Source organism: Micromonospora sp. NPDC023956, assembly GCF_040639195.1.
GTDB lineage: Bacteria > Actinomycetota > Actinomycetes > Mycobacteriales > Micromonosporaceae > Micromonospora.
On record NZ_JBEZZN010000004.1, the window covers coordinates 1 to 57671 of the forward strand.

48 protein-coding genes and 2 tRNA genes (1 of these 50 running past the window's edge) are annotated in these 57671 nt (G+C 71.4%); 33 read left to right on the plus strand and 17 right to left on the minus strand.

Annotated elements, in window-relative coordinates:
* Positions 1 to 379: 379 nt before the first annotated feature.
* On the plus strand, positions 380 to 1390 hold the full coding sequence (locus AB0F58_RS09650) for a sugar phosphate isomerase/epimerase family protein (protein WP_357140490.1): 1011 nt from the start codon (positions 380 to 382) through the stop codon (positions 1388 to 1390).
* Between the two features lie 82 nt (positions 1391 to 1472).
* Here AB0F58_RS09650 and AB0F58_RS09655 read toward each other — a convergent pair whose 3' ends face one another.
* Complete coding sequence (locus tag AB0F58_RS09655; RefSeq protein WP_357140494.1) at positions 1473 to 1898, minus strand: hypothetical protein; 426 nt, start codon at positions 1896 to 1898, stop codon at positions 1473 to 1475.
* A 265-nt stretch (positions 1899 to 2163) separates the two neighbouring features.
* On the opposite strand from AB0F58_RS09655, the gene AB0F58_RS09660 reads away from it, so the two are divergent.
* The 4 genes from AB0F58_RS09660 to AB0F58_RS09675 all read left to right on the plus strand — a co-directional run bounded on the left by AB0F58_RS09660 (position 2164) and on the right by AB0F58_RS09675 (position 4790).
* Positions 2164 to 2236, plus strand: a tRNA-Asn gene (locus AB0F58_RS09660).
* A 90-nt stretch (positions 2237 to 2326) separates the two neighbouring features.
* Entirely contained in the window at positions 2327 to 3235 is a 909-nt protein-coding gene (locus AB0F58_RS09665; protein ID WP_357140497.1) for an FAD-dependent oxidoreductase, read from the plus strand.
* Between the two features lie 279 nt (positions 3236 to 3514).
* Positions 3515 to 3591, plus strand: a tRNA-Ile gene (locus AB0F58_RS09670).
* Between the two features lie 629 nt (positions 3592 to 4220).
* A complete protein-coding gene (locus tag AB0F58_RS09675; protein ID WP_357140500.1) occupies positions 4221 to 4790 on the plus strand; it encodes a sce7726 family protein in 570 nt (189 codons plus the stop codon).
* Here the strand turns inward: AB0F58_RS09675 and AB0F58_RS09680 are convergent.
* A complete protein-coding gene (locus tag AB0F58_RS09680) occupies positions 4756 to 5787 on the minus strand; it encodes a beta family protein (RefSeq protein WP_357140504.1) in 1032 nt (343 codons plus the stop codon). The two genes, AB0F58_RS09675 and AB0F58_RS09680, sit on opposite strands and share 35 nt — an antisense overlap.
* A 180-nt stretch (positions 5788 to 5967) precedes the next feature.
* Between AB0F58_RS09680 and AB0F58_RS09685 the strand changes: the two genes are divergently transcribed.
* The 3 genes from AB0F58_RS09685 (at position 5968) to AB0F58_RS09695 (ending at position 8187) form a co-directional block, all read left to right on the plus strand.
* Positions 5968 to 6858, plus strand: a complete 891-nt coding sequence (locus tag AB0F58_RS09685; RefSeq protein ID WP_357140507.1) for a hypothetical protein — start codon at positions 5968 to 5970, stop codon at positions 6856 to 6858.
* Positions 6859 to 7580: 722 nt separating this feature from the next.
* Entirely contained in the window at positions 7581 to 7874 is a 294-nt protein-coding gene (locus AB0F58_RS09690) for a DUF4190 domain-containing protein (protein ID WP_357140510.1), read from the plus strand.
* Between the two features lie 181 nt (positions 7875 to 8055).
* Positions 8056 to 8187, plus strand: coding sequence for a hypothetical protein (locus AB0F58_RS09695; RefSeq protein ID WP_357140513.1), 132 nt, complete (start codon positions 8056 to 8058; stop codon positions 8185 to 8187).
* Positions 8188 to 8335: 148 nt separating this feature from the next.
* Here the strand turns inward: AB0F58_RS09695 and AB0F58_RS09700 are convergent, their stop codons facing one another.
* Positions 8336 to 9757 (minus strand): glycosyl hydrolase, encoded by a 1422-nt coding sequence (locus AB0F58_RS09700; RefSeq protein ID WP_357140516.1) that lies wholly within the window; start codon positions 9755 to 9757, stop codon positions 8336 to 8338.
* Between the two features lie 383 nt (positions 9758 to 10140).
* Between AB0F58_RS09700 and AB0F58_RS09705 the strand changes: the two genes are divergently transcribed.
* The 5 genes from AB0F58_RS09705 (at position 10141) to AB0F58_RS09725 (ending at position 14964) form a co-directional block, all read left to right on the plus strand.
* Positions 10141 to 11190 (plus strand): membrane dipeptidase, encoded by a 1050-nt coding sequence (locus tag AB0F58_RS09705; RefSeq protein ID WP_357140519.1) that lies wholly within the window; start codon positions 10141 to 10143, stop codon positions 11188 to 11190.
* Positions 11191 to 11229: 39 nt separating this feature from the next.
* A complete protein-coding gene (locus tag AB0F58_RS09710; protein ID WP_357140522.1) occupies positions 11230 to 12840 on the plus strand; it encodes an ABC transporter substrate-binding protein in 1611 nt (536 codons plus the stop codon).
* Positions 12841 to 12908: 68 nt separating this feature from the next.
* The gene (locus AB0F58_RS09715) at positions 12909 to 13781 is read left to right on the plus strand and encodes a tetratricopeptide repeat protein (RefSeq protein ID WP_357140524.1); all 873 of its coding nucleotides are present in this window, start codon (positions 12909 to 12911) and stop codon (positions 13779 to 13781) included.
* Between the two features lie 5 nt (positions 13782 to 13786).
* Entirely contained in the window at positions 13787 to 13987 is a 201-nt protein-coding gene (locus AB0F58_RS09720) for a tautomerase family protein (RefSeq protein ID WP_357140527.1), read from the plus strand.
* A complete protein-coding gene (locus tag AB0F58_RS09725) occupies positions 13984 to 14964 on the plus strand; it encodes a D-2-hydroxyacid dehydrogenase (protein ID WP_357140530.1) in 981 nt (326 codons plus the stop codon). Before AB0F58_RS09720 ends, AB0F58_RS09725 begins: the two co-directional genes overlap by 4 nt.
* 211 nt (positions 14965 to 15175) lie before the next feature.
* Here the strand turns inward: AB0F58_RS09725 and AB0F58_RS09730 are convergent, their stop codons facing one another.
* The 4 genes from AB0F58_RS09730 to AB0F58_RS09745 form a co-directional block, all read right to left on the minus strand.
* A complete protein-coding gene (locus tag AB0F58_RS09730; protein WP_357141791.1) occupies positions 15176 to 17308 on the minus strand; it encodes a thiamine pyrophosphate-dependent enzyme in 2133 nt (710 codons plus the stop codon).
* Between the two features lie 78 nt (positions 17309 to 17386).
* Positions 17387 to 18289, minus strand: coding sequence for an ABC transporter permease (locus tag AB0F58_RS09735; protein WP_357140533.1), 903 nt, complete (start codon positions 18287 to 18289; stop codon positions 17387 to 17389).
* Positions 18279 to 19226: a nickel ABC transporter permease gene (nikB, locus tag AB0F58_RS09740; RefSeq protein ID WP_357140536.1), complete on the minus strand. Its 948-nt coding sequence runs from the start codon at positions 19224 to 19226 to the stop codon at positions 18279 to 18281. Before nikB ends, AB0F58_RS09735 begins: the two co-directional genes overlap by 11 nt.
* Positions 19227 to 19246: 20 nt before the next feature.
* Entirely contained in the window at positions 19247 to 19777 is a 531-nt protein-coding gene (locus tag AB0F58_RS09745; RefSeq protein WP_357140538.1) for an Lrp/AsnC family transcriptional regulator, read from the minus strand.
* A gap of 122 nt (positions 19778 to 19899) precedes the next feature.
* Between AB0F58_RS09745 and AB0F58_RS09750 the strand changes: the two genes are divergently transcribed.
* The 5 genes from AB0F58_RS09750 to AB0F58_RS09770 are packed head-to-tail and all read left to right on the plus strand — an operon-like array spanning position 19900 to position 25571.
* Positions 19900 to 20943, plus strand: coding sequence for an ABC transporter ATP-binding protein (locus AB0F58_RS09750; protein ID WP_357140541.1), 1044 nt, complete (start codon positions 19900 to 19902; stop codon positions 20941 to 20943).
* The gene (locus tag AB0F58_RS09755; RefSeq protein WP_357140544.1) at positions 20943 to 21986 is read left to right on the plus strand and encodes an oligopeptide/dipeptide ABC transporter ATP-binding protein; all 1044 of its coding nucleotides are present in this window, start codon (positions 20943 to 20945) and stop codon (positions 21984 to 21986) included. The genes AB0F58_RS09750 and AB0F58_RS09755 overlap by 1 nt, the downstream gene beginning before the upstream one ends.
* Positions 21983 to 23431 carry an aldehyde dehydrogenase family protein gene (locus tag AB0F58_RS09760; RefSeq protein ID WP_357140547.1) on the plus strand — a complete coding sequence of 483 codons (1449 nt, stop codon included), beginning with the start codon at positions 21983 to 21985 and terminating at the stop codon, positions 23429 to 23431. Before AB0F58_RS09755 ends, AB0F58_RS09760 begins: the two co-directional genes overlap by 4 nt.
* Before the next feature lie 8 nt (positions 23432 to 23439).
* Complete coding sequence (locus AB0F58_RS09765; protein WP_357140550.1) at positions 23440 to 24396, plus strand: NAD(P)-dependent oxidoreductase; 957 nt, start codon at positions 23440 to 23442, stop codon at positions 24394 to 24396.
* The gene (locus AB0F58_RS09770; RefSeq protein ID WP_357140552.1) at positions 24393 to 25571 is read left to right on the plus strand and encodes an acyl-CoA dehydrogenase family protein; all 1179 of its coding nucleotides are present in this window, start codon (positions 24393 to 24395) and stop codon (positions 25569 to 25571) included. The genes AB0F58_RS09765 and AB0F58_RS09770 overlap by 4 nt, the downstream gene beginning before the upstream one ends.
* 91 nt (positions 25572 to 25662) lie before the next feature.
* Here the strand turns inward: AB0F58_RS09770 and AB0F58_RS09775 are convergent, their stop codons facing one another.
* Complete coding sequence (locus AB0F58_RS09775; RefSeq protein WP_357140554.1) at positions 25663 to 27123, minus strand: multicopper oxidase domain-containing protein; 1461 nt, start codon at positions 27121 to 27123, stop codon at positions 25663 to 25665.
* Between the two features lie 353 nt (positions 27124 to 27476).
* Between AB0F58_RS09775 and AB0F58_RS09780 the strand changes: the two genes are divergently transcribed.
* Entirely contained in the window at positions 27477 to 28133 is a 657-nt protein-coding gene (locus AB0F58_RS09780; RefSeq protein ID WP_357140557.1) for a hypothetical protein, read from the plus strand.
* 90 nt (positions 28134 to 28223) lie between these two features.
* Positions 28224 to 28955 carry a hypothetical protein gene (locus tag AB0F58_RS09785; protein ID WP_357140561.1) on the plus strand — a complete coding sequence of 244 codons (732 nt, stop codon included), beginning with the start codon at positions 28224 to 28226 and terminating at the stop codon, positions 28953 to 28955.
* A 406-nt stretch (positions 28956 to 29361) separates the two neighbouring features.
* Here the strand turns inward: AB0F58_RS09785 and AB0F58_RS09790 are convergent, their stop codons facing one another.
* The 5 genes from AB0F58_RS09790 to AB0F58_RS09810 form a co-directional block, all read right to left on the minus strand.
* Positions 29362 to 31374, minus strand: a complete 2013-nt coding sequence (locus AB0F58_RS09790; RefSeq protein ID WP_357140564.1) for a hypothetical protein — start codon at positions 31372 to 31374, stop codon at positions 29362 to 29364.
* Positions 31371 to 32522: a 5'-methylthioadenosine/S-adenosylhomocysteine nucleosidase gene (locus AB0F58_RS09795; protein ID WP_357140566.1), complete on the minus strand. Its 1152-nt coding sequence runs from the start codon at positions 32520 to 32522 to the stop codon at positions 31371 to 31373. Before AB0F58_RS09795 ends, AB0F58_RS09790 begins: the two co-directional genes overlap by 4 nt.
* 363 nt (positions 32523 to 32885) lie before the next feature.
* A complete protein-coding gene (locus AB0F58_RS09800; RefSeq protein ID WP_357140568.1) occupies positions 32886 to 35048 on the minus strand; it encodes a TPM domain-containing protein in 2163 nt (720 codons plus the stop codon).
* Between the two features lie 167 nt (positions 35049 to 35215).
* Positions 35216 to 35857 (minus strand): response regulator transcription factor, encoded by a 642-nt coding sequence (locus AB0F58_RS09805; RefSeq protein WP_357140569.1) that lies wholly within the window; start codon positions 35855 to 35857, stop codon positions 35216 to 35218.
* Positions 35854 to 37080 (minus strand): histidine kinase, encoded by a 1227-nt coding sequence (locus tag AB0F58_RS09810; RefSeq protein WP_357140571.1) that lies wholly within the window; start codon positions 37078 to 37080, stop codon positions 35854 to 35856. The genes AB0F58_RS09805 and AB0F58_RS09810 overlap by 4 nt, the downstream gene beginning before the upstream one ends.
* A 148-nt stretch (positions 37081 to 37228) precedes the next feature.
* Here AB0F58_RS09810 and AB0F58_RS09815 point away from each other — a divergent pair, with 148 nt between their 5' ends.
* Together AB0F58_RS09815 and AB0F58_RS09820 are read left to right on the plus strand one after the other, a co-directional pair.
* On the plus strand, positions 37229 to 37978 hold the full coding sequence (locus AB0F58_RS09815) for an ABC transporter ATP-binding protein (RefSeq protein WP_357140574.1): 750 nt from the start codon (positions 37229 to 37231) through the stop codon (positions 37976 to 37978).
* Complete coding sequence (locus tag AB0F58_RS09820) at positions 37975 to 40521, plus strand: ABC transporter permease (protein WP_357140576.1); 2547 nt, start codon at positions 37975 to 37977, stop codon at positions 40519 to 40521. Before AB0F58_RS09815 ends, AB0F58_RS09820 begins: the two co-directional genes overlap by 4 nt.
* Positions 40522 to 40624: 103 nt before the next feature.
* Here AB0F58_RS09820 and AB0F58_RS09825 read toward each other — a convergent pair whose 3' ends face one another.
* A complete protein-coding gene (locus AB0F58_RS09825) occupies positions 40625 to 42835 on the minus strand; it encodes an MMPL family transporter (protein ID WP_357140579.1) in 2211 nt (736 codons plus the stop codon).
* A 417-nt stretch (positions 42836 to 43252) separates the two neighbouring features.
* Between AB0F58_RS09825 and AB0F58_RS09830 the strand changes: the two genes are divergently transcribed.
* From AB0F58_RS09830 to AB0F58_RS09880, 11 genes are all read left to right on the plus strand, one after another.
* Positions 43253 to 43534, plus strand: coding sequence for a phosphopantetheine-binding protein (locus AB0F58_RS09830; RefSeq protein WP_357140583.1), 282 nt, complete (start codon positions 43253 to 43255; stop codon positions 43532 to 43534).
* Complete coding sequence (locus tag AB0F58_RS09835; protein WP_357140586.1) at positions 43531 to 44703, plus strand: acyl-CoA dehydrogenase family protein; 1173 nt, start codon at positions 43531 to 43533, stop codon at positions 44701 to 44703. The genes AB0F58_RS09830 and AB0F58_RS09835 overlap by 4 nt, the downstream gene beginning before the upstream one ends.
* 5 nt (positions 44704 to 44708) lie before the next feature.
* Positions 44709 to 45407: a hypothetical protein gene (locus AB0F58_RS09840; RefSeq protein WP_357140590.1), complete on the plus strand. Its 699-nt coding sequence runs from the start codon at positions 44709 to 44711 to the stop codon at positions 45405 to 45407.
* Complete coding sequence (ubiG, locus tag AB0F58_RS09845; RefSeq protein ID WP_357140592.1) at positions 45407 to 46198, plus strand: bifunctional 2-polyprenyl-6-hydroxyphenol methylase/3-demethylubiquinol 3-O-methyltransferase UbiG; 792 nt, start codon at positions 45407 to 45409, stop codon at positions 46196 to 46198. The genes AB0F58_RS09840 and ubiG overlap by 1 nt, the downstream gene beginning before the upstream one ends.
* A 3-nt stretch (positions 46199 to 46201) precedes the next feature.
* A complete protein-coding gene (locus AB0F58_RS09850; protein WP_357140594.1) occupies positions 46202 to 46678 on the plus strand; it encodes a hypothetical protein in 477 nt (158 codons plus the stop codon).
* A complete protein-coding gene (locus AB0F58_RS09855; RefSeq protein WP_357140597.1) occupies positions 46675 to 47751 on the plus strand; it encodes a type III polyketide synthase in 1077 nt (358 codons plus the stop codon). The genes AB0F58_RS09850 and AB0F58_RS09855 overlap by 4 nt, the downstream gene beginning before the upstream one ends.
* Before the next feature lie 62 nt (positions 47752 to 47813).
* A complete protein-coding gene (locus tag AB0F58_RS09860; protein ID WP_357140600.1) occupies positions 47814 to 49283 on the plus strand; it encodes an aminotransferase class III-fold pyridoxal phosphate-dependent enzyme in 1470 nt (489 codons plus the stop codon).
* Positions 49284 to 49320: 37 nt separating this feature from the next.
* Entirely contained in the window at positions 49321 to 50799 is a 1479-nt protein-coding gene (locus AB0F58_RS09865; RefSeq protein WP_357140603.1) for an aminotransferase class III-fold pyridoxal phosphate-dependent enzyme, read from the plus strand.
* 27 nt (positions 50800 to 50826) lie between these two features.
* On the plus strand, positions 50827 to 52584 hold the full coding sequence (locus tag AB0F58_RS09870; RefSeq protein WP_357140606.1) for an AMP-binding protein: 1758 nt from the start codon (positions 50827 to 50829) through the stop codon (positions 52582 to 52584).
* Between the two features lie 5 nt (positions 52585 to 52589).
* A complete protein-coding gene (locus AB0F58_RS09875) occupies positions 52590 to 53174 on the plus strand; it encodes an NAD(P)H-dependent oxidoreductase (protein WP_357140609.1) in 585 nt (194 codons plus the stop codon).
* 31 nt (positions 53175 to 53205) lie between these two features.
* A complete protein-coding gene (locus tag AB0F58_RS09880; protein WP_357140612.1) occupies positions 53206 to 54099 on the plus strand; it encodes a methyltransferase domain-containing protein in 894 nt (297 codons plus the stop codon).
* A 73-nt stretch (positions 54100 to 54172) separates the two neighbouring features.
* Here the strand turns inward: AB0F58_RS09880 and AB0F58_RS09885 are convergent, their stop codons facing one another.
* From AB0F58_RS09885 to AB0F58_RS09895, 3 genes are all read right to left on the minus strand, one after another.
* A complete protein-coding gene (locus AB0F58_RS09885) occupies positions 54173 to 56185 on the minus strand; it encodes a cytochrome c oxidase assembly protein (protein WP_357140615.1) in 2013 nt (670 codons plus the stop codon).
* Positions 56182 to 56751 (minus strand): copper resistance CopC family protein, encoded by a 570-nt coding sequence (locus AB0F58_RS09890; protein WP_357140618.1) that lies wholly within the window; start codon positions 56749 to 56751, stop codon positions 56182 to 56184. The genes AB0F58_RS09885 and AB0F58_RS09890 overlap by 4 nt, the downstream gene beginning before the upstream one ends.
* A 74-nt stretch (positions 56752 to 56825) precedes the next feature.
* A protein-coding gene (locus tag AB0F58_RS09895) for an HAD-IIA family hydrolase (RefSeq protein ID WP_357140621.1) crosses the window boundary here: on the minus strand, positions 56826 to 57671 show its 3' portion. It continues 204 nt past the right edge of the window; only the last 846 of its 1050 coding nucleotides appear in the window; the start codon falls outside the window, past its right edge; its stop codon occupies positions 56826 to 56828.

Genomic DNA, 57671 nt, shown 5'->3' on the forward strand with positions numbered 1-57671 from the left:
GTGCGAACCAGAAGTGGACGCTGCCGTAGGTCGGGCGCGCTCCGCTGACGTGTGAGCCGGGGTCCCCGGTCACCACCCGGTGACCGGGGACCCCGGCGCCCGACGTGCCCGCCGCGCCCACCCCCGCTTCGGGCGCGTTGCCGCCCGCCGGCCCTTCCGGACCGGACACGGCGGTCCTAGAGTGGGTGACGGCAGCCGTGACAGGCGGCCGGTGGCCCGGCGGGAGGCGCAACCCGCTGGGTGCCAGGTGCGATCCGTCGGCGATCCGGCGGGCGGCACCCACCGGCCCCTCCCTCCGGCGCGGCCCCTCGTTCCGGGCCGGTCACCCTCGCCCCGGTCCCGCCCACGGAATCCCTGACCACCACAGGGGAGAAGGACAATGGCGCGACCGATCACACTCTTCACCGGCCAGTGGGCCGATCTTCCGTTCGACGAGGTCTGCCGGCTCGCCTCCGAGTGGGGCTACGACGGACTGGAGATCGCCTGCTGGGGTGACCACTTCGAGGTCGACCGGGCACTGGCCGACGACTCGTACGTCGACCGCAAGCGCGAGACGCTGGCCAAGCACAACCTCCAGGTCTTCGCCATCTCCAACCACCTGGTCGGCCAGGCGGTCTGCGACCACCCGATCGACGAACGGCACCAGGACATCCTGCCCGCGCGGATCTGGGGGGACGGCGAGCCCGAGGGGGTGCGCCAGCGGGCCGCCGAGGAGATCAAGGACACCGCCCGCGCGGCGGCGAGACTCGGCGTACGGACCGTGGTCGGCTTCACCGGCTCGTCGATCTGGCACACCCTGGCGATGTTCCCGCCGGTGCCGCCGGCCATGATCGAGCGCGGTTACCAGGACTTCGCCGACCGGTGGAACCCGATCCTCGACGTCTTCGACGAGGTGGGCGTGCGGTTCGCCCACGAGGTCCACCCCAGCGAGATCGCCTACGACTACTGGACCACCAGGCGGACCCTGGAGGCGATCGGCAACCGTCCCGCCTTCGGGCTGAACTGGGACCCGTCCCACTTCGTCTGGCAGGACCTGGACCCGGTCAACTTCATCCTCGAGTTCGCCGACCGGATCTACCACGTCGACTGCAAGGACGCGAAGGTGCGTACCGGCGACGGCCGGCGGGGGCGGCTCTCCTCCCACCTGCCCTGGGCCGACCTGCGCCGGGGCTGGGACTTCGTCTCCACCGGGCACGGTGACGTGCCCTGGGAGGACTGCTTCCGGGCCTTGAACGCGATCGGCTACGACGGCCCGATCTCGATCGAGTGGGAGGACGCCGGGATGGACCGGCTCCTCGGTGCCCCCGAGGCGCTCCGGTTCGTCCGCCGGCTCGCCTTCGACGCCCCCGCGGCGGCCTTCGACGCCGCCTTCAGCACCAACCGCGACTGACGGAACCGGGCGGTTCCGGGGGTTGTACGACGCCCGACGGGCCGGCCGCGCGAGGCGGCCGGCCCGTCGAAGGCAACGCTGATCAGAACGTGCTGCCGTTGGTTCCGCTGCCGGAGGACTTGCTCCGGTTGGTGCTGCTGGTCGCGCTGGTGCCGGTGCCGGTCGAGCTGCCGCCCGCCGAACCGGTGCCGGTGGTGCCGCTGGTCTTCGCCCCGACCGTGGCCGGCGTGCCGGCGAAGGCGTCGTCGGCGGCGGTCAGCTCGTGCTTGCCGTCCCCACTGCCAGTGCCGAGCTTCTCGCCCAGCTTGGAGTGGCTGAGCTTGTCCTTGCCCTCGCTGTAGAGCCGGTTCGCCTGAGCCTGTGCGACCCCGGCCGCCTCCTGCACGGTCGGGTGGTCCAGCACCTTCCGGCCCCGGACGACCAGCTCCTCGTACTTCTCCCGGCCGGCACGGGCGCCCAGGACGAATCCCGCAGCCAGCCCGCCAAGGAACATGATCTTTCCGCGCATGGCGGCTCCTTTCGTACCTGACGCGCTACCGTCCCGTGCCGGGCAAGGCCCGGTCGGGAACGATCGTGTCGCGCCTGCGTCCTCTGTCCGCAGCTAACTACCCATCCTGCTCGCTGCTCATACCTCCCTGGGGCTGGATGGCAATTTGTCCCACCTTCTTGCGGTTCGAAGTTCGGTGGTAACCCACTGGACCAACACCCGGGGGAGTCCTGTACTCTTGTCCCCGTCGCACGGTGCCGGAGAGATCCGGTCCCGGGAAACGCGATCCCCCGTAGCTCAATTGGCAGAGCAGCCGGCTGTTAACCGGCAGGTTTTTGGTTCGAGTCCAAACGGGGGAGCTTTTCCACCAACGCCCGCCGGCATCGCCAGGCGGGCGTCGTCGTCTCCCCGACCGTCGCGCACCGCCGACACCGAGGGGAGGATGGCCGATGTCGGCCGAACCGGACGTCGTCATCGTCGGCGGGGGCCTGGCCGGGCTCGCCGCCACCCGTCGCCTGCACCGCGCCGGAGTGCCCTGGCGACTGCTCGAAGCCGGCGACCGGCTCGGCGGCCGGGTCGCCACCGACCGGGTCGACGGTTACCTGCTCGACCGGGGCTTGCAGGTGCTGAACACCGCGTACCCCCGGCTCGGCACCCTCCTCGACCTGGCCACCCTGAAGCTCGGTTACTTCACCTCCGGTGTCCTGGTGCGCCGGGGCGACGACCTGGTCCGGCTGGTCCACCCGCTGCGCGAACCGGCCGGTGCCCCCGGCACCGCCCTGGCCGGCGTCGGCTCCCTCACCGACCGGCTCCGCCTCGCCCTGCTCGCCGCCGGCTGCGCCACCCTGCCGCCGCGCCGGCTGCTCGACGCCACCGAGACGACCAGCGAGACCGCACTGCGCCAGGCCGGCCTCTCCGACGCGATCATCGAGGAACTGGTGCGACCGTTCCTCTCCGGTGTCCTCGTCGACCGGGAGTTGACGACCAGCAGCCGGATACTGGCCATGGTGTCGCGGTCCTTCGCCCGGGGTCGGATCGGGCTGCCCGCCGAGGGGATGGGCGCGCTGCCCCGGGCCGTCGCCGCGCCGCTGCCGAGCGCCCCGCCCGAGCCCGTCGTGCGCCGGGAGTTGGCCCGCCTCTACGGTCACCCGACCGACGACTGGGAGCACCTGACCACGGTCGCGGTCCCGCACGCCCTGCCGGCCGCTTCTCCGCCGCAGGGGCGGCTGCGCAAGCCGGTCACCCTCGGCGACGGCCTCTACGTCGCCGGGGACCACCGGGACAGCCCCTCCATCCAGGGCGCCCTGGCCAGCGGCTGGCGCGCTGCCGGTGCCCTGCTCCGGGCACTGCGCCCCTGACCCGCCCGGCCCCTCGTCGTCTTCCCCGCGCCCCTGCCTCCCGCCTTCCGCGTCGACCGGTCCCTGGCGTGTCGTACCCGCCGGATTCGCGGCGGAGCGACCCACGGTGGGCGAGCCGGGAGGGCCGGAAGCGCGCGGGGAGTGGGGGTGGAGGGGTCAGCCCTGGTCGATGCAGGCTGTTATCCTCGCGTTGCCCATCGTGCCGGAAGATCGGTGCCGTCGCCCTGCATGGTGGTGGCCGGTTTCCGGGCGGCCGGGTTAGTATCCCGGCGCCGGCAGGGGGCGGTAGCTCAGCGGGTTAGAGCAGGGGACTCATAATCCCTCGGTCGCGGGTTCGAGCCCCGCCCGCCCCACCAGGTAAAACACTAGATCTACGATTTCCCTGGCGTTAATCGTGGTGCGAGCGAGCTACGGCCTGTACCCAGGGGACAGCGAACGGGCGCGGGAAGCGCCAGCGCGGCGAGATCGAGGAGCTACCTAGCGGGTCGCTCAGGGTGAAGGTCTACGCGGGCATCGACCCCTTCATTATAAGGAGCGGCACTACCTCAGCGAGACCATCCCGCCTTTGTGGAGGCCCGCGGAAGGCTATCGAGCACCGGAGGCAGGGCCGCACGACTACACCGACAAGGGCCCGGCCGCACGAGTGCAAGCCGCTCGCCCCGGCATCGATCCGGGCCTGTCCCCCCTACCGGCACCGCCGCGCTGCTCCCAGCCTGCGCGCTATCGCGTAGCGCCTGGCGGTGGGCTCGGCGCGAACCTTGCGCCATCCTCGAAGCCGGGGAACCGGCCATGTCGGTAGAGGACCGAGCCGCCGACACGTGGGGATCAAACGATAGGCGCGGCCAGTGGCTCTCGGTGACGGCGCAGCCCGTCTGCCTTCAGGCGCCGTCGGAGGAACACCGGAGACGTTGCGCTAGAAGCGGAGAACCGCGTATGGAAGTATTGGCGGGCGGTTGGGGCAGCGGATGATCCGAGTGGGGGCACGATGCGCGATAGCGATATCCGTCAGGCGCTAACGGCTCGTCTCGCCACAAAGTACGATTCGCAGCCTGACACTCAGATCCGGCACGAATTGGGTCTCTGTGCTGGTCGTACCCGAGTAGATGTGGCGGTTATTAATGGGCGGATCTCGGGTTTCGAGATTAAGAGCGACCAGGATAAGCTAACCCGGCTAGAGGTTCAGGCCGAGTTGTATAGCCGGGTGTTAGATCGAGCCTCGTTAGTGACTACGGAGCGGTACTTGGACCGAGCTTCCGAGATGATCCCCTCTTGGTGGGGGGTGTGGCTCGCTCTTCCTGGTAAGCGCGCGGTCCGGCTCCGGAGTGTCCGCCGCGGTAGCCGAAATCCAAGTCCGAACCCTTTCTCGGTGGCCCAGTTGCTCTGGCGGGACGAAGCGATGGCGCTCCTACGTGAGCGAGGCAATCACCGCGGCTTGTCTAGGGCGCCGAGATGGTTCGTCTGGGAACGCCTCGCCGAAACCCTAGAGTTGGGGGAATTGCAGGCGGAGGTGCGGCGTGTGCTTAGGACGCGGGACAACTGGCCAGCTCACCCATGACATGCGCGAAATGATGGGATGTTCCCCAAGCTCGCCACTGTGTAGCGCCTCCAGGCCCAGGCTGACGTCTGGCGCAGCGGGCGAGCTCACTGTCGCCCCAAGAGAAATTTGATCCCTCGGCCGGCCAATGGTCGGATGAGGTCAGGGCTTGACACAAATCGTAAAAGCTGTCATTACCGCCGGTCTCGTAGCGAGCCCAACGATAGATCCACCAGTTGTCGCTGGCGGCGTATCTGAGACTGGGCAGGGGGCCACGGACCCCGCTGGGTGGCATGGCTGGATGTGCGATGGCGTAGTCACCAAAATCTGGGCCGCGGTCGGCTAAGCGTCTCCAGAGCTTCCAATCCCACCTCGTTAGAGGTGTCGCTTCGTTGCGCGGGAGGCTCGTAATGGTGGGCGGCATGGCGCCTGATGCGACCACGATGGATGCCCACCCTTGGTTGTCTAGCGAGTCAAGCACGTTCCGAATGACCTGCTCTGCTCGACTGACGTCTCTGTCGGATGAAACTTCGCCCATGTCCACCACCAGGTGGCACCGATCAGGGCTCATCTTGGTGATAGACATAGCTCTGGATATCCGAGGGGCATCGGCGACAGGGTCGGGGTCTGCGGTCGGGCTGCCGAGACGGATGATGGCTGTGCCGTTGTGGAGACGTGCCGCCTCACCGCACGCGGACAGCTGTTCGTCAGGGTCGTGTAGACGGATGACTGGCGCGATAGGGATTCCCCACTGTGCCAGGTCGTCGGCGATCTCCCTGATCAACGGTCGACCGTCATTGTTGACTCTGACGTGCGTGGTGTCCACTCCCAGGGTGAGGCCGGCTGGTGCGGCCTCTCGAACCTTACGAACGAACTTGAGGCCGGATTTGGTTGGACCGTCATCCGAGGGGCAGACCTCAAACAGGGGGTGTATGCGGCTGACCTCGTGGTCTCGTAGTCGCCCTAGCGCTTTGAACTCGCCTTCACGCGCCTTGAGCACGGGCCAGTATCTAGCCATAGCCGCCCCCTGAAGATCGCCGGTTGCGCCGCTAGCTACCCAGGGTAGCTGAGCAAACCCTCAATGTAACGAGTTGACATTGGCGGATGGGCATGGTTAAGGGTTATACGGGAGGGGTGATTGAGCTTATTGCGGTAATTGCGGCTTCTATCCTCGCTGGCTTGCTCTATCGTTCTAGCGGTGGCGTGGGACATTCAGATAGGCGACGTGGTCATTCGGCGGCAGCTGCATCAGCGTGTGGGCGGATCCTGGCAGGGCGGCATAACGCGGCCAGCCAAGAGCGCAGACGTACTTCTCTTCTCATCCCCGGCTGGTGCTCGTTTCGGGTACGACTTTGATGGGTGGCGGCCTGACGGGGCGTTCCACTACACGGGTGAGGGCCAGGTCGGCGATCAGACCTTCGTGCGTGGCAACGCAGCAGTGAGGGACCACCTTGACCGTGGCCTTCGGCTTCGATTCTTCGACCAGGTCAAGCGTTCGGTCGTGCGCTATCTCGGTGAGTTCCGGGTGGACCCGGAGCACCCCTGGTACGCGGAAGAGGCGAGGGACCGGCTGGGGGACCTACGGAAGGTCATCGTGTTCCGGCTCCTACCGGTCAATGCCGAGGCGCCCGAGTTCGGTGCGACGAGCGCGGGCAAGCCGGCAGTGCGGGATGTTCCGATGGAGGCTCACCTTGCCGAGACTTTCCAGGTAGAGCCCAAGCGTGAACCGACGACCGCTGAGCGGCGTGAGGCTGACCTCGTGGAGCGATACGTGGGCGCCGTAACTGCGGAAGGCGGCACCGCGACGCGCAAAGAGATAAGACTGCCCGACCTCGGCAGGGCTCTCTACATAGATCTCTTCGACGGAGGTCGGGCTGAGCTGGTCGAGGCAAAGAGCTCCGCGGCTCGTCACCATGTACGCCTGGCTCTCGGCCAGTTGCTGGACTACGGGCGTTACTTCGAGCACAAGTCTAGGGCTGTCCTGCTTCCGTCCCACCCGGGCTCCGATCTGGTTGACCTGTTACACAGCGTGAACGTCGCCTGCATCTACGAACAGGAGGGTGGCGGCTTCGTGCGCCTGGACCCGTAGGTCATCCCTGGTGCGGGATATGGTGCGAAGCCGTGAATGACTGAGTGAGTGGAGTGACCTGTAGTGGATCACGCTGACAGCCAGGGACCTCGTGAGGTCTTGGTGATCGCGCTGAAAGCCATTCAAGACCCCTCGGCCGCGGGCTCAAGCCCTACCCGCCACAACCCAAACGGATAGGGTATAAGATCCGCTAAGTTGCAGGTCACGGCCGCTTCAGCCGACATGAGGCGACCTCTCGGTTAGCTAACAAATACGCCCGCCTGGCGCGATGTCGTCACGGTGCGGCCGGTGAGTAGTCGGCGGAGGGCCCATTGCATTAGCCGGCGCGACACTCCGGGACGTTCCCACCTCGACGAGAGTGGATGCGGCCAGCGGTGTGTCAGCGTGGGTGTTGAGCCAGAAGACGAGGTCGCCATCGTGTCGGGTAGGCCTTCGGTGGTAGATCCTCCGAGGCCGCGATTCGTGCCCGTCAGCGCTAAACGGTCCATTGTCGACATACGACCGGACAGACCCGCAGTCGTCAAACCGACAGCTCGGTACACCCGCACCACCCGAACGGCCACCATCAGCGGACACCAACCCCCAACCAGAGAGACATCACCTTGTCCTACCCTGCCCCGCACCAGGACCCCTACCAGCAGCAGCCGTATCAGCAGCCCATCTCGGCCGCCCCGGTCAGCCCCTACCAGCCCGCTGGGTACGGGCCGCCGCACCCGCCCGTCATGTACGGGCCGCAGGTCATCGTCGCCACCCAGGCGCCCGCCTCCGGTTGGGCCACCGCCTCACTCGTTCTCGGAATCCTCGGTGTGCTCGGTGGCTGGTGCCTGTTCGGTATCCCGTGCATCCTCGCCGTCATCTTCGGGCATCTCGGGATGGCGAGCACCAACAACGGCACGAAATCCGGCAGGGGCATGGCCGTCGCGGGGTTGGTTCTGGGGTACGTGTTCGTGCTGCCGATGATCGCGCTGACGGTGCTGACGTTCGCTGGTGGTCTCGCGGGGGCGACCGCGCCGTGAGCTGACATCCGGCACTGGGAGCCGCCCACCCGACCAGGGCGGGCGGCTTCTCCGTGTCGGGACAGTCCCGCATGCCCCACCGCCTCGACAATCGCGCACCGGATCTTCCGAACGACCTGCTACGAAGCCGTCCAGCCGGGCCGGGCTCGGGCGGCTTCCGCACGTCGGGAGGAGATCCACCATGCCGAGGAAGACCACCATCCGCCGGAAACCATCCCCGCCGCCCTCCTGGGTGCCCTGGCTGCTCGCGGCTCTCGGGCTCGTCGCCGAGATGGTCAGGCTCACCAGCGAGGCGCTGGCGGCGTTCGGGTAGCCGGACGGGGCGTCTCCCGTGGTCCCCATTGCCGCCGACGCGCGGCCTGCGCTCCGACACAGGTTCGCGAGGCGTCGCCCGGCACGCGCCGACGTCCACCCGGCCCGCACCGCGCCGCCGGGTGGGCGTCGACCGCTCACGGGCACGACTACCCGGGCACGCTCCACCGCTGGTTGCCCTGGCCGTTGCAGGTCCAGATCTGGAGGCGGGTGCCGTCGGCGGTGCCCTGACCGGTGGCGTCGAGGCACCTGCCGGTGGCGGGATTGGTCAGCGTCTGCGCGTCCGCGTCGTAGCGCCACTGCTGGTGGGGGTTGCCGGTGATGCAGTCCCAGAGCTGGACCCTCGTACCGTCGGCGTTGCCGCCGCCGTCGACGTCGAGGCACTTGCCGAGGGCACGGACGGTGCCGTCGCCGGCCCGGGTCCAGGCCTGCGCGGTGCCGTCGGGATCGCAGGTCCAGAGCTGGACGGCGGTGCCGTTGGCGCTGTTGGCGGCGGCCACGTCGACGCACCTGCCGCTGGCGATGCCGCGGATCTTGCCGGTGGGCGGGGGAGTGCTGCCGCCGCCGAGGTTGACCTCGCCCTGGTTGAGCACGCGCGGGTGGTAGTACGCGTTGCGGATCTCGGTGTCGGTGTTGTTGCCCCGCAGGTGCTCGGACCAGATCATGAAGTAGGCCCAGCGGGGCTGGCTGTCCAACAGGGAACCGGTGGGCATCTTGCCCAGCTCGGCGAGTGCGATGGGCTTTCCGCCCGCGATCGACTGGATCTGCTGGTAGTCGCCGACCGAGGGGTGGCTCTTGTACCAGACGTCCAGCGACACCACGTCGACGTAGCTGTCGCCGGGGTGGTAGCCGGCCCAGCCGCCGGCCGGGTTGTCCTGCACGTTCCACACCCACACCAGGTTGTCGAGTCCCTGGCTGTCGAAGTAGTCGCGCATCTGCTGGTAGAGCTTGGCTCCTCCGTTGGCGCCGGGGCGCGCTCCCCACCAGTTCCAGCTCTCGTTCATCTCGTGGAAGGGCCGCCACAGCACCGGCACGCCCGCGTCCCTGAGCTGTCGCAGGTACGGCACGACCTCGGCCATCCGGTTGCGCCAGGTCTGGTTGAGCGCGGTGCCACCGGTGACGATCTGCTGGAACTGCGCGTCGGTGACGCGCGTCTTGACGCCGCCCTCGAACTCGCAGGTCCGGCCGACGGTGGGCGAGCAGGCGTGCCAGGTGAGGGTGACCAGGGAACCGTTGGCCCACTCGGTCTTCGCCTGGTCGATGACGCGCTGGCGGTTGCCGACGTCGTCGGCACGGAACATCATGTCGCCGCCCCACAGGCCCGGGTACTGCCCGGTCACGTCGTGGACCTGCCGGGTGTACTGGCCGGGCTGGCTGGCGGGTTCCTTGTTGTGCTGGCCCGAGACGACGTTCGAGCCGGTGACGGACCGCAGGTAGGCGAGGACGGTCGCCCTGGTCGTCGGCGCGAACGCCGCAGCGGTGTCCGGGGTCGGGGCGACCACGACCGGTAGCAGTCCGGCCGCCACGGCGACGGCGACCGCCGCTACGGCCCGCAGGGATCGCGTTGTCATGAATCTTCTCCTCGGTCGGGGAAGGGGACGGGGGTGGGGCGGCCGGCGGCCCCGCGCCCGGCGCGGCAACGTGAGGTCGAGCCGCTGCTCACGCCTGCTGAAGCGGTTCAGTAAACCCACCTTACCGTCAATGATCGGTGGACGTCTATGTCCAGGCGTCGGCCGCCGGCCTGCGTCCCTTCTGGGGCTTCGGTGGGTTTCGTCCGGCTTCCTGGTCGTTGCCGCATTCGTGCCTGGGTGCCGGACGACAGCGGATATGACTACGCCATATTGACGAAATTCGTCGCTGAGGAGTGTCTAGGCGACGAGTTTCCGAGGATCTATGGACAGTAAGTGGCAGTTCTCGTAGAGTCCCAGCATCTTCCGATGATCCTGGAGATGACGTGAACACTGCCGCCCCGGAACGTCCCGTCCACTCGCCGACCGAGCTGCACGCCGCTGCCACCGTGGTGGACGGAAGCACGGTCATCGAGCTCAGCGACGCCCACCTCGACCGGATCCGGCGTGGGGGTGTCACCGCTGTCAACCACACCGTCACCAGGCCGTACGCGGACACGGTCACCGCCCTGCGGGAGGTGAACAAGTGCCGTCGGTGGATCGACGCGCACTCCGACCAGGTGCTGCTGGCACTGACGGTCGCCGACATCGAGCGGGCCAAGGCCGAGGGCAAGGAAGCCGTCATCCTCGGCCCGCAGGACACCGAGATGATCGGTGTCGACCTCGACCTGCTGGGCACCTTCTACGACCTCGGTGTCCGCATCCTTCAGCTGACCTACCAGCGGCAGAACCTGCTCGGTGCCGGCTGCGGCGAGGAGACCGACTCCGGTCTGACCCATCGGGGGCGCCGCTTCGTCCAGGCGATGGACGAGTTGGGCATCCTGGTCGACGTCTCGCACTGTGGCGAGCGCACCGGCCTGGACGCCATGGAGACGTCCGCCAAGCCGGTCGTCGTCACCCATTCCTTCTGCGACGCGATGTCGCCGCACATCCGGGCCAAGTCCGACGGATACCTGCGCACCCTCGCGGAGCAGGGCGGCGTCATGGGTATCACCACCTTGTCCGGGTTCCTCTACTACCCGGAGGACCCGTCCCGGCGTCCGGATCTGGCCCGCTTCGTCGAGCACGTCAGCCGCGTGGTGGAGGTGGCGGGTATCGACCACGTCGCGATCGCCACCGACTACGACGAGACGTGGACCGAGCCGATGCGGATCGCCCAGTTGAAGGCCATCGCCCGGTCGAACTCCAAGGAGCAGCAGAACCTCCTCGGTGACTTCGGCTGGAACGAGCGTCGGGCGATCGGCATGGACGACGCCGCCGACTTCCCCAACTTCACCGAGGCGCTTCTCACCGGCGGCTTCTCGCCGGAGGACGTGACCAAGATCCTCGGCGGCAACTGGCTCCGGGTCTACGGGGAGACGTGGAAGCCGGCCTGACCCGTAAGCGCTGATTCGTGACACCAGCCAAGGAGACCCATGCGAACCCGATTTTTGACCAGAGCGCTGGCGGTGGGCGTCGTCGCGGCGCTCGCGGCCGGTTGCTCCGGAGGTGGTGAGCCTCCGTCCACCGACGGTGACAGCTCCAACGACGGCCTGACCAGCAACGTTCGCCTGGAGGACGAGACGCAGGCGGGCACCCCGAAGCCCGGGGGACGGCTCCGGATCATGATCCGGCTGGACGCCAACGAGCTCGACCCGCACCGGATGTCGGAGACCTCGGCCTTCGTCATCAACGAGCAGATCTACGAGTCGCTGGTGCAGTCGTACCGGGGCGAGATCAAGCCGGCGATCGCCGAGTCGTGGGAGCAGAGCGCGGACGGGACGGGCCTGACCTTCAAGCTCCGCGACAACGCCTACTTCCACAGCGGGCGGAAGATCACCGCAGCGGACGTGAAGTACTCGATCGAACGGATCAAGGACCCGGCGACCCGGGCGCCCCGGGCCCGCAGCTACGAGGGCATCACCTCGGTCGAGGCGCCTGACGAGCGGACCGTCGAGATGAAGCTGGCCAAGCCGAACGCGGCCATCCTGACCCTGCTCTCCACCGCCGCCTCGTCGGTCGTGGACAGGACGGTGGCCGAGGCGGCCGGTGGGCTCAACGGCAGCGTCGACGGCGGTAGCGGCCCGTTCAAGATCGCTTCCCGGGTCACCGGTCAGGCGATCAAGCTCGACAAGCACGACAAGTACTGGGAGCAGGGCGTTCCCTACCTCGACGGGATGGACTTCACCTTCAACCCGGACGACAACGCCCGCGCCGCGGCGATCCGCAGCGGCACGGTCGACTTCCTCTGGCGTCCGGCGCCCGAGTTCATCGACGCGCTCAAGCGCGACGAGAAACTCAAGTGGTACGGCGGCTCGGGCTCGCTCTCCCTGCACGTGCGACTCAACACCTCGAAGGCGCCGTACGACAACGTGAAGGTCCGGCAGGCCATCTACCTGGCGCTCGACCGCCAGGAGATCCTCAACGTGGCCAACTCCGGGTTCGGCACCCCGCTCAACGCCGGTTACCTGCCGCCCGACCGGTACGGCGCGGTGACCGAGCCGATCTACGCCAAGGCCGACGTCGAGAAGGCCAAGGCGCTGCTGGCCGAGGCGGGCTACCCGAACGGCTTCGAGGCCAAGCTCATGGTGATCGCCACGTCGGCGTTCCAGGTGCGCTCGGCCGAGGTGGAGCAGCAGCAACTGGCCAAGATCGGCATCAAGGTGACCATCGAGTCCGTCGAGTCCACCATCGCCGACTCGAAGACGAAGTCCGCCGACTTCGACATGTACCAGTCCGGCTTCGGCCTGACCTACGACCCGGACGAGCGGTTCTCGGCCAGCTTCCTCAAGGGCGGCGGGCTGAACTACGGCAACTGGACCGACCCGGAGTACGAGAACCTGATCGTGCAGGCCCGCTCGGAGCTGGACAAGGAGAAGCGCGCCGGGCTCTACCAGCAGGCCGAGAAGATCCTCGCCGAGCGTGGTCCGGTGGCCATGACCTTCCTCAACGCGGACTTCGACGTCGTGCAGAAGGACGTCATGGGCTACCGGGGCGACGCGACCCCGACGTACCGCTTCTACCGGAACATCTGGCTCGACCGATGAGGAGCCGTGGCGGGGGCGCCAATCCCGCGGGCGCCCCCGCCACCACCCCCGGCACGAAAGGCAACCCCATGACGTCCGTACCGCTGACCCACCGCTACGTCATCGCCGCCCGGCTCAAGGGCTACCTGAACAAGCACGACGAGTCGGTGGCCCTGCTCACCGAGGCGCTCGAACTGGAACCGGGCAGCCCCCGGCTGCTGCGGTTCCGGGGCCACCGCCGGATCTCGACCGGCGACTACACCGGCGCGATCGAGGACCTGCGCACCGCGGCCGACGGGCTGGCCGGGGTCGAGGACGAGTACGAGATGTACCAGCCCGAGGTGGAGAAGGACGTCGTCAGCCTGATCCTCGGCCGGCCCGAGCAGGTACGACCGCAGCACCTCAGCGAGACCGAGGCCGCCGCGGACCCGCAGGCGCTGGAGCGGTACAACACCACGCTGCACTGCTCCGTCTGGTACCACCTCGGCGTCGCCCAGTACCTCGCCGGCGACCTGGAGGGCTGCCTGCCCAGCTTCCGGGAGGCCGAGCGGTCGGCCCGGCACCAGGAGGGCCTGGTGGCGTCGCAGGACTGGCAGTACATGGCGCTGCGCCGTCTCGACCGGCCGGCCGAGGCCGAGCAGGTGCTCGACCGGTTCCGCGAGATCGCCCTCGTCGAGGACGACCACCTGGTGGGATACGAGGGCCGGATGCGCCTCTACACCGGTGACATCACCCCGGAGCAGCTCTGGGCGATGTGCGACGGCAACAGCCTGAAGACCGTCACCCAGGGCTACGGCCTGGGCAACTGGCACTACTACAACGGCGACGTCGACTCCGCCCGCGAGGTCTTCGACGGGGTGCTGCGCACCGGTGTCTCGCACGCCTTCGCCTACCTGGCCGTCAAGGCCGAGTACTCCCGCAACCCCGACTTCGCCGGGGCCACCGCACCGAAGGGGAACTGAGGACCATGGCAATCATCCGTGCCGAGATCGGCAAGCGTGACCAGGAAACCAAGGAAGCGATCATCGCCGAGCTGACCGACGTACTGGTCAAGTACGGCTCGCCGCGCGAGAACACCCACGTCCTGCTCTACGAGGTGTCGTACGACAACTGGGCCAAGGGCGGGGTGACGTACAACAACCGGAAGCGTGCGCAGGAGACATCATGACCTCCGACGGCCGGGGGCCGCACGTCCTGCTCACCCCGAACCTGGCCGACCTGCTGCCCCAGCTGCGCGAGCGCTACCCGCACTGCCGGTTCACCCCGGTCCCGGACGACGAACCGGTCCGCCAGGAGTGGCTGGACGCCGAGGTGATCCTGCGCAGCGCGATGAACGAGGACACCTTCGACGAGCTGCTGGCCAAGTGCGACGGGCTGCGCTGGGTCCAGATCACCGCCGCCGGCTTCGACTGGGTGACCGGCGAGACCATGCAGCGGCGTCTCGCCGAGGGGCTGGTCTACACCCGCTCGCCCAACTCCTACAACGTGCCGATCGCCGAGTACGTCGTCGGGGCGGTGCTGCTGCACTTCCGGGCGTTCCCCGCGCACCATGCGGCGCAGGAGCGCCGGGAGTGGGTCCGGATCGTCGCCCGGGACGTCATCGGCAGCACCATGGTGGTCTTCGGCACCGGTGGCATCGGCCGTGAGGTGGCCTGGCGGGCCCGGGCCCTGGGGGCCACCGTGATCGGGGTCAACCGCACCGGCGCCCCCGCCGAGGGGTTCGACCGGGTGGTGGCGTACGCCGACCATCTCGCGGTGCTCCCCGAGGCCGACTCGGTGGTGCTGGCCATGCCGCTGACCACGGAGAACCGGTACTTCTTCGACGCCGAGCGGTTCGCGGCCATGAAGGAGACGGCGGTCCTGGTCAACGTCGGTCGGGGCGCGCTGGTCGTCGAGGACGCGCTGGTCGACGCGATGCGTCAGGGCCGGATCGCCGGTGCCGTGCTCGACGTGTTCGAGGAGGAGCCGCTACCGGCGGACCACCGGCTGTGGAGCCTGCCGAACACGACGGTCACCCCGCACACGTCGTTCCGGGGCTCCGGCAACCTGCAACGGCTCTACGCCGACTTCTGCGCCAACCTCGACCGCTACCTGGCCGGCGCGGAACTGGCCGGCACGAAGCGACAGCCGGACCTGGGGTACTGACTCCCGGTCCCGGCCGGCGGCGGCCCACCCGATCACCGGGTGGGCCGCCGCCGTCGTGCCGTCCCGACCCGTTCCGCGAAGCCGGTGCCGCCGCCGATGCCAGCGCCGGTGGAGATGCCAGCGCCGGTGGGGATGCCGACGAACCAGGGGACCCTTCCCACCCGAGAAGCGGTGGGAAGGGTCCCCTGCGGCCGTCCGGCGGGGTGTTGGTTCAGTCGAGCAGGGCGCGGGCCGCCGCCCGCACGTCGTCCTCACGCAGCAGGACCTGGTCGGCGGCGGGACCGAGCGGCACGTAGCTGTCGACGCTGTTCACCCGGGCGATCCGGCCGGTGAAGCCGGCGTCGACCAGGGCGGCCACCACCGCCTCGGAGACGCCGCCGCTGGTGCGGGTCTCGTCGACGACGAGGACCCGCGAGACGCCGTCGAGCGCGGCACGCATGCTCACCGTCGGCAGCGGCGCGAGCCACTGGAGGTCGACGACCCGGGCGCCGACCCCGTCCCGGGCCAGCTCGCCGGCCACCCGCAGGCTCATCGGGACGCCGTTGCCGAAGGTGACCATCGCCAGGTCGGTGCCCTCGCGGACCGTCCGGACCTCGCCCAGCGGGTTCTCGGTCGCGGCCCACCGCGCCGGCTCGGGGTAGCGGGCCAGCCAGCCGCCGTCGCCGTCGGTGTGCAGGTCCCGCCGGTGGTAGAGGGCGATCGGTTCGAGGAAGACGCACACCCGACCCTCCTGCTCGGCCAGGGCGAGACACTGGCGGAGCAGGGCCGGCGCGGTGGCCGGGTGCGAGGCGACCGCCAGGGCCAGGCCGGGGATGTCGCGGAGCACCGCCACCGAGTTGTCGTTGTGGAAGTGCCCGCCGAACCCCTTCTGGTAGGCCAGGCCGGCGATCCGGACCACCATGCCGTTGGCGTACTGCCCGTTGGAGAAGAAGCGCAGCGACGCGGCCTCGCCGCGCAGCTGGTCCTCGGCGTTGTGCAGGTAGGCGAGGTACTGGATCTCCGGGATCGGCAGGGTGCCGGCCAGGGCGCCGCCGAGCGCCACCCCGAGGATGGTCTGCTCGTCGAGGAGCGTGTCGAAGACCCGGCTGGCGCCGAACGCCTTCCGCAGTCCCCGGGTGGCGCCGTAGACGCCGCCCTTGCGGGCCACGTCCTCACCGAAGACCTGCGCCTGCGGCCAGGTGAGCAGCGCGTCGTGCAGCGCGGCGTTGACCGCCTGGGCCAGGGTGAGCGGGCCGCGGGCTTCGGGGAGCCGTCCGCCGAACACCCGCTCCCGACCGGTGCCGACCCGCTGTGCGGCCCGGCTGACCTGCTGCACCCGGCGGGTGGTCAGCGGGGCGGTCACCGCCGCCGGGTCGGCCAGCCGGTCGACCCGGCCCAGCATCGACTCGGCCTGGTCCATCACCAGCTTGCGGGCGTGCTCGTAGCGGGCGAGGCTCTCGGCGGGGCTCAGGATCCCGCGTCGGGCGAGCAGCGCCGCCGTGGCCAGGATCGGGTCGCGGGCGTAGTCGGCGACGATCTCCGCCTGGGTACGGTAGGCCAGTTCCGCGTCCGAGCCGGCGTGCCCCATGAACCGCACGGTGCCCAGGTGCAGTACGGCGGGTCGTCGTCCGGTCCGCACCTGGTGCGCCACCTCGGCCGCGACGGTCAGCAGGCGGGCGGGATCGGTGCCGTCGGCGTGCACGTAGTCGATGCCGGGCAGGGCCGACAGCATCCGCCGGACCCAGCCGTGCGGGGAGCGGGTGCTGATCCCGATGCCGTTGTCCTCGCAGACGAAGAGCAGCGGCATCGGGATGCCCTGGTGGGCGCTGTACCCGACGGCGTTGAGCGCACCGGCCGCCGTGGAGTGGTTGGCCGACGCGTCCCCGAAGCTGCACACCACCACGGCGTCGGCCGGGTAGCCGGTGTCGGTGGTGCCCCGGTCGAGCGCGAACGCCATGCCCATCGCCCGGGGCAGGTGCGAGGCGATCGTCGAGGTCTGCGGGATGATGTTCAGGCCCCGGTGGCCGAAGACCTTGTGCCGTCCGCCGGAGATCGGGTCGTGCCGGGACGCGGCCGCCGAGTGCAGCACGTCCGTGATCGGGGTGGATCCGGGCACCTGACCGGCCCGCGCGGCGTAGAAGCCACCGGACCGGTAGTGCAGCAGCGCCGGATCGGTCGGACGGAGCGCCAACGCGACCGCGGCGTTGCTCTCGTGGCCGCTGGAGCCGATCGTGTAGAAGCCCTCCTGCCGGGACTGCAACCACCGCAGCGCGAGGTCGAGGTGCCGGCTCTGGATCTGGGCGTCGAGGTGGTCCAGCAGCAGTCCGGGGTCGACGTCGACGTCCGGGGAGGTTTCCTCGGGCAGGGGTCGGCCCGCCGACCAGCCGGTGAGGTGGCGAACCAGGTGGTCGTCGATGGATTCCACGCGCGTGCTCCTTGCGGGTCAGCGACTCGACCGGCCGCGCAGTCGCGGGTCCAGGACGTCGCGGAGGGTGTCGCCCAGCAGGTTGAAACCGAGGACGGCGATCATGATGCAGACGCCGGGCACGACCGACGGCCAGAGCGACATCTCCATGAAGGACTTGCCGCTGGAGAGCATCGATCCCCAGGACGGCTGGGGTGGCTGCACCCCGAGACCGAGGTAGCCCAGGGACGCCTCGATCAGGATGGCGTAGGCCAGGCTCGTGGTGAACTGCACCGCGATCGGGGCGATGGAGTTGGGCAGGATGTACTTCAGGATGAGCCGGGTGTTGCTCAACCCGACCGCCTGGCCGGACTCCACGTACGGCTCCCGGCGGACCGACATGGCGGTGCCGCGCACGATCCGGGCGAAGCTGGGGATGAAGACGATGACCAGGGCCAGGATGAGGTTCTCCGTGCCGGGCCCGCGGGCGGCCACCACCGCGAGGGCCAGCAGCAGGGTGGGGAAGGAGAACATGATGTCGGTCGCCGGGGTGATGATCGCGTCGAGTACGCCCCGGTAGAAGCCGGCGAGCAGCCCCAGCAGGACGCCGATCGCCCCGGCGCAGGTGACCACGATCAGGCTCACCGTCAGCGAGGTGCGTGCCCCGTAGAGGGCCCGGCTGAGCAGGTCGCGCCCGGCCTCGTCGGCGCCGAGCAGGAAGTCGCCGCCGGGCGGCGCGAGCCGCTGGTTGGACATGGCGGTCGGGTCGTAGGGCGCGATCAGCGGGGCGAGCGCCGCGGCGGCGGTCATCAGCACCACGATGACCAGCCCGACCAGGCCGACCTTGTCCCGCATGATGAGCCGCAGCAGCTGGCCGCCGCGGCGTCCGGTCTTGATGGGGGGTGCCTGCGGCCGGGGGCCGGGGACGACTTCAGTGACCACTGCGCAACCTCGGATCCAGGTAGGTGTAGATGAGGTCCACGAGGAGATTGACCACGACGTAGAAGAAGGCCAGGAAGAGCAGGGTGCCCTGGACGACCGGGTAGTCGCGCTGACTGATGCCCCGGATGACCATCGTGCCCAGTCCCGGCCACGCGAAGACCTGCTCCACGATGACGGTGCCACCGAGCAGGGCCCCCGCCTGGATGCCGAGCACGGTCACCACCGGGATCAGCGAGTTGCGCAGCGCGTGCCGGACCATCACCGCACGCTCGCCGAGCCCCTTGGCCCGGGCGGTGCGGACGTAGTCCTGGTTGAGCACCTCCAGCATGCTGGACCGGGTCATCCGCATGCTGATCGCCGCCAGGCTGGCGCCGAGGGTCACCGAGGGGAGGATGAGGTACTTCAGGCTGCCCCAGAAGCCCTCACCCTCGCCCGCGCCCTGCGACGGCAGCCAGCCCAGCGAAACCGAGAAGACGTAGACCAGCAGGATGCCCAGCCAGAAGTTGGGCAGCGACAACCCGATCAGCGAGGCGACCCGGGTGCTCGCGTCGAGCAGGCCGTTGCGCTTGGTGGCGCTGAGCACGCCGAGCGGGATGGAGATCAGGATCGAGACCAGCAGCGCCGACACCGCCAGCAGCAGCGTGGACGGGAAGCGCTGCATGATCTCTTCCAGCACCGGCTGACCGGTGCGCATCGAGGTGCCGAGGTCACCCTGGAGCAGGGCACCCAACCACCTCAGGAACTGCTCGTACACGGGCATGTCGAGCCCGAAGTAGCGGCGCATCTCCGCCTCGATCGCGGGGTCGCCGAAGTCCTGGCCCATGATCGAGCTGATCACGTCGCCGGGGATCATGCGGATCACCAGGAACGAGATCACCGAGATCCCGAGTAGGACCGGAATAACCGATAACAGGCGGATCAGCGTGATGCGCAGCATGGCTTGTTTCTCCGGTCTGGTCAGGTTTCCGAACCGGGCACGCCAGGATCCGAGTCCACATCCCAGGCGGACTCCTCGTCACCGGTGACGGCGATGTCGCGCGCCCACTCGTGGGCGCGTTTGGCGACCCGCAGCACCATCACCGAGCGGCTCTCCATCACCCCGTCGAGGTGGCCCAGTCGCTCGGTCCAGAACCGGCGCATGGCGTTGCTGGAGGCGAAGTAGCCGACCGCGATGATGTCGAACTGGCCGGTCACGTGGTAGACGTACGCGATCTCCGGCATGCCCGCGAGCTTGTCGATGAGCCGCTCGGTGGCCCCGGGAGCGCTCTGGATCTCGAAGAGTGTGTGCACCGGCCGGCCCATGAAGGCGGCGCTGGGGATCGCGGCGAACTGCAACTGCCCCTCGGTGACGAGGCGTTCCACCCGTCGTCGCACCGACCCTTCGGAGAGGCCGACCTTCGCCGCCAACGCGACGTTTGTCTGCCTCGGGTCCTGGACGAGTTCCCGGATGATGCTGCGATCCTTTTCGATCGAGCTCTTCGATGCCATCTCGCTCCAACTCATAGTGACGTAATTCGTCGCTGCCGGGAGCCTAGACGACGAACATCGTCTGTGCAACACTCCCGGTTGACGAATGGCGGCGTTCAGGAGTCTAAACACCAGGGGGTTCGATGGCCTTGTTGGAGGTGCGAGACCTGCGTACCGAATTCCGCGCGGCGCGGGGGTCGGTGACGGCGGTCGACGGTGTTTCCTTCACTGTGGACGCCGGCGAGATGGTGGCGTTGGTGGGCGAGTCCGGCTGCGGCAAGTCGGCCACCGCGCAGTCCATCATGGGCCTGATCGTGCCGCCGGCCGGACAGGTGACCGGCGGGCAGGTGATCTTCGAGGGACAGGACCTGCTGCGCCTGCGCCCCCGCGAGCTGCGGGCCGTGCGGGGCAAGGGGATCTCGATGATCTTCCAGGATCCGATGACCTCGCTGAACCCGGTGCTGACCGTGGGACGGCAGCTCACCGAGTCCCTGCGGCTGCACCTGGGACTGAACCGCCGGGGCGCGCGGGCGCGGGCGATCGAGCTGCTGGAGATGGTGCGCATCCCGGCCGCGGAGACCCGGCTCGGGGCCTACCCGCACCAGCTCTCCGGCGGCATGCGGCAACGCGTGATGATCGCGATGGCGCTCTCCTGCAACCCCCGGCTGATCCTCGCCGACGAGATCACCACCGCGCTCGACGTCACCATCCAGGCCCAGATCCTGGAGCTGCTGCGGGACCTGGCGCTCCAGACCCGGACCGCGGTCCTGTTCATCACCCACGACCTCGGCGTGGTCGCCGGCATGGCGGAACGGGTCAACGTGATGTACGCGGGCCAGATCGTCGAGCGTGCCGAGACGGTCGACCTGTTCCACCGTCCGCAGATGCCCTACACCTGGGGCCTGCTGGGGTCGGTGCCCCGGCTGGACCTGGTGCGCGGGGGCAAGCTGCGCCCGATCGCCGGCCGACCGCCGGAGCTGTCGGAGATGCCGTCCGGCTGCCGGTTCGCCCCGCGCTGCGTGCACGCCCGCGAAACCTGCCAGGACGACGCACCCCAGCTCACCCTGACCTGGGAGAGCCCGGACCGGGGCCAGCTGACCCGCTGCTGGGGCATGCGACCGGCGACCGACGGTGGCTGGCTGTCCACCCGCGACCGGTTCGCGAACCAATCGACGGAGGAGAGCTGATGTCCGAAGCCCCCGCGACCGGAGCGGACCAGCCACTGGTGCGCGTACGCGACCTGGCGGTCGACTTCAAGGTGCCGAAGCGCGGCTCGCTGTTCCCGGCCCGGCTGCGCGCCGTGTCCGGCGTGGACCTGGACATCCGACGCGGCGAGATCATCGGCGTGGTGGGGGAGTCCGGCTGCGGCAAGTCCACCACCGGCCGGGCCCTCCTCCAGCTGCTCAAGCCCAGCAGCGGCACGGTGACCTTCGACGGCACCGAGTTGACCACCCTGGGTCGGGGCCGGATGCGGGCGATGCGCCGACGGATGCAGATGATCTTCCAGGACCCGTACGCCTCGCTGAACCCGCGCATGACCATCGGCGAACTCATCGAGGAGCCGCTGCTGGTGCACTCGGACCTCTCCGCCGCCGGTCGCCGGGCCAAGGCGCTGGACACCATGCAGCTGGTCGGGCTCAGCGACCAGTGGCACGACCGCTACCCGCACGAGTTCTCCGGCGGGCAGCGCCAGCGGGTCGGTATCGCCCGCGCGCTGGTCAGCAACCCGGAGTTCGTCGTCGCCGACGAGCCGGTGTCCGCCCTGGACGTCTCCGTCCAGGCGCAGATCGTCAACCTGCTCGAACAGCTCCAGGAGGAGCTGGGGCTGACCATGATGTTCATCGCGCACGACCTGGCCGTGGTACGGCACCTCTGTGACCGTATCGCCGTGATGTACCTCGGCACCGTCGTCGAGGTGGGCGAGTGCGAGGACATGTACCGCCGGCCGCAGCACCCGTACACCCGGGCCCTGCTCTCGGCGGTGCCGATCCCCGACCCGCTGGTGGAGACCGAGCGGAAACGCCTCATCCTCACCGGGGACGTGCCGAGCCCGCTGAACCCGCCCAGCGGGTGCCGCTTCCGTACCCGGTGCTGGAAGGCGCAGGACCTCTGCGCGACGCAGACCCCGGGGCTGACCACCACCGGCACCGGTCACCAGGTGGCCTGCCACTTCCCGGAGAACGTCGATCCGCAGGACCAGCCGGTCGCCTCCGCCGTCGGTGGTCGATGACCATGACGACGACCGTGCCGTACCACCGCAACCTCGTCGGCGGCGAGTGGGTCGACGGTGAACGCCGGCCCAACCACAACCCCGCCCGCCCCGGCGAGGTCGTCAGCGAGTACGCCCGCGCCGACCGGGACACCGCCCGGACGGCCGTCGCCGCCGCCCGCGCCGCCCAGCCCGGCTGGGCCCGCCGGCCCGTCGCGGAACGGATGGCGGTCCTCGACCGGATCGGGACCACCATCCTGAACCGGGTGGAGGACCTCGCCGTCCTGCTCGCCCGGGAGGAGGGCAAGCTGCTCGCCGAGGCGCGCGGTGAGGTCACCCGGGCCGGGCAGACCTTCCGCTACTACGCCCACCAGCTGCTCCAACCCCAGGGTGAGGTGTACGCGTCCACCCGGGAGAACGTGCACGCCGAGGTCCGGCGTCGGCCGCTCGGCGTGGTCGGGGTCATCACGCCGTGGAACTACCCGCTCGCGATCCCGGCGTGGAAGGTCGCGCCCGCGCTCGCGTACGGCAACACGGTCGTGCTCAAGCCCGCCGAGCTGGTCACCGCCTCGGCCGGGGAACTCGCCCGGATCATCGCCGGCTCCGGTGCGCCGCCCGGCGTCTTCAACCTCGTCATGGGATCGGGCCGCGAGGTCGGCGAGGAGCTGCTCACCTCGTCCGGGGTCGACGGCATCTCCTTCACCGGCGGCACCGGCACCGGCACCCACGTCGCCCGGCAGTGCATCGCCCACGGCAACAAGCGGTTCCAGCTGGAGATGGGGGGCAAGAACCCGCTCGTCGTGCTCGACGACGCCGATCTGGAGGTCGCGGTGCGCTGCGCCCTGGACGGCAGCTTCTTCAGCAGCGGCCAGCGGTGCACGGCGTCGAGCCGGCTGATCGTGCAGGCGGGCGTCCACGACCGGTTCGTCGAGGCGCTGGCCGTGGCGGCCGACGCGCTGCGGGTCGGCGACCCGCTCGACCCGCACAGCGACCTCGGCCCGGTGGTCAGCCCCGACCAGCTGGCCCAGAACCTCGACTACGTCCGGATCGGCCGCGACGAGGGCGCGACCGTGGTGGCCGGCGGGACGCACCGTACCGACGAGGGGCAGTTCATGCGGCCCACCCTCTTCGCCGACGCCCGCAACGACATGCGACTCGCCCGGGAGGAGATCTTCGGCCCGGTGTCCTGCGTGATCCGGGTCGACGACCTCGACGAGGCGATCGACGTGGCCGCCGACACCCCGTACGGGCTCTCCGCCGGGATCGTGACCACGTCCCTGTCGGCGGCGGAACGGTTCAAGCGGGACGCCCGGGCCGGGATCGTGACGGTCAACCTGCCCACCGCCGGCACCGAGCTGCACCTCCCCTTCGGTGGCACCGGCGCCTCCAACCACGGTCCCCGGGAGCAGGGCGGCTACGCGCGGGACTTCTACTCCGTACCGGTGACCTGCTACACCGGCTGGTGAGGACGACCATGACCCCCAGGATCCTGCTCACCGAGCCGATCGCACCGGCCGGCCTGGAGCTGCTGCACGCCGTGGGTGACGTGCACGTCGCCCACGTCACCGACCCGGTGGCGCTGGCCGCCGGTCCGCTCGCCACCGCCGACGCCCTCGTGGTGCGCTCGTCCCCGGTCACCGCCGGCATGCTCGAATCCGCCCGGCGGCTGCGGGTCGTCGGCCGGCACGGCGCCGGGCTGGACGGCATCGACCTGGCCGCCGCCGCCCGGCTGGGCATCCCGGTGGTCGGTACCCCGGGCGCCAACGCCGAATCCGTGGCCGAGTTCGTCATCCTGGCCGCCCTCACCCTCGCCCGGCAGGTGCCGCAGGCGGTGGCGTCGTTGGCGGGCGGCGCGTTCCCGGCCGGCCGCTCGCTGCCGTCCGCGGTCGTCGCCGCCGGGCTGACCGGGACCATGCTGGCCAACCGCACCCTCGGACTGGTGGGACTCGGCGCGATCGGCCGGGCCGTCGCGGCCCGCGCGCGCGGACTCGGCATGACCGTGCTCGGGTACGACGTCGCGGTGGCCGCGCCACCGGAGGGCGTCCGCCTCGTCGGGCTGGACGAGCTGCTGCGCGAGGCCGACGTGGTCAGCCTGCACGTGCCGCAGACCGCGCAGACGACCGGACTCCTCGGTGCCGCCGCGCTCGCCCGGATGCGGCCGGGAGCCCTCCTGGTGAACACGGCACGGGCCGGGGTCGTGGACCGCGCGGCGGTGCTCGCCGCGCTCGACGCCGGGCAGCTGCGGGGCTACGCGGTCGACGTCTTCGCCCCGGAGCCACCGGAGCCCGACGATCCGCTGCTGCACCATCCACGGGTCCTCGCCACGCCGCACATGGCGGCGATGACCCACGACGCGTTGGACGCGATGGCCGTCGCCGTGGCGCGCGGCGTGATCGCCCACCTGCAAGCCCCGGAAGGAACCGCACCGTGACCCTGCCTGTCCCCGCGTCCGCGCCCGAGTACTTCGGCATCGACGCGCTCGTCGACGACGACACCCGGGAACTCCAGGCCGCCGTGCGCGGCTTCGTCGACCGGCGGATCCGCCCGCACATCGCCGCCTGGTACGAGGAGGGTCACCTGCCGGTTCGCGACCTGGCCCGCGAACTCGGGCAGCTCGGTGTGCTCGGCATGCACCTCGAGGGCTACGGCTGTGCCGGCACCTCCGCCGTCGCGTACGGGCTGGCCTGCTTCGAGCTGGAGGCGGGCGACTCGGGACTGCGGTCCCTGGTGTCGGTGCAGGGATCGCTGGCCATGTACGCGATCTGGCGGTTCGGCTCCGAGGAGCAGAAGCAGCGGTGGCTGCCCCGGATGGCGGCCGGCGAGGCGATCGGCTGCTTCGGCCTGACCGAGCCGGACTTCGGCTCCGACCCGGCCGGCATGCGGACCCGGGCCCGCCGCGACGGCGGCGACTGGGTGCTCGACGGCACCAAGATGTGGATCACCAACGGGTCGATCGCGGACGTCGCGGTGGTCTGGGCCCGTACCGACGAGGGGATCCGGGGCTTCCTCGTCCCCGCCGGGACCCCCGGCTTCACCGCCCCGGAGATCACCCGCAAGCTCTCCCTGCGCGCCTCGGTGACCTCGGAACTCGTCCTCGACGGCGTCCGGTTGCCCGCCGACGCGATGCTGCCGGAGGCCGCCGGCCTCTCCGGGCCGCTCTCCTGCCTCAACGAGGCCCGCTTCGGCATCGTCTTCGGGGCGCTCGGGGCGGCCCACGACTGCCTCCGGACGACGATCGACTACGCCCGCACCCGGCAGATCTTCGACCGGCCGCTCGCCGCGTACCAGGCGACCCAGCTCAAGCTCGCCGACATGGGCCTGGAACTGGGCAAGGGGTTGCTGCTGGCGCTGCACATCGGGTCGCTGAAGGACGCCGGCGCGCTCGACCACCGGCAGATCAGCCTCGGCAAGCTGAACAGCGTGCGGGAGGCGATCGCCATCGCCCGCGAGTGCCGGGCCGTCCTCGGCGCGGCCGGGATCACGCTCGACTACCCGGTCATGCGGCACGCGGCGAACCTGGAATCGGTGCTCACCTACGAGGGCACCTCCGAGGTGCACCAGCTCGTCATCGGCCAGGTGCTGACCGGTCACTCCGCCTTCCGCTGAGCCCGCCGGACGCGGGGACGGGCCCACCGGTGGGAGCCGGTGGGCCCGCCCCGGAACCCGGGGGAGTGGGGCCGTCGGTGCCGGGCCCGGGTCAGACGATCCGGAGCTGGGCCATCATGCCCATCGCGCTGTGGTCGACCATGTGGCAGTGGTACGGGTACACGCCGCGCCAGGTGTCGAAGGTCGCCTGGAGGCGGACGGGCTGACCGGGCCAGACGACCACGGTGTCCTTCAGGCCGGACTCGGTGGGGTCGGCCGGCCCGTCGCCCCGGCCGAGCACCCGGAACTGCACCAGGTGCATGTGGAAGTTGTGCGGCATGAAGACGTTGCCGTTCGTCACCGTCCACTCCTCGGTGCTGCCCCAGGCGACGGTGGTGTCGATCCGGGCCGGGTCGAAGACCTTACCGTCGATGTACGCCCGGTGTCCGGTGCCCGGCTCGTCCATCCGCAGCTCGATGGTGCGCCGCACGGTCGGCGTCGGCAACGGCGGCAGGGTACGCAGCTTCTGCGGCACCGAGCTGCGGTCCCGCCCCCGCGCCGGTACGACGTCGAAGCGCATCACCGAGCCGACCTGCTCGAACGGACCCGGCCCCATCAGGTTGTGCAGCACCACCGAGGTGCCCGGTTGGTAGCGGGAGAAGTCGACCACCACCTCCAGCCGTTCGCCCGGCGAGAGCAGCACGTACGGCGCGTTGACCGGCGCCTCCAGCAGGCCGCCGTCGGAACCGATCACCGTGATCTCGCTGGCGTCGGCGAGCTGGAGCAGGAAGAACCGCAGGTTGCTGGAGTTGACCAGGCGGAAGCGGTAGCGGCGGGCCTGCACCTGGAAGCGCGGCCAGGGCCGGCCGTTGACCAGGATGGTGGTCCGGTTGTCCGCGTCGTCCATGGTCCAGACCAGTTGGGCGTCGGCGTCCAGGTGCGCGTCGCGCAACACCAGCGGGACGTCGAACTGGCCCTGGGGCAGCGGCAGTGCCGCCTCGGTGCGGTCGGTGAGCAGGTAGAGGCTGGACAGGCCCCGGTAGAGGTGCTCGGCCTCCATGTGGTGAGTGTGGTCGTGCATCCACAGGGTCGCGTGCGGCTGCCGGTTGGGGTACGTGTAGATCCGCTCCCCGCCGGGCGGGATCGTGGCGGTGCCGGAGCCGTCGTCACCGGGCGCGGTGGCGCCGCCGTGCAGGTGCACCGCCGTCGGCATGCCCAGCCGGTTGCGCTGCCGTACCACCACCCGCCGGCCCGAGGTGGCGCGGATCGTCGGGCCGGGCAGGTCACCGTTGTACGTGTACACCTCCGTGCGGGTGCCCGGCAGGATCTCCAGCCGACGCCGGTGCATGGTGACCGAGTAGTAGTCGGTGGTGGCGGTCCGCAGCACCGGCCGCAGCGTCTGCGGCACGGTCAACGGGACGCTGAACGGGGTGAGGGTCTGGTTCCCCGACCGGACGGGGCGCGCCGCGGCCGGGGCCGCGCCGGACTGTCCGGCGAGACTGACCAGGCCACCGGTCGCGCCGAGGAGACCTGACGCCGCACCGAGCCGCAGTAGTTGACGACGAGTGGACACGGTAGTCCCTTCCTGGGAGTCGCGCGGTGGTTCCGGTCGACCGGAGGTCCGAGGACGCCGGCGGTTGTCCCGAGGCTCGATCATGTCGGAGATGGCGCCGCGCGGTGACCCCTGAAAATGACCCCCCTGAGACCGGACAACTCCCACGAATTCGCTGCTGGGTGGGGGTGGGACCGGACCCGGCGGGACGCGGTCCGGGCTGCGGTGGGATCCCCCCGTACGGCCTGCGACGTCACCGGCGCGCAGGGCTACCATCCACACCCGACGGTCCTCGCGGCCGGTGTGCCCGCACGGGCCGTGCCGAGCGTGCGCGAGGGACACCATCGTGCCGTTCGTCCCATCGAGGAGAAGCCGTGACCGACCAGCAGCCCGGCCCCGACCACACCGCCGCGCCGCAGTACCCCGCCCCCGATCCCACCGCTGCCGCACAGCACCCCGACCCCGCCACCGGCGCGCAGCACCCCGACCCCGCCACCGGCGCGCAGCAGCCCACCACCGCCGACCACGTCGTCGTACCGCAGCAGGCCCCGGGGCCGGCGGTGCCGCCCGGCTTCGTTCCCGGCGACGCTCCGGCGCCGTCCGGCGGATCCGCTCCCGGGCCGCTCGCGGCGTACCGGGTGCCGCTCGTCGCCGCGGGCGGGGTGCTGGCCCTGCTCCTGGCGGTGGTCGCCGGAACCGCCATCTACCAGGCGGTCAGGGAGGACTCGGGCATCACCGCCTGCAAGGCGATGGCCGGCGAGGGCGACGGGGCGAAGGCGCTCGACGACGGGGACGACGAACTCAGCGAGGCCGAGTACCAGAAGCTGCGGAAGCAGTTCGCCGACTCCGACCACGAGAAGATCCGGGAGCACGGTACGGGTCTGGTCGACATCGTGTGGGAGGTGTCGAGGATGAAGGAGGGCGAGGAGGCCGGCGCGCTCGCCTACCTCGGCCCGATGAGCACGCACATGACCGGCCTGAAGACGGCCTGCGCCAACGAGGGCATCCAGATCGACCTGAACGGCGACTGATCCGGGCCGCCGGCACGCGGCCCCGAAACCGGTTGGTCACCTTCGGACGGTCGTTGGTAATGTCCCGGGCCGGCTGAAGGGAAGATCGGCATGGCGAAGCTCAACCAGATCATCGCGGTCACCAAGGGCGTGAAGGCCCAGACCGCCCGGGAGTTCACCGAAGCGCAGCGCAACGTCCAGAAGGCGCCCATGCTGTCCGGCATCTCCCGCAGCTACCAGCCGAAGGACGAGGAGGGCGAGCAGCTCCCGCCGGAGTCGACCCGGGTGCAGGTGTCGGCCGGCGACGTGATCGGCGAGGTGTCGACGTCGCTGACCCGCCTCTTCGACCTGGTCCTCACCCAGGACGTCGCGAACACCCGCGCCAGGGCCGACGTGGTGGTGGACGGCCGGACGATCCTCGCCGACGTGCCGGTCACCTACCTGCTCTTCCTGGAGAAGCAGCTCGTCGACCTGTACGCCTTCGTCGACAAGCTGCCCGTGCTGGACCCGGCCGAGACCTGGACGTTCAACGACGCCGCCGGGGCGTACGCCTCGGACCCGGTGAAGACGGTGCGCAGCCGCAAGGTCATGCGCAACCACGTCAAGGCCGAGGCGACCGAGAAGCACCCGGCCCAGGTCGAGGTCTACACCGAGGACATCCCGGTCGGCTACTGGACCACGGTCAAGCTCTCCGGTGCCCTGCCCGCCACCCGGGTCAAGGAGCTGCGGGAGCGGGTGGCGAAGCTCCAGCAGGCGGTGAAGTTCGCCCGCGAGCAGGCCAACATGACCGAGGTGGAGGACCAGAAGGCTGGTGAGCGGGTGTTCGGCTACCTGTTCGGGTAGCCTCGAAGACTCCTTCCGTGGGAGCGCGGAAGGACGCGCGTGAGCGCGACAAGTTGAGACTGAACGTCAGACTGAGCGGGACGTGTTCCAGTGCAGGTTCGACTCCTGCCCCCGGCATACTGGCCGGGGTGGCCCAATTGGTAGAGGCAGACCGTCCGGTGAATCTCAGACTCTCGCTCCAGACTCAGCATTACCGCCGATCGTCGGATGGAGCAGCCGTGGATTGGGCTCGTGCAGTGTAGGTTCGAATCCTACCCGCGCCTCTCTTCGTGGCGCGGTAGCCCAATGGTAGAGGCGACGACATTCAAACTGACCCACGGCTTTAAACGCGTTCGACGTGCGAAGTGGGCGGAAACCTGGGACCCCCGGCTTGGGTAGGCCGGGGGTCCCGCTGTTTCCGGGGGAATCAGGCCGCCGGGTGACCCGGGGGGTTCGACGTCGCGCCAGCCATCGTGGCGGCCTCCGCGTAGCTCAGTGCGATCTGCCGGTTGATCCACTCTTTGCCCTCAGCGGCAACCCCCTCCAGGACGTGCAGGGCCCGGTGCAGGCCAGACGCCTCGATCGCCACGGTGGACAGGATGCGCGGGTCCTCTCCCGGCCGTGGCCCGTCGGCCTTCTCCTCCGACACCCGCACGTTGATCGGATGACCGTTGACCAGCGTCAACTCGAAGATGCGGGGGTGCCCGTCGTCCGAGGCGGTGACATGCACGGCTGCCACCGCCTCGAAGCGGTAGTTCATCCGCTCGTGTCGACTGAAGACCGCTTTCTCGAAGTCGAGGTCGGCGCTGGCCTGACGGACACCGTCCCGGGTCAGCAGGAACACCAGGATCCGGTACCGCGAGTACCGCAGGGGACCGTGGCGGACCCGGGCTCGCTTCCGGTTGGACATCGCCGGGGCCTCAAGAAACGCGTGAGCGATCACGTCACTGGCTTTCAGTCGGTAGTGCCGCATCGCCGCGTCCATGAGGAGCTTGCGATCGCACTCCAACCACGTGGCCACCTCGGCGTCGTCCGGCTTGTCCGCGAGCTTGGCGCACCACCGCCAGTATGCCGCTCGTCGGGCAGCCAACCGGTCTTCGTACTCGACACGGTCGGCGTCGTGACGACGGCGTTCCAGGGCGATGGTCAGCCACCCCCGTGCGGCCAGCACTCCACTCGGCAGGAGCAGGGCGACGGTGGCCGCTCCGGCTGTCGGAGCCTGCGCCACCGCGGCCACGACGGCCCACATCGCGAAGACGCCCATGGCGATCAGGCCGAGGACGACGGCGAGCTTGGTGGTCGTCGGGGTGCGCAACTCGAATCGGTACGCCAGCAGGAGCCCGTTCTGCCAGCGTTGCTTCGCGTCACTGGCCAGGTGTCGGATCAGCCACGCCACCTGCTTCGCGTCGACCTCCTTCTCCCGATAGATCTCGACGACCTCGTCACGGAGGTGGCGCCGAATCCCGGATGTCCGCTGCAACCACGCGTCGCGGTTCTCCCCCTCAGGGACGTACCGGCCGAAGTACTGTCGAAACTGAAGAGTGATCTGCCCGGCGAAGCCTTCGTCGGTGGTGGAGACGTCTCGTTGCCGGACGATCCGGTGTTCCCGTTCCCGGATGCGTAGTCGTTTCACCCGGAACCGCCACTCGGTGCCCCGGACCGCCACGACGTACCCAGCGGCAGTGCTGACGAGATAGGCGAGGAGCGCACCGAGGGCCCCCCGCTCGACGAGGAGCCAACCGAGATGGACCGTGGCTGACGCGAACACGGCAGTGGCGGCGCCGGCTCGTATCCGGTCGGCGAGCCTGGTCGAGATCGGCGTGGGTGGACGTGCCCGTGGTCCGGCCGGCGTGGGCTGGAAGAACTTCCACACCCGCCGCTCGCGGTTGCCGGCCCTGCGTCCCTCCTTCACCCGCTCGACCTCCAGCCGCCACAGATGGTCCTGAAGCTCACCGTCGAGCACCAGGTCGAGATGCCTGACGATCTTCTCGTGCTGCTCGGGAGGAAGTTCGCCCAGATCCTTGAAGAGGGGGCCGTGATCAGGGTCGGTCGATCCCACCGCGTCTATCAGGCGGTGGATGACTCGTAGCCCATCGGCCCACTCGTCGTCGTCGATCACCGTCTGTCGCCGGGCGGCGCGTAGCCGGGCGGTGTCCTCCGGCGACATGTCACGCAGGCTCCGGTTGCTGAGCAGGGCGAGAAACCAGTGGAAGCGGACCTTGCTCGTTGTGCACCCGCCGGCGAGGGCGTCCTCGAACAGCTTCCGGGCGCGGGTCGGGGTACCGCCGGCGAGGCAGCGTACGCCCGTCTCGTACTTTCGCTCCGGTGGATCGGTCGCCGCGACCTGGTAGAAGGACACCTCGTGCACGGTGTGGGCCTGGAAGCCGACGTTCGCGGAGCCGTCTGCAATATTGATCACCGGCTTGGAGGTGACGGTCACGACAGCTCCCGGGCCAGTGCGATGACAGCGGCAAGCCGAGCCGCCAGTTCCGTCACGTCGTCCACCAGGCCCCGTAGCCGCTTCAGCGCGATCATCAGGCCGCTCCGACCGGGCGCGCCCTCCTCCATGGACCGGGTGGCAGCGTCGAGTTCGACCTCGGCGGCCGTGTACGTGGCCTCGTCGATACTGCCGACCAGACGGGCCTCCTTCAGGTGGCCACGGAGGGCGGCGATCTCGGTGGCCAGGTCGGTCGGCTGCTGCCGGTCGGCACCGCCCATCTGGACGGTGCCGTAGATGTGACCCGCCTGGAACCCGACCCGCGCGTTGCCGGTCGCGATGTTGCTGACGCTGTCGCCATGCATCGCTGTGCTTCCCTTCGTGCCGGGCTGGTCGGTGTCGGTGTCGTACGTGAGTTCCTCGGCCAGCGCGGTGGCGAACGCGACCGCGTTGGCCACGGCCCGGGGCTGCCATCGGATGCCGTCGGTCGCCGCCTTGGTGCCGTCGGCCCGGTCGCTGACGCCCCGGACCACGACGACCGGAAGAGCGTTGTTCAGGTGGGCGGCCTGGGCCACCCCCGCCGCCTCCATCTCGATGGCCAACGCGTCGTTGTAGTGCTGCCGCACCCAGCGGGCCTGCTCGGAGATGCTGGAGTCCTGCACCACCTCGCCGGCGGCGATGGGTCCGAAGTGCACCCGGGGCGGGACCGCGTCGGCGGGCAGCCGGCGCTGCCAGGTCCTCGTCCGGTCGAGGTGCCGGGCGATCTGGTCCGGCCCGTGGGCGATCTCCCAGACCCGGGGCCGGGCCTTGAGGCCGTCGTCCTGGCTGGTGCCGCCGTGGTAGGCGTAGACGTGGGTGGCGACCACCACGTCGCCGAGGGCGATGCTCGGGCGGAGGCCCCCGGCGACCCCGACGAAGAGCACCGCCTTGGGCCGGAACGCGGCGATGGCCCGTTCGGCCAGGACGGCGGCGGGGTGGTTGCCCTTGCCCACGAGGCCCAGGACCACCCGGCACCGCCCGCCCGCGAGCTGTCCGATCTCGAAGCGGGTGCCGGCGGTGTGCCGGTGCACGCGCAGGTCGGACAGCGTCTCGCGGACCGCTTCGTACTCCAGGTTGAGAGCGGTGAGGATCACCACCGGACGGTCGTTCATGCACGTTCCTCGCTTCACTCGTCGATGGGGGCGACCGTTGGTCGGGGCGGGGCGCGGTTCGGCACCGCCGGTTCCGCTGCCGGGGCCCGTCCGCGCTCTCGGCCCTGACGGTCCGGACGGGGCCACCGGGCGAGTCGTCGTGCGCGGCTGCCGACGCGTACCGGTGAACACCTGCCGTGGATGCCACCGTAGACTTTACGTCACACTGACGTAAAGCCGGGACGGGGTTGGCTTTGATCGCAGTTCGCGAATTCGGGTGCGGGGCATCCCCGTGCGAGTCGACCCGCTACGGCAGCTTCCTGTGCTACAGCGAGTGCCGAGGGCCCGGGAAGAAGCGGCCCGCTGGCGGTACAGCCCCGGTCGTCAGAACCGGCCGCCCCCGCCGCGTCGGCCGCCCCCGCCGCGTCGGCCGCCCCCGCCGCCGAAGCCACCACCTCCACCGAAGCCGCCGCCCCCACCGCGCCGGGTCCGGCTGTCGCTGCCGCCGAAACCGCCGCCCCAGCCGCCTCCTCCGCCGCCCATCCCGCCGGCCAGGATGCCGCCGAGCACCGCGCCGAGCAGCGCCTCGGTGCCCTGGGAACGTCCCCCGTGACCGCCGTAGCCGCCGCCCGGCCAGCCGTCGACGTCGGAGCGGGCGGACCGGCCGGCCTCGCTGGCCAGCCGCGCCGCCTGGTGGGCCGCCGCCAGCGCGGTCACCGGGTCCGGGCCGGCCAGCGCGTGCGCCTGGTCCAGCTGCCGGGTCGCCTCGGTGAGCTGGGCGCGGGCATGGTCACCCACCGCACCACGGCGGGTGGCCACGTACCGGCTCGCGGTCTGGATCTCGGCCTGGGCGAACCCGATGGCCTGGCCGAGCATCGCCCGTGCCCGCGCTGCCCGCTGCGCCTCCTCCACCGACGTCGCCAACGCGTTGTCCAGTGCCTCGTCCGCCGCCTCGAGCCGCCGCAGGGCGGCGCGCGGGTCGGTGGTCGGCGCGGAGAAGTCGGCCCGGACGGCGGCCACCACCCGTTCGCCCTCGTCGACGGCGACGGCCAACGCGGTGTTCCCGGCGGACGGCCCGGCGAGCGCCGTCCGACCCTGGACGAGTTCGCCGTCGATCTCGACGAGGAGGGCATCGGCGGCGGTACGGGCGGCCCGAAGATCCTCGGCGGCCTGCGCCACGGCGTCGAGCAGCAGGTCGACCTGGCCGAGTGCCTCCTCGGCCGAGCGGACGGCGACGGCGGCCCGCGGCCGGGCGTCGGCGCGCACCGCCTCGTCGGCGTCGGTGATCATGGTGGCCGCGAACTCCAGTCGCTCCCGGGCGAGCTGCGGGTTGGCGGTCACCTCGGCCAGGGCCTCGGCGCTGTACCGGGTCCGGAGCTGCTGGAGGGCGGACTCGACGGGCTCCAGGCGCTTCCCGGTGGCCGCCTGCCGGTCCCGCAACGCCGGCACCAGTTCCGCGACCCGGGGTTCGATGGCGCGGAGCCGGTCGAAGGGCTCCGACTCGGCGTCGAGCCGCTGGTCCGCCGCCTCGCAGCGGCTGATGATCTCCTCGAGGCGGGCCTGCCGCGTCCGGTCGTCGAGTCCGGGCTCGTCGACGCTGAGCCGCAACCGGAACGCCTCGGCGACGTCCTGCCGAGCTGCGGCCACGGCCGCCGTGAAGGCGGCGGCCGCCGCCTCGCCGTACTCGCCGACGGCCAACGCCAGTTCCTGTTCGCTGGCCCGCAGTTCGTTGTCCAACTCCACCAGCAGGGTGTTGGCCCGTACGGACACCTGCTCGGTGCGGGCCCGTTCCCGTTCCCGGGCCGCCCGTTCCGCCCGCCTGCGCTGGGACCGACGCCACCCGACGAACCCGCCGATCACCGCGAGGGCCAGCAGGATCGGTGCGGCCACCCAGGCGACCGAGGAGACCACCTCACCGGTGCTGCGGGTGTCCGGCGTACCGGGGGTGATCCCGGGCCGGGGGACTGGCTGCCCGGCGAGCGCCGCGCGGAAGCCGTCGGCGGCACCGACCACCGCCCCCGCCCAGTCGTTCTCGCTCAACGCCGGCTCGATGGCCACCCGGGCCACCTCGGCGAGCTGCGCGTCGGTCAGCGGAAAGTTCTGCGGAACGGAGTACGCGTACGCCCGGTCGCGGGTGGCGACGGCGAGCAGGGCGTCCCGGTCACCGAGACCGCTCCGGCCGGCGGTGTCGTCGGCCCAGGCTCGGGCGTCACGACCGCTGAAGGTGTGGACGAAGACGACGAAAAGCTGCACCTCGCCGTCCCGGCGCAGGCCGGTCAGTGCCGCCTGGGCTTCTCCGCGCCGCGACCCCAGCACCTCGGCCTCGTCGGTGAGTTCGTCGGCGAGCCGGAACGGCCGGTCGGTCAGCGGGCCGGGGAGCGCGACCAGTGCCGGCGTCGGCCCGGGCGGGCCGACCGTGCCGAGCCGGGCCGGCTGGTCCGCACCGCTCGGACGGACGGTCTCCGCTGCCCCGGGCGCAGGTGGCACGAGCAGGAGCGCGCCCAGGGCGAGCGCCACGGTTACCGCCGTCCGGGGCAACATCCACATTTGCCCAGGCTAGCCAGGCCGGGCGGTGCCGGCGACCGGACCGTTGTCAGGGCCCTCCACCACCCGGCCGACACCGGTGACAGCGGTCGTCACCGGCCGACGTCGGCTGGTGGCGGCCGGCACCGGCTGGTAGCGGCCGACAGAGGTCGGCCGCCGGCCGGGGCGGGTCAGCCGACCAGCCGGCGTTCCCAGGCCCAGGCGGCGATCTCCACCCGGTTGCGGGTGTTCAGCTTGGTCTGCACGCTGCCCAGGTGGGTCTTGACCGTGCCGACGGTGATGAAGAGCCGGGCGGCGATCTCGGCGTTCGTCGCGCCCCGCGCCACCAGCTTCACCACCTCCAGCTCCCGGGGGGAGAGGCTGGTCTCGCCGGGGCGGGGCGCGGCCGGCGGGTTCAGGTGCGCCAGCAACCGCACCGTGACCGACGGGCTGATCAGGGCGTCCCCGGAGACGGCCGCGCGCAGCGCCTCGACCAGCAGCGCCGGACCGGAGTCCTTCAACAGGAACCCGCACGCGCCGTTGCGCAGCGCCTGGTGCACGTACTCGTCGAGGTCGAAGGTGGTCACCACGACCACCCGGACCGGGTCGGCGACTCCGGGGCCGGCGAGCAGTCGGAGCGCCTCCAGCCCGTCCATCCGGGGCATCCGGATGTCCAGCAGGGCGACGTCGGGGCGGAGCCGGCGGGCCAGCTCGACCGCCTCCACCCCGTCGGCGGCCTCGCCGACCAGCGTCATGTCCGGCTGGGCGTCGATGATCATGCCGAACCCGGTCCGGACCATGGCCTGGTCGTCGGCGACCAGCACCCGGATCACCGGCTGTCCCTCCCGTCCACCGGAAGCGTCATGTCCACGCTCCATCCTCCGTCGACGCCCGGTCCGGCGGTCAACCGGCCCCCGAGGGCGCTGACCCGCTCGGTCAGCCCGGCCAGGCCGAAACCCTGCCGGTCCCGGGGCCGTCCGGCACGCTGCCCGGCCCCGTCGTCGGTCACCCGCACCAGCAACCAGTCCGGCGTACGGGTGATCCGCACGTCCGCCCGCCGGGCCCCGGTGGCGTGCTGCCGGACGTTGGTCAGCGCCTCCATCACCACCCGGTACACCGACGAGGTCACCTCGACCGGCAGGTCGTCGAGCCGGCCCTCGGTGTGCAGGTGCACCCCGACCGGGCCGGCGGCGGAGAAGTTCCCGACCAGCTCCGGCAGCTCGGCCAGGCCGGCCAGCGGGGCGAGCGGCGCGTCCGGGGTGGCGTCCTGCCCGCGCAGCACCCCCACCATCCGCCGCATCGCGGTCATGGTCTCCGCGCCGGCCCGTTCGATCTGCTCCAGGGCGGCCACCGCCCGCTGCGGGTCTCGCTCGGCGACGTACCGGGCGCCCTGGGCCTGCACCACGATCCCGGTGACGTGGTGGGCGATGAAGTCGTGCAGGTCGCGGGCGAACTCGGCGCGCTGCTCGGCGCGTACTGTGGCGAGCTGCCGGTCCTGGGCGCTGGCGGCCATCCGGAAGTACATGCCGGCGGTGGCGCTGCCCGCCGCGACCAGCGCCTGAGTCATGCCGATGAGCTGGTAGACGCCGCCCAGGCCGAGCCGTAGCGGTAGCACCGACACGGCCAGTCCGGTGGCGGCGACCAGCACCAGCGCCGGGACCGGCGCGGCCCGGCGGGCCAGCACGAAGATCATGCCGAGCAGGCCGGCCGACTCGGCGAGGCCCCAGAAGCCCTGGCCGGGGCGCGACCCCCAGCGGGCCAGCAGGTCGGGATGCTCCGTCACGACGAACCGACCGGCCGTGGTGGTCAGCGAGCAGAGGACCACCACCGTGGCGGCGACCACGAGTGGTCGGGACCCCTGCCGGTGGGCCGGCAGCCACACCGCGGCGGTGGCCACGGCCAGGGCGACGTGCCAGAGGGCGATCAGCAGCCCCGCGTCGCCGCCGACCACGAAGATCCCGCCGTACAGCACGTCGGCCAGGCCGAGCAGGGCCATCCCGGCCAGGGCCACCGCCTGACCGGCCCGTCGCCACCAGGCGTGCTGCCGTCTCATCATCGCGTGACCACGGTAGCCGCCGCCCGGCCCGGCCCGGATCTGCCGAAAGTCGGACCCGGCCGGCCCAGGTCCCGTCCGGGGACAGATGTGCGTCCGCTGGCGCGTGGTGATGCTGGTGCCTGTTCGGAACACCAGCGCGGGAGGAAGCATGACAGCAGACCCCACCCAGACGGCCGCCGTCGCGGCCGTCGACGTGGTCAAGGTGTACGGCAGGGGCGACACGGCGGTACGTGCCCTCGACGGGGTGTCGGTGGGCTTCGGCCGCGCCCGGTTCACCGCGATCATGGGGCCGTCCGGGTCGGGGAAGTCCACCCTGATGCACTGCCTGGCCGGGTTGGACACGGCCACCTCGGGGCAGGTGCTGCTCGGCGGCACCGACCTGACCCGGCAACGGGACAGGGTGCTCACCCGGGTCCGCCGGGAGCGGATCGGTTTCGTCTTCCAGTCGTTCAACCTGCTGCCCCAGTTGACCGCGGCCCAGAACATCACGCTGCCGCTGGACCTGGCCGGCCGGCCCGTCGACCGGGAACTGCTCGACCACCTGGTGGAGGTGCTCGGGCTCGGCGACCGGCTGACGCACCGGCCGAGTGAACTCTCCGGCGGCCAGCAGCAGCGGGTCGCGCTGGCCCGCGCCCTGGTCTCCCGCCCGGAGGTGGTCTTCGCCGACGAGCCCACCGGCAACCTGGACTCCCGCTCCGGGGCCGAGGTGCTCACCTTCCTGCGCACCTGTGTGCGGACCCTCGGGCAGACCGTGGTCATGGTCACCCACGATCCGGCCGCCGCCGGGCACGCCGACCGGGTGGTGCTGCTCGCCGACGGCCGGATCGCCGGTGACCTGGACCGGCCCGACCGTACGACGATCAACGAGGCCCTGCACGACCTGGCGGTCGCCCGATGAGCCGTCGGAACACCGTGCTCCGCACCCAGCTCCGCGCCGCCACCCGCCGTCCGGCCCGGTTGCTGTTGATGGGGCTGGCCATGATCATCGCGGCCTTCGTCGTCTTCGGCACCGTCCTGGCCGAGGAGATCGCCGAACGGACCGTGCTGTCCAGTCTCAGCGGTACTCCGGAGGCGGCGGACGTCGTCATCGGAGCCGGCATGGAGAGCGACGCCACCACCCGGGCACTCGACGCGGCACGGCGGGTCCCCGGCGTCGCCGAGGCGGTCGGCCGGGTCGACGTGTACGCCGAGATCGACGGTCAGCCGGGCACCGGGATCTCGCTGCTGGCCGACCCCGGCACCGGCCCGCTCGCCACGGTCCGGGTGCTCCGGGGCGGGTACCCGGACGCACCGGGCGAGATCGCGGTCAGCGAGCGTACCGCGGACCGGCTCGACCTGCCGGTCGGCGCGACGGTGCGGGTCTCCACCGGGGTCGCGGAGCAGCCGGTCACGCTCACCGTCACCGGCGTGCTGGCGGTGCCGGACGACACCGACGGGCTGGCGTACAGCCGGGACAGTGAGGTCTCCCGGCTGGCCGGGCACGACAGCCTGATGCAGGTGGAGGTGCGGTTCGCCTCCGACGCCGACCCGGACGCCGTCCGCGCCGCCCTGGACCGGGCCCTCGTCGGTACCGGGGAGGGGAGCGGCACGCCGCTGCTCAGCTCGGGCGAGGAGGCCCGGTTCGCCGAGGCCGAAGCGGTCAGCGAGCGGGTGCGGGACCTCTTCGCGGTGATCGCGATGTTCGTGGCGACGGCGGTCGTCGCCGCCACCCTGGTCGCCACCTCCACGTTCCGGATCGTCTTCGCCCAGCGGATGCGGCAGCTCGCCCTGCTCCGGGCGGTCGGTGCCGACCGGTCCCACCTGTTCCGCGCACTGGCCGCCGAGGGGGCGCTCACCGGACTGGTCGCCGGCGCGACCGGGGTGCTGGCCGCCGCCGGTGTGGGGTACGCGCTCCCGCTGGTGCTGCGCGGCCTCGGCCGCGAGGTGGCCACCCCGGGCCGTCCGGTCGGCGCGGCGGTCGCCGTGGTGCTCGGCACCGTGCTGGTCGCCGTCCTCGCGGTGACCGCCCCGGCGATCACCGCGGCCCGGGTCGCGCCGCTGGAGGCACTGCGGACGGCCAGCACCACCGCCGCGCAGGGCGGGATCAACCGGCTGCGTGCGGCGGTGGGGATCCTCGGCGTCGTCGGCGCGGCGTCGATGTTCCTGGCGGTGCTCCGCCAGCTGCCCGGCCCGGGATCGGATGGACACGACCCGACGCGGCTGCTGCTCCTGATCGTCGCCTCCGGCACCCTGGCGTACGGGGCCCTGGTGGCGCTCGGGCCGGTGCTGGTCCGGCCGGTGCTGGCCACGGTCGGGTGGCCACTGCGCCGGCTCGGCCCGGTCGGCCGGCTGGCCGTCGGGGGCGTCGGTGGAGCGCCGCGCCGGGCCGCCGCAGTGAGCGTGGTCGTCGCTCTCGGCGTCACCCTGATCGCCGGGGCGCTGGTGGGCAGTGCCTCGCTCAGCGCGCTGTCGAAGCGGGAACTGGCCGGGATGGCCCCGGGCGACCTCCAGGTCACGGCGAGTCCGGACGGGAACGGGCTCCTCCCGGGCGGGTTTGTCGAGCGGGTCCGCGCGGAGCAGAACCTGACCACGGTGGTGCCGTACCGGGGCGTGTCCGGGGTGACCGTGGCCGGCGGGCAGGTCGAGGAGATGATCGCCGCCGACCTCGACCTGCGCCAGCTCTCCACCTGGGAGGACTTCGGTGCGGTCAGCGGCTCCCTGGACGACCTGGGCCCGGGACGGGTGGTGCTGCTCTCCTACTACGCCGAGGCGGTCGGGGTGCGGCCGGGGGAGACCCTCACGCTGACCCGGGGCGGCCGGGCGGTCGAGCTGCGCCTGGCGGCCACCCTGGACAACACCCCGGTCGACGCGGGTGTCCTGCTGCACCCGACCGACCTGGACCGGCTCGGCGTGCCGGCACAGCCCACCGGTCTGCTGGCCGACCTGGTCACCGACGGGGAGGACGACCGGACGGCGGCGCTGAAGACGCTGCGCACCCTCGGCGCCGGTGGGGTGACGGTCCAGGTGCTCGCCGACGTCCGCGAGGACGTCGGCGGTGACCTCACCCAGATCTTCGGCGTGATGCTCGCGCTGCTCGGGCTGACCGTGATCGTCTCCGTCGTCGGCGTCGGCACCACCACCGCGCTGTCGGTAGTGGAACGCATCCGGGAGTCCGGACTGCTGCGGGCCGTCGGGATGTCCCGGAACCGGCTCCGGGCCATGCTGACCGTGGAGGCCGGCCTGTACGGGCTGCTCGGCGCGGTGATCGGCCTGGGGCTGGCGCTGCCGTACGCGTGGTTGACGATGGCCGCGCTCGGCGGGAACGTGCCGGTCGAGTTCCCGGCCGGGCGGCTCGCGCTCGTGGTGCTGGTACTGGCGGCGGCGACGGCCCTGGCCGGTCTGCTGCCGGCCCGCCGCGCCGCCCGGGTCAGCCCGGTCGCCGCCCTGGGCGAAGGCGACTGATCATCCCGGCTCCCGTCCCGCTCTCGCAGATTCGCCGAAACCGCGGTATCAGCTCGGCGCGATACCGCAGTTTCGGCGAAAACGGATTGGCGATCGGGGCCGGTCAGGCGGCGGGCACCGGCTCCGGGGCGGTGGTGCGTTGGCCGCCGGTGGTGCGTTGCGCGGCGCGGCCCCAGACGCGCGGGCCGATCAGGTTCAGTGCGGCCGGCATCACCAGCAGGCGGATGACCACGGCGTCGAGGGCGACCGCGATGCCCAGGCCCAGGCCGAGCTGCTGGACCACGCTGACCTTCGCCACCAGGAAGGAGGCGAAGACCGCCACCATGATCAGGGCGGCGCCGTTGACCAGTCCGGCGGTGTCGCGCAGCCCGTTGGTGACCGCCCCGTGATGGTCGCCGTGCTCGACGAAGTGCTCCCGCATCCGCGAGATCATGATGACCATGTAGTCCATGCTCAGCCCGAACATGATGGCGAAGACCAGGGCCGGGGTGGTGCTGTCGATCCGCTGGCCGAGCCAGTTCTGGCTGATCGCGGTGAGCAGGCCGAGGCTGGCCGCGACCACCAGCGCGTTGAGTGCCAGCGCCAGCAGCGGCAGCAGCCACGAGCGGAACGCGCGGGCCAGCAGGGCGATGGTGATCAGCGCGACCGCGATGAGGATGGCCGGCAGGGTATTGATCAGAACCTCGTCGAAGTCGACGCCGGTGGCGGTCGCTCCGGTCACCTGGACCCGCACCCCGTCCGGGACGGCGCCCGGCAGTTCGTCGCGCAGGTCGTGGATCAGGTCGTGGGCGGCGTCGCTGTCCGGGTCGGCACCGGGGATCACCACGACCCGGCTGACCAGACGGTCGCCGTCGGCACCCCAGAGCTGGTCGAAGCCGGCCTTGGCCTCGGGCGGCAGCGCCGCGGACTGGCCGCTCACCGCGGCGGTGACCGCGTCGGCGGGGAGCCCGATGCTGGTCACGTCGGTGACCGTGTCGATCTTCGGCTGTTCCCGGACCGTGTCGGTGACCGCGCGTACGGCGTCGAGGAGCGTGGCCGGCGACGTGCTCTCCGGCGCGCTCACCACGACCTGCACCGGGAAGAGGTTGCGGAACTCCAGCGCGGCCTGGAGCCGCTCGATGCCCTGCCGGGAGTCGGCGTCCTCGGGCAGGATGGTCGCACTGGCCACCGGCGACTGGAGTCGGATGTCGGTCATCGGCCAGGCCATCACCCCGAAGATCGCCACCAGGACGGCCAGGGTCAGCGCGGGCCGACGCTGGAGCCGGGTGAGCAGGCCGGGGCCGCCCTGCGCGGTCCGCGAGGAGCGCGGCTTGAGCGACAGCCAGTTGATCCGCCGGCCCATCACCGTCAGCGCGGCCGGGAGCAGGGTCATCGACATGGCCAGGGCGACCAGGGTGACCACCACGCCCGCGATGGCCATGCTGCTGAACACCATGATCCGGGGGATGAAGAGGGCGAGCAGGGCCACCACCACGGCCAGGCCGCTGAAGAGCACCGCGTGTCCGGCGGTCCGCATCGCGGTGCGCAGCGCCGGGACGTACGTGTCGCCCGCGACCAGCTCGTCCCGGTACCGCTTGATGATGAAGAGCGAGTAGTCGACCGCGACGGCGATGCCGATCAGTGAGACCGCGTTGGTGTAGAGGGTGGAGAGGTCCGTCGCGAAGGTGATCAGGTAGCCGATCGCGGAGGCGACCACCAGCGCGAGACCGGCCAGCACGATCGGCAGCAGCATCGCCCCGACCGACCGGAACACCACCAGCAGGACGACGATCAGCAGCGGGAAGGCGATCATCTCGGCGGTGATGGCGTCCTTCTCGGACTGCACGCTGAGGTCGTAGTCGAGGGCCTGCGCGCCGGTGACGTGCACCTGGACACCCCGGTCCCGCATCGCCCCGGTCATCCGCTCGCGCAGTCCGTCGATCTCGTGCTGGATCGTGGACTTGTCGACGCGGAACCCGAGCTGGAGGAAGGTGGTGTGCTTGTCCGGCGAGAGCCACTCCGGGTCCTGCCGGTAGTCCTGCACCGAGGCCACGTGCGGGGTCGCCTCGGCCACCCGGGTCGCCTCGGCCAGTTCGGCGGTGACGTCCCCGTCCGGCTTGGTCAACACGACCTGGAGGCTTTCCGGGGCCTCGTCGAAGGTGCGCTCGATGACCTTCTGCCCGGCGGCGGCCTCACCCCGGGGATTGTCGAAGCCCCCGGCCTTCAGCGCCCCGGTGAGCGCGATCATCAGGGGCACGCAGATCGCGGCGAGCACGATCCAGATCGCGATGACGGTTTTCGGACGGGCTATGGAGAACCGGACGACGGCGTTCACGGACGTTGTGCTCCCTGCTCGCGCTGGACAGGGCGACCGATCCACCCGATCGCCGTCCCGCAGGATCTCGTGGCTGACTCGTGCCGGACTCGAGGATCGCTGGAGTGATCTACAGGTAGCTACGCTACGTGTAGCGCTACTCGCCTGTCATGCACCCTGAGTGATCGTTGAGGGATCCTCGAGTGAGCCTTGAGTGATTCACGAGTGGCCCGTCCAAGCATTCAACCCCGTTGCGGAGCCAGCACGGCCGAGGTCGCCAACCCCGGGCGTGTGTCGCCTCAGGGCGCTCCGACCGTCGCCGCGTCCACCTCCGAAGGCGTCCTTTTTGTCACGGATCGGAGATACCCACGTGCTCGGAAGACTTTGTGGGATTCAGCAGCTTCGCTGCGACCTTATCACTTTTGGCGGGGAGGGACGATGATCGGCCTCGATGAACATGTGCGGACGCTCGTCGACGACCTGGTCGCCGTGAAGCCGTCCCTGCGTCCCGAGGAGATCCGGCCGGAGTCGTCGATCACCCGGGACCTCGGCTTCGACTCGCTGGACCTGGTCGAGCTGGCCGCCCGTATCCGCGACACGCATCCGGACTTCGACCTGCTGCGCTGGCTGGAGGACGCGATGTCCTCCGAGGTGGACAGCGTCGGGTCGATGGCGGAACTGCTGGCGGGCTCCGGCGCCGCCGGGGAGGAGAAGCGATGAGCACGGCAGCCGCCACCCGCACCGACTACGTGGCCCTCGCTCACGAGCTGGCGCCGACGTTCGCCGAGAACGCGGCGGAGCACGACCGCGACCTCAGCTTCCCGTTCGAGAACATGGCCGAGCTGGTCCGCAGCGGCTACACCGCGATGACCGTACCGCCGGAGTTCGGCGGTGCCGGCGCCAGCCTGGCCGAGCTCTGCGAGGCGCAGCAGGTCCTCGCCGGTGGCTGCGCGTCGACGGCCTTCGCGGTCAACATGCACGTGCACGGCCTCGCCATGATCGCCCGCCTCGGCGGTCCGAGCGCCGAGTGGGCCTGCCGGGCGGTGCTCGACGGCGCGGTGATCTCCGGCGGCTTCAGCGAGCCCGGGGTCGGCGGCAACTGGTGGCACCCGACCACGCGCGCCGAGGAGGCCGAGGGCGGCTACGTCCTCAACGGCCGGAAGGGCTTCTTCACCGGTTTCCCGGGCGCGACGCACCTCTTCCTCTCCGCCGCCACCATCGACGACCGTGGCCTGCCGCAGCCGATGGCCTTCCTGATCCCCAAGCCGGACAAGGGGGTCCGGGTGACCGCCGAGTGGGACGCCGCCGGCATGCGCGCCACGGGCAGCCATTCGCTCGCCCTGGAGGACCTCTTCATCGACGAGAAGTGGATGGTGGGGGAGCGCGGCAACCTGCCGATGCTGTTCATGATGGGCGTCCACTGGGCCTGGTGCAGCTTCGCCTCCTGCTTCGTCGGCATCGCCCGCGCGGCCCTCGACCACGTGGTCCGGACCCAGCAGCAGCGGGTGATCAGCGTGATCGGCAAGCCGAACGCGCACCTGCCCGGCATCCAGTTCAAGGTCGCCGAGATGGCCGCCAAGGTCGCCGCCGCGCGGGCCCACCTGGAGGCCGCGATCCACGCCGAGCACGACGACGTGGACCCGCTGCGGCACTACATCGACATGAGCGTCATGAAGACCACCGTCACCCGGCTCGCCCACGAGGTGGTCACCCTCGGCATGCAGGTGCAGGGCGGTTCCGGCCTGGCCTCCAGCGACCCGCTCCAGCGGATGTACCGGGACGTGGTCGCCGGCCTGCTCGTACCGCCGGCCACCGACGTCGTCCTGGAGTGGGCCGGCAAGTTGGCCCTGGACGTGCCGATCTTCGCCGAGCCGCGCTGGGTCGGGTGAGCCGGATGACCACGACGACCAACGGGGGGACCACGATGTCGAGCGCGGGAACGGGCGTGGCCGCCGACCTGGCAGCGGACTTCGAGAAGCGCCGGACCGGCCGGGTGGACGCCGGTGACCTGGTCGCCGAGAACCTGGCCGCGCTGGATGCGGCCGGGGTGATCAGCGCCGCCGACGGCGACGGCGCGGGGCGGCGGCAGGTGCTGCGTACCGTCGCGGCGGGGTGTGGGGCGACCGCCTTCGCCCTCGGCGCGGCGCTGGCCGCCGGGCGGGCCGAGGCGGTGCTGCACCACGCGGCCGTCCAGCTCGGCCTGGCCGAACGGGCGTACGCGGTCGCGGTCGAGCGGGTGCGCCAGCTCGGCGACGTGGCCCGCCTGCCCGGCCCGCAGTTCGCGGTGGCCCGGATGCGCGGGTCGCTGGACACCATGGCCGCGTTGCTCGAGCGGCAGGCCGGCCGGGCCGTCGGGGACGACGACGCCGCGCTCGCCGAGGCGTGCACCGCCGGGCTGTTCGTGGCCGGTGAGGCCGAGGCCGTGGTCTCCGCCGCCTACGACCTGGTCGACGCCGACGCGGCGGCCCGGATCGGCCAGCTCTGGCACGACCTGAAGGCCACCGCGCCCCCGGTCTCCGCAGCGCTCGCCCGGGAACTGGTCGGCAAGGCCGCCTTCGGCATCGACCCGGCCCAGACCCCGAGGTGGGTGTGATGGCGGGCAACGACCGGCACCTGGCCGCGCTCGACCCGGACGCCGTCGCGATCGACAACGAGTACTACCACGAGGTCGGCGACTCCTGGTGGGACGCGAGCGGCCCACTGCGCGCCCTGCACGACATGAACCCGGCCCGGGTGGCCTACTTCGACGCGACCGCCCGGCACGCGTTCGGCGAGGACCGCGCGCGGGTGCGGGTGCTCGACATCGGCTGCGGCGGCGGCCTGGTCTCCGAGCGGATGGCCGCGCTGGGATACCAGGTCACCGGCGTCGACCTCTCCGCCGGTTCGATCGAGACCGCCCGGCGGCACGCCACGGCGAGCGGCGTGACCGTCGACTACCAGGTCGGCTCGGCGTACGAGCTGCCGAAGGCCGACGGCGCGGTCGACCTGGTGGTCATCTCGGACGTGCTGGAGCACCTGCACGACCTGCCCGGCGCGGTGGCCGAGATCGCCCGGGTGCTGCGTCCCGGCGGCATCGTCGTGTTCGACACGATCAACCGCACGGTGGCCAGCTACCTGAAGGCGATCGTGCTCTCCGAGAAGATCCTCAAGATCATCTACCCGGGTACGCACAACTGGAAGATGTTCATCCGCCCGGACGAACTGCGCGCGGTCTTCGCCCGGCACGGCCTGACCCTCACCGAGACCAAGGGCCTCGAACCCGTGGCGCCACCGCACAAGCTCGTCCCCGCCACGCTGCGCGGCCGGGCGGTCGGTCCCTTCCACCTCACCCCGTCCACCGCCGTGAGCTACATCGGCCAGGCCGTCAAGTCCCAGGAGAGCTGACACATGGTTTGGATCAGGACCAAGACCAAGCGCGACGCGGTGATCCGCACCAGCCGCGAGGAACTGCGCAAGGTGATGCTCGACGTCGTCGGCACCGGCCGGCTGATGCCGGGCGTGGAGGAGCTGACCCAGGTCGGTGACGACCTGTACCACTACCGGCTCGCCGAGGTCTCCAACGGGGTCGTCCGGTTCACCCCGGAGTACACCGCCCGGTTCGACACCTCCGACCCGGACGCGATCACCTGGGAGCCGGTGGGCGAGTCCAACTTCCGCTCCTGGGGCACGTTCCGGATCACCGACGGCCCGACGCCCGACGAGCAGGTGCTGGAGATCGACACCCGGTCCGAGGCCTCCGTCGACGTGGCGCGGGTGGTGGTCGTGTTGATCGAGCCGTTCGCCCAGAAGGAGAGCGACGAGGTCACCGGTGGCTTCGTGAAGGCGATCCGGGAGGCGGTCGAGTCCGGGAGCGTGTCCGGATGATCACCGCGACAGAGCCGACCCGGCCGGCGCGGATCGTCGGCCTGCGCACCGCGCAGGCCGGGCCGGCCATCTCCCAGCGGGAGATGTTCGACACCTTCTACAAGGACCTCTACGCCGACGTCCCGGACGCCGAGAAGCTCTTCATGAGCACCCAGGTCAACCAGCGCCGGATGCTCTGGCCGCCGAAGGAGCACTACGGCGACGGCTGGCCCGGCATGCAGGCCCGGATGGAGGCCTGGGAACAGGGCGTCCTGGCGATGGGGCGGCAGACCGTCGGCGGGGTGCTCGACGACGTGGCCACCGACCGGGTGGGCAGCTACACCTTCGTCAGCTGCACCGGCTACGCCGGCCCGACCCCGGAGATGCTGCTGGCCAAGGAGTTCGGCCTGCGCAAGAACCTGCGCCGGACCTTCGTCGGCCACATGGGCTGCTACGCGGCCTTCAACGGGCTGAAGGTCGCCCTGGACTCGCTCGCCGGCCGCCCCGACGAACTCGCCCTGGTCACCTGCGCCGAGGTCTGCTCGGTGCACCTGCGTCCCGAGGCGACCAAGGAGCAGGTCGTGGTCACCGGCCTGTTCGGCGACGCCGCCGCCACCCTGCTGCTGGAGTCGGTGCCGGGTGACGTCGACGCGGTGGAGGGGCCGGTGGTCCTGGGTACGCACACCGAGACCCACCCGGAGACCTCGGCGGCGATGACCTGGAAGGTCATGGACGACGCGTTCCGGATGACGCTCTCGCCGTACGTGCCGGTCTACCTCGCCGAGACGATCCGGCCCTTCGTCGGCCGGCTCCTGGAGCCGCACGGCCTCGCCGTCGGCGACCTCACGCACTGGGGCATCCACCCCGGTGGTCCGAAGATCATCGACTTCGTGGGTGCACGGCTGGAACTGCCGGTCGCGGCGCTGCGCCCGTCGCTGGAGATCCTCAACTCCTGGGGCAACTGCTCCTCGCCGACGGTCCTGCTGATCCTCGACCACATCCTGCGCACCTCCCGCCCGAAGCCGGGGGAGTACGGCGTCCTGATGGCCTTCGGGCCCGGCCTGACCATGGAGTCCGCCCTGGTCCGCTTCTGAGGGCCCGGTCCGCTTCCGATCCCGCCAGCCCACCCGAGAAACCCGAGAAACGGAGTCGGCCCATGGCCACCCCCAACCCGACCGAGAACCTGGTCGCCGACCTGCTCACCCAGTCCTGGGTGATCGACATGTTCACCGAGATCGGGGAGCGTCAGCGCCAGTCGATCGAGGTCTCCGGCCAGGTCCGGGAGCGCGCCGCGTCCAACCACGTCTTCTGGCCGTTCCACGCGCCGCAGTTCCCGCTGGTCGTCGCCGAGGCGGCCGGGAGCCGGATCACCGACATCGACGGCAACACCTACCTCGACTCGCACCTGGGCTTCGGCGCGCAGGCGCTGTTCGGGCACAACCCGTCGACCGTGGTCGAGCACGTCCGGGAGCACCTCGGCCGCTCCACCGGCAACGGCTACCTCAACCTCACCGAGCTGCAACTGGTCGATCTGCTCGAGGACATGCTGCCGCACTGCCAGAAGTTCGCCTTCCTGAACTCCGGCACCGACGCCACCAACGCGGCGATCCGGCTCTGCCGGGCGCACACCGGCCGCCGGCTGGTGGCCAAGTTCGAGGGTGCCCTGCACGGCGTGCACGACCTGGCCGCGCACAACACCGCCTTCTGGTACCACGGCCACCCGACGCAGCCCTTCCCGGAGGTGACCGCCGACGGCATCGCCCCGATGCCCGCCCTCACCGGCGTCGCCCCGGCGGACCGGACCGAGCTGCTCATCCTGCCCAACGACACCGCCGCCGCGCTGGCCCTGATCGAGAAGCACCGGGACGAGCTGGCCTGCGTGCTCGGCGAGGCGGTCTCCTCGTCGTTCCCGTACGCCGAGCACACCGTCCCGCTGATCAAGGCGGTCGCGGAGCGCTGCAAGACCCTGCGGGTGCCGTTCGTCCTCGACGAGGTGCTCACCGGCTTCCGCTACGGTCTCTCCGGCGCCGCCGGTCACTTCGACATCCCGGCCGACCTGTACTGCTACGGCAAGGTGGTGACCGGCCTCGGCCTGCCGCTGTCCATCGTGGCCGGTCGTGCCGACATCATCGACAACATGCAGACCACCGGTCTGCCCCTGACCGACCTGGGCCGCAAGACCTGCGTGCAGACCACGCACGCCGGCAACCACCTCTCGCTGGCCGCCTCGTTCGCCTCGCTGGGCATGCTCCGCGACGCCGGCCCGGCCTACTACGAGCGCACCCGGGCCAAGGTCGCCACGGTGCAGAACCGGCTCGCCGAGTTCCGTACCGAGACCGGCATCCCGCTGCGGCTGCTCGGCTTCGGCGACTTCATCGGCTCGTTCGGCTTCGTCGCCGGTGAGTCGTACGACGACTACCGGGAGTTCGCCGGCGCGGTCAACCCGATCGGCCTGTTCATGCTGACCCTGATGCTGCGCCGTCGCGGCATCTACACCCTCAGCCTGCCGATGTTCTTCACCGGCGACGCGCACAGCGACGCGGACGTGGAGGAACTCCTCGCCGCCGTCCTCGACTCGGCCCGGGAACTGGACAAGCACGGCTTCCCGTTCGTGCTCCCGGCCTGACCACTCAAATACCCGAAACACGGATGGGCCAACGCCAATGACGATCGCCGACACCACCCCCGACACCCGTACCCCGGCCGAGATCCTCGCCGATGTCATGTCCCAGCCCTGGGTGGGTGACCTCTTCGCCGAGCTGACGGAGCGGCAGCAGAACTCCATGGCGTTGGCCGAGGAGGTGCGGGAACACGTGGTCACCAACCACGTGTTCCTGCCCTTCCACGCGCCGATGTTCCCGCTCGGCGTCGCCGAGGCCCAGGGCAGCCGGCTCACCGACGTGGACGGCAACACCTACATCGACTCGCACCTCGGCTTCGGCGGGCAGTCGCTGTTCGGCCACAACCCGCCCCAGGTGGTCGAGTTCGTGCGGGAACAGGCGCTGCGGAGCACCGGCAACGGCTACCTCAACCCGCTGGAGGGCAAGCTCGGCGAGTTGCTCAAGGAACTCATCCCGCACTGCGAGAAGTTCGCCCTGCTGAACTCCGGCACCGACGCCATCACCATCGCCACCCGGCTGGCCCGGGCGTACACCGGCAAGCGCCTGGTCGCCAAGTTCGAGGGCTGCTGGCACGGCACCGGCGACGTGGCCGCGCACAACACCTCGTTCTTCGCCCACGGTCACCCGAAGGTGAACCCGTTCCCGGAGGTCGGCCCGGACGGCATCGAGCCGCTCACCGCCTTCACCGGCGTGCCGCAGCTGGAGATGCTGATCCTGCCGCACGACGCCGCCGCCGCCAGCAAGCTGGTCGAGAAGTACGCCGACGATCTGGCCTGCGTCATCGCCGACGCCGCCTGCCAGTCCTGGCCGTTCACCGACCAGACCATCCCGGAGCTGCGCGAGGTCGCGCACCGCTGCCAGGACCTCGGCGTCCCGTTCATCCTCGACGAGGTGCTCACCGGCTTCCGGTTCGGCACCGCGGGTGCCGCCGGCCAGTTCGACATCCCCGCCGACCTGCACTGCTACGGCAAGGTCGTCTCCGGTCTCGGCCTGCCGCTGGCGGCCATCGGCGGCAAGGCCGAGCTGCTGGAGGCGGCGCACACCTCGGGCATGCCGCTGACCGACATCGGCAGCAAGACCTTCGTGGTGAACACCCACTCCGGCAACCACCTGTCGATCGCCGCGTCGTACGCCTCGCTGAGCATGCTCCGCGACGCCGGACCGGCCTTCTACGAGCGGACCGAGGCCAAGGTGGCCCGGGTGCAGTCCCGGCTGGCGGACTTCCGCGCCGAGACCGGCATCCCGCTGCGGCTGCTCGGTTTCGGCGCCTTCGCCGGCACCTTCGGCTTCACCGCCCGGGACTCCTACGACACCTACCGGGAGTTCGGTGCGGCGGCCAACCCGCTCGGCCCGGCCGTGCTCACCCTGATGCTGCGCAAGCGCGGCGTCTACACGCTGAGCATGCCGATGTTCTACACCGGCGACGCGCACTCCGACGCCGACGTGGACGCCATCTGCGACGCGGTGATCGACTCGGCCCGGGAGATGGGCCGCAACGACTTCCCGTTCGTCATTCCCTGATCGTTCGCCACCCCATCGGAGCCCCTCATGAGCATCGACAGCGGCACAGGCCCCGACCTCGCGATCCACCCCGACCGGCGGGGTTACACCCACGACCCCGCCGTCGGGATCGCCCGGCTCACCCCGGCCGGTACGGTGGCCGGCGCGCTCGTGGAACGGGCGCGCCGGCAACCCGACGCGGTCGCCTACTACCTGCCGGACGAGCCCGAGGCCGACCAGCGGATCACGGTGGCCGGGATGCTCGACCGGGCGCACGCCGCCGGGGCGGCCCTGGCCGCGGCCGGGCTGCGCCGGGGCGGTCACGTCTGCCTCTGCCTGGACACCTCGGCCCCGCTGCTGGCCGGGTTGTTCGGGGCGGAACTGCTCGGTGCCGTCCCGGCCGTGCTGGAGCCGCCGCTCAGCGCCGGCCGCAAGCAGCTCTGGCTGGACCGGGTCCGGCACATCGTCGCGGTCGCCCGGCCGGAGGTGCTGGTCTGCGACGAGGAGCTGCGCGAGGCCACCGTCGAGGCGCTGGCCGGCCTGGACGTCGCGGTGATCAGCCCGCCGTTCGGCGCCGGGACGGTCGCCGAGCCGGTGCTGGAGGCCGGACCGGAGGAGCCCGCCTTCATCCAGTTCACCTCCGGCACCACCTCGGCGGCGAAGGGCATCGTGCTCAGCCACCGCGCGGTGCTGGCGGCGGCCTCCGCGATCGGCCTCGGCGGGCCGTTCTACGCCGACGACGTGATGGCGAGCTGGCTGCCGCTGCATCACGACATGGGCATGGTGGGCGCGACGATGACGCCGTTCCTGCTCTCCCTGCCGTCGGTGCTGATCCGCCCGCTGGCCTTCGGCACCCGGCCGGACCGCTGGCTGCGGCTGATCCACCGGTACCGGGCCACCCTCTCGCCCGCGCCGAACTTCGCGTACCGGCTGGTCGCGGCGGTGGCCCGCAAGGTCGACCTGACCGGGGTGGACCTGAGCTGCTGGCGGGCGGCGTTCAACGGGGCGGAGGTGGTCGACGCGGGCACGCTGCGCGACTTCCTGGCGGTGACCGCGCCGCTCGGCTTCCGCCCGGAACACCTGCGTCCCTGCTACGGGATGGCCGAACTCGGGCTCGCCGCGACCTTCTCGCCGGTCGGCACCCCGCCCCGGAGCGAGGCGGTCTCCCGGACCGCGATGGCCACCCAGGGCCGGGCGCTGGCGCCGGAGTCCGAGGAGGACACCCACCACTACGTCTCCTCCGGCATCCCGGTGCCGGGCACCAAGGTCCGGGTCGCCGACGCGAATCACGTGGACCTGCCCGACCGGCACGTCGGTCGGGTGCTGGTGGCCAGCGAGTCGATGATGACCGGTTACCTCAACGGCCCCGCCGACCCGCTGCTCGAACTGCGCGACGGCTGGCTGGACACCGGGGACCTCGGTTTCCTGCTCGACGGGGAGCTCTACGTCACCGGCCGGAGCAAGGACCTGATCATCCTGGCCGGGCGGAACTACCAGCCGCAGACCTTCGAGCGGGCCGCGGAGAGCGTGGACGGGGTGCGCGCGGGCGGTGCGGTGGCGGTCGGCGTACCGGATGCGCGCAGCGGCACCGAACGGATGGTCCTGGTGGTGGAGAGCCGGGCCCACCGGGATCCGGAGCGGGCCGCCGAGACCGTCCGGGCCGTCGAGCGCGCGGTCAGCGACCTGACCGGGGTACGCCCCGGGAAGGTGCTCGTGGTCGCTCCCCGTACCCTGCCCAAGACCTCCAGCGGGAAGCTCCAGCGCCCCCAGGTGGCCGCGATGGTGGCCGCCGGGCCCGTTCCGTGACCGCGGTGGAGCTGGCACTGCTCGGCGGCTCGCTGCGGCCGGGGTCGGTGAGCGAGCGGGTGCTGCACGCCTGCGCCGACCTCGCCGCCGGCCGCGGTGCCCGCTGCACGGTGCTCACCGCGGCGGACCTGGACCTGCCGCTCTACCAGCCCGGGACCCCGCACCGCCGGCCGGCCGCCGCCACACTGCTGGCGGCGGTGCGCCGGGCCGACGGCCTGATCGTCGTGTCGCCGACCTATCACGGCGGCATGTCCGGCCTGCTCAAGAACGCCCTGGACCACCTGGAGGACCTGGCCGCCGACCGGCCGGCCTACCTCGACGGGAAGGTGGTCGGCTCGGTCGCCGTGGGCTGGAGCGAGCACGGCGCCTCGACCGCGGTCGCCGCGCTGCGCACCACCGTGACGTCCCTGCGGGGCTGGGTCACGCCGATGGCGGTCGGCGTCAACTCGATCGAGCTGGCCGCCCTCGAGGACGTGGACGCGGGGATCCGCGCCGACGCCCGACTGATGCGTCGGCTGACGATCCTGGTCGGCCAGGTCACCGACTTCGCCGGCCGGGGCTCCGCCGCCCGCCTGGTTCCCAGCGCCTGACCCACCCCCTTCGCCATAAGGAGAGCGCCACGTGAGCACCCAGACCACCGACACCGGCATGAGCCAGGAGGGCTCGGTCGAGGACCTGCACCGGGCCGTGCGCGACCACTACGACAAGCTCGTCGACCTCTACGAGGACCTGTGGGGCGAGCACATCCACCACGGCTACTGGGACCTCGACGCGCCGAACGTGTCGCGGGACGTCGCGCAACGGCGGACCACCCAGGAGCTGATGCGGTTCGGCGGCATCCCGCAGGGTGCGCGGGTACTCGACTCGGGCTGCGGCATCGGCGCGTCCGCGGTGATGCTCGCCGCCGACCTCGGCTGCACCGTCGAGGGCATCACCCTCAGCCACGAGCAGGTCAAACGGGCCACCGAGAAGGCGGCAGCGGCCGGCGTCGGCGACCGGACGTCGTTCCGGGTGCTCGACGCCATGCACACCGACTACCCGGACGACACCTTCGACGTGGTCTGGTCGATGGAGAGCTGCGAGCTGATGCCGGACAAGCGGGCCTACCTCGCGGAGAACCTGCGCATCCTCAAGCCGGGCGGCCGGCTCGTGGTGGCCACCTGGACCAGCCGCGACGACCGGCTCGACCCGAAGGAGGTCAAGCTGCTGCGCCGGCTCTACCGGGACTTCGCCATCTCGCACGTGCTGCCGCTGGAGCACTACGCCCGGCTCTGTGGCGAGCTGGGCTACGCCGACGTGCGGACCGCCGACTGGACGGACAACGTCAAGGCCACCTGGGCGCTCTCGGCCGACATCGTCAAGCCCCTGATGCGCGACCCGTCGTACGTGTGGAAGCTGGTGCGGGCCAAGGGCGCGGACATCTTCCGCTTTCTCAACTCCGTCCCGCTGATGAAGCAGGCGTACGACAAGGACGTCATGCACTACGGCGTCTACACCGCCGTCAAGCCGGGCTGACCGGCACCGCCCCACCCCGCTCCCGGCTTCCCGTCGCAGGACGCGCCCGCGCTGCGACGGGAAGCCGGTGCGCTCATTCCCGCCGTTCGTCCGGGCCACCCGCACGGGCACCGTCGTGGCCGACCGGCACCGGCTGGGCGGCGTCGACGCTCGGCACCACGTACGGGTCGCCGCCGGTTCGCGCGGCCCGGTCCGCTCCGGTCGCCCGGTCGGAGTACCGCCAGAGCAGGGCGAGGCCGCCCGAGGCCAGCACCACCGCCGCCACCAGCGCGGTCCAGGCCGCGTAGCGGTGGTCGACGGCCGGGGCCGGTGCCCAGTCCGTCCGGACCAGGTCGAACCACTCGGTCGACCGCAACCGGTCGCTGCGCCGTACCAGGTGGGCGAAGAGGAGCAGCGCCGCCGTGGTGGCCGCCAGGACGGCGGCGCCGACCCGACGGGGACGGTGGCGCAGCACCGTGGCGACCGCCCCGCCGGCGAGCAGGAAGGCGGTGAGCATGCCCAGGTGCCCGACGTGCCGCTGCATCAACCAGCTCAGCACGGGGGCGAAGTAGGGCAGGTAGAGGCAGGCCACGAAGGCGACCACCGCGGTGACCGGGTGCCCCAGGGCTCGGGCGGGGCCACTTCGGCGCAGCGTCTCCCACCACTCGAGGGCGCCGGGCAGCTCGGACGTCGGGCCGGAACGCAGCGTCGCGCCGGCCAGGGCGCCCGGTGCCCCGGCGCAGACCAGCAGGGGGACGACCACCAGCAGCGCCACGTGCTGTCCGATGTGGTGGGCGTGGGTCACCGCCGCGTACCGGGCGAAGCCCAGACAGGTCACCCCGACCAGCACCAGCATGCCGGCGAGGAAGCAGAGCGTACGGGCCGGCGGCCAGACCCGGCCGGCACGCCGCAGCCGGCGGACCCCGGCGAGGTACAGGCCCCCGCCGATCACGGCGATGAGCAGGAAGTAGGCGTCCGGGACCGGTTGGCCCAGCAGCCGGGCCACGGTCGGCGCGGCGGGCAGCGGAAAGCCGAGGAGTTCGGTGTAGACGTCCGGCTCCACCGGATCGACGGTGACCGGCGAGGGGGCCCGGGACATGGCCACCCCGACGGCCACGATCCCGGCGAGCACCAGGACCTCGACCGCGGCGAGCCGCCGGAACGCCCACGCCCCGCCGGCGGCGAGCCGGGGCAGGGTACGCCGCCGGTGCGCCGCCCCGAAGGCACCCAGTGCCACCAGCACGACGCTCTTGACCAGCACCAGCGTGCCGTACCGGGTGCTCCACAACTCGTCCGGCTGGTACAGCCGGATCGCGGTGTTGGCGATCCCGCTCAGCCCCATCAGGACGAAGCACCAGAGCGCCATCGTGCTGTAGCGCTGGGCCGCCAGGGGCAGGTCACGGTCGCCGGGGAGGGTGAGCAGCGCGGCCAGGCCACCGACCCAGAGGGCCGCCGCCGCCGTGTGGACCCCGACGCTGCTGACCGCGATCGCGTGGTTGCCGGAGCCGGCCGAGTGGCCGGTCAGCACCACCGGGAGGGTCGCCGCCACGGCCAGCAGGGCGGTGACCGCGACACCGGTGCGGGTGATGACCCACCGGGTCGCGGCGAACACCACGACGATCATGACCGTCGCGACGACCAGGCCCTGCCCCTGCGACACCGACATGGCGAGGCTGAGCACGGTGACCGCGGTGACCTGGTCGACCGGGTTGCCCAGCAGGCTGGAGGCGGTGAGCGGCAGCGCGACCACGGTCGCCACCAGCCAGAGCGCCGCCGCCCAGGACGCCCGGCGGAGCAGCCGGTACCCGACCGGACCGACCAGCCGGTCCAGCCCGGGTAGCAGGAACGCCGCGGCGACCGTCCAGCCGACGGTCAGGACCGCCCCGACGTAGCTCAGCGTCCGGGCGACCGGCAGCGCCCAGGCGGTGAACGCGCCGCCGTCGGGCAGACCGAGGATCTGCTCGCGGTCGGTGCCACCGCCGTACCACAGCGCGAGGGCGAGGACCACGGACCCGACGGCCGCCGTCGCGACGACGAGACGGGGGACGCCGGAGCGGCGCCGGACGGCGACCGGCGGGTCGGCCGGGCGCGGCTCGATCCGGGTCACCTGGGCAGCTTCCTGGTCAGCCGCCGGGGCATGCGGGTCCGCGAGGCCAGGACCACGCCGGCCGCCAGCAGCACGAGCCCGCCGCCGGCCACCAGGACCCAGGGCGTGCCGGAGCGCGTGGTGGAGCCCTCCTCCGCCTCGGCCGGGGGCAGCTCCGTGGGCTCCTGACCGGGCGGCAGGGCCACCTGGAAGCGGAACTCGCCCTGCACCGGGTGCCCGTCGGAGCCGACCACCCGCCAGGCGACCCGGTACGAGCCCGAACCGGTCGGGTAGACCGGCTGGCGCAGCCGGAACTGGTCGACCTCCACCTCGCCCCGCAGGTAGGACCGCCCCTGCGGTCCGGCCACCACGATCGTGACGAACTCGTCCCGGACACGGTCGTCGAAGGTGAACTCCACCGTCTCCACCGGAGTCGAGATGGTGGAGTCCTTGGCGGGGGACACGCTCGCCAGGCGGGCGTGCGCGTTCGCCGGGGTCGCGGTGACCGCCAGTACGACCGCAACGGCAGCCGCCGCCGCTCCCACCTGTCGGATCACCAGGCCGGCCGGGCCGGACCATCGGGACATTCGGAACTCCTCTACTCAGGCCATACGATCAGGAGTCGTTCCTCGTGCCCGTCCGGTTCCATCACGAGTCGGGATCACGTTCGCAGGCTCTCCCGGAGCCGGGGCCGCAGCAGGTCCCGCGAGCCGGCCGCGACGACCGCGGGACGCCCCTCGTCCCGGGCGGTCCAGACCGCGTGGCACAGCACCCGGACGGCGTCGACGGGGTCCCCCGGCCCACCCGTCAGGACGATCTCGTCGCCCTCCCGCCGGGTGCGCCAGGGGCCGCAGTCGTACCGGTCCTGCCCGCCCCGAACCGGCGGCGGCGGCGCCCGGAAGAGACCGCGCAGGTCGGTCACGACGTGGGTCGGCCGGTGCGGGGGCGGCGCGTCGAGCAGGTGGTCGACGGTGGTGACCCCGGTGAGCACGAGCACGCTGTCCAGGCCGCTGCGGTGGGCACCCTCGACGTCGGTGGCCAGGCCGTCGCCGACCATCACGTGCGGACCCGGCCCTCGTCGGGAGGCGTAGCCGAAGATCGCCGGCTCCGGCTTGCCGGCGACCAGCGGCACCCGCCCGGTGGCCAACGTCACCGCGTGCACGAGGGCGCCGTTGCCCGGTGCCATGCCGCCCTCGCGGGGCACCGCGAGGTCCATGTTCGTCGCGATCCAGGGCAGGCCCCGGGCGACGGCGTAGGACGCCTCGGCCAGCTGCCGCCAGTCCACCTCCGGGGCCGAACCCTGGACCACCGCCGCCGGATCGTCGGCGGCCGAGCGGACCGGGACCAGCGACTCCTCGCGCAGCGCGGTCAGCACGGCCTCCCCGCCCACCGCGAGCACCCGGGATCCGGCCGGCACGGTGGCCGCCGCCATCGCCGCCGCGACCTGCGCCGAGGTGACCACCGACTCGGCCGGAACCGGCACGCCGAGCCGGTTCAGCAGGGCGGC

Coding starts and splice junctions, on each gene's coding strand:
- AB0F58_RS09650 (WP_357140490.1), top strand. CDS start 380: ATGGCGCGACCGATCACACTCTTCACCGGCCAGTGGGCCGATCTTCCG.
- AB0F58_RS09655 (WP_357140494.1), bottom strand. CDS start 1,898: ATGCGCGGAAAGATCATGTTCCTTGGCGGGCTGGCTGCGGGATTCGTC.
- AB0F58_RS09665 (WP_357140497.1), top strand. CDS start 2,327: ATGTCGGCCGAACCGGACGTCGTCATCGTCGGCGGGGGCCTGGCCGGG.
- AB0F58_RS09675 (WP_357140500.1), top strand. CDS start 4,221: ATGCGCGATAGCGATATCCGTCAGGCGCTAACGGCTCGTCTCGCCACA.
- AB0F58_RS09680 (WP_357140504.1), bottom strand. CDS start 5,787: ATGGCTAGATACTGGCCCGTGCTCAAGGCGCGTGAAGGCGAGTTCAAA.
- AB0F58_RS09690 (WP_357140510.1), top strand. CDS start 7,581: ATGTACGGGCCGCAGGTCATCGTCGCCACCCAGGCGCCCGCCTCCGGT.
- AB0F58_RS09695 (WP_357140513.1), top strand. CDS start 8,056: ATGCCGAGGAAGACCACCATCCGCCGGAAACCATCCCCGCCGCCCTCC.
- AB0F58_RS09700 (WP_357140516.1), bottom strand. CDS start 9,757: ATGACAACGCGATCCCTGCGGGCCGTAGCGGCGGTCGCCGTCGCCGTG.
- AB0F58_RS09710 (WP_357140522.1), top strand. CDS start 11,230: ATGCGAACCCGATTTTTGACCAGAGCGCTGGCGGTGGGCGTCGTCGCG.
- AB0F58_RS09715 (WP_357140524.1), top strand. CDS start 12,909: ATGACGTCCGTACCGCTGACCCACCGCTACGTCATCGCCGCCCGGCTC.
- AB0F58_RS09720 (WP_357140527.1), top strand. CDS start 13,787: ATGGCAATCATCCGTGCCGAGATCGGCAAGCGTGACCAGGAAACCAAG.
- AB0F58_RS09725 (WP_357140530.1), top strand. CDS start 13,984: ATGACCTCCGACGGCCGGGGGCCGCACGTCCTGCTCACCCCGAACCTG.
- nikB (WP_357140536.1), bottom strand. CDS start 19,226: ATGCTGCGCATCACGCTGATCCGCCTGTTATCGGTTATTCCGGTCCTA.
- AB0F58_RS09745 (WP_357140538.1), bottom strand. CDS start 19,777: ATGGCATCGAAGAGCTCGATCGAAAAGGATCGCAGCATCATCCGGGAA.
- AB0F58_RS09750 (WP_357140541.1), top strand. CDS start 19,900: ATGGCCTTGTTGGAGGTGCGAGACCTGCGTACCGAATTCCGCGCGGCG.
- AB0F58_RS09755 (WP_357140544.1), top strand. CDS start 20,943: ATGTCCGAAGCCCCCGCGACCGGAGCGGACCAGCCACTGGTGCGCGTA.
- AB0F58_RS09760 (WP_357140547.1), top strand. CDS start 21,983: ATGACCATGACGACGACCGTGCCGTACCACCGCAACCTCGTCGGCGGC.
- AB0F58_RS09765 (WP_357140550.1), top strand. CDS start 23,440: ATGACCCCCAGGATCCTGCTCACCGAGCCGATCGCACCGGCCGGCCTG.
- AB0F58_RS09785 (WP_357140561.1), top strand. CDS start 28,224: ATGGCGAAGCTCAACCAGATCATCGCGGTCACCAAGGGCGTGAAGGCC.
- AB0F58_RS09795 (WP_357140566.1), bottom strand. CDS start 32,522: ATGAACGACCGTCCGGTGGTGATCCTCACCGCTCTCAACCTGGAGTAC.
- AB0F58_RS09800 (WP_357140568.1), bottom strand. CDS start 35,048: ATGTGGATGTTGCCCCGGACGGCGGTAACCGTGGCGCTCGCCCTGGGC.
- AB0F58_RS09810 (WP_357140571.1), bottom strand. CDS start 37,080: ATGATGAGACGGCAGCACGCCTGGTGGCGACGGGCCGGTCAGGCGGTG.
- AB0F58_RS09815 (WP_357140574.1), top strand. CDS start 37,229: ATGACAGCAGACCCCACCCAGACGGCCGCCGTCGCGGCCGTCGACGTG.
- AB0F58_RS09820 (WP_357140576.1), top strand. CDS start 37,975: ATGAGCCGTCGGAACACCGTGCTCCGCACCCAGCTCCGCGCCGCCACC.
- AB0F58_RS09830 (WP_357140583.1), top strand. CDS start 43,253: ATGATCGGCCTCGATGAACATGTGCGGACGCTCGTCGACGACCTGGTC.
- AB0F58_RS09835 (WP_357140586.1), top strand. CDS start 43,531: ATGAGCACGGCAGCCGCCACCCGCACCGACTACGTGGCCCTCGCTCAC.
- AB0F58_RS09840 (WP_357140590.1), top strand. CDS start 44,709: ATGACCACGACGACCAACGGGGGGACCACGATGTCGAGCGCGGGAACG.
- ubiG (WP_357140592.1), top strand. CDS start 45,407: ATGGCGGGCAACGACCGGCACCTGGCCGCGCTCGACCCGGACGCCGTC.
- AB0F58_RS09850 (WP_357140594.1), top strand. CDS start 46,202: ATGGTTTGGATCAGGACCAAGACCAAGCGCGACGCGGTGATCCGCACC.
- AB0F58_RS09855 (WP_357140597.1), top strand. CDS start 46,675: ATGATCACCGCGACAGAGCCGACCCGGCCGGCGCGGATCGTCGGCCTG.
- AB0F58_RS09860 (WP_357140600.1), top strand. CDS start 47,814: ATGGCCACCCCCAACCCGACCGAGAACCTGGTCGCCGACCTGCTCACC.
- AB0F58_RS09865 (WP_357140603.1), top strand. CDS start 49,321: ATGACGATCGCCGACACCACCCCCGACACCCGTACCCCGGCCGAGATC.
- AB0F58_RS09870 (WP_357140606.1), top strand. CDS start 50,827: ATGAGCATCGACAGCGGCACAGGCCCCGACCTCGCGATCCACCCCGAC.
- AB0F58_RS09890 (WP_357140618.1), bottom strand. CDS start 56,751: ATGTCCCGATGGTCCGGCCCGGCCGGCCTGGTGATCCGACAGGTGGGA.